Annotated in this window: 43 protein-coding genes and 1 pseudogene; 21 read left to right on the top strand and 23 right to left on the bottom strand. The window is 75.4% G+C overall.

Annotation, left to right across the window (positions count from 1 at the left end; translation table 11 throughout):
* Positions 1–83: 83 nt before the first annotated feature.
* The 5 genes from ACI2LW_RS31530 to ACI2LW_RS31550 form a co-directional block, all read right to left on the bottom strand.
* Positions 84–1,388 carry a DUF6986 family protein gene (locus ACI2LW_RS31530; protein ID WP_404734678.1) on the bottom strand — a complete coding sequence of 435 codons (1,305 nt, stop codon included), beginning with the start codon at positions 1,386–1,388 and terminating at the stop codon, positions 84–86.
* A gap of 241 nt (positions 1,389–1,629) precedes the next feature.
* Entirely contained in the window at positions 1,630–2,592 is a 963-nt protein-coding gene (locus tag ACI2LW_RS31535) for an electron transfer flavoprotein subunit alpha/FixB family protein (RefSeq protein ID WP_404734679.1), read from the bottom strand.
* Positions 2,593–2,645: 53 nt separating this feature from the next.
* Complete coding sequence (locus tag ACI2LW_RS31540) at positions 2,646–3,431, bottom strand: electron transfer flavoprotein subunit beta/FixA family protein (protein ID WP_404734680.1); 786 nt, start codon at positions 3,429–3,431, stop codon at positions 2,646–2,648.
* A gap of 220 nt (positions 3,432–3,651) precedes the next feature.
* The gene (locus ACI2LW_RS31545; protein WP_404734681.1) at positions 3,652–4,161 is read right to left on the bottom strand and encodes a flavin reductase family protein; all 510 of its coding nucleotides are present in this window, start codon (positions 4,159–4,161) and stop codon (positions 3,652–3,654) included.
* Positions 4,162–4,369: 208 nt separating this feature from the next.
* Positions 4,370–4,786, bottom strand: a complete 417-nt coding sequence (locus ACI2LW_RS31550) for a thioredoxin family protein (RefSeq protein WP_404734682.1) — start codon at positions 4,784–4,786, stop codon at positions 4,370–4,372.
* A gap of 73 nt (positions 4,787–4,859) precedes the next feature.
* Between ACI2LW_RS31550 and ACI2LW_RS31555 the strand changes: the two genes are divergently transcribed.
* The 3 genes from ACI2LW_RS31555 (at position 4,860) to ACI2LW_RS31565 (ending at position 6,490) form a co-directional block, all read left to right on the top strand.
* The gene (locus ACI2LW_RS31555) at positions 4,860–5,276 is read left to right on the top strand and encodes a DUF4395 domain-containing protein (protein WP_404734683.1); all 417 of its coding nucleotides are present in this window, start codon (positions 4,860–4,862) and stop codon (positions 5,274–5,276) included.
* Positions 5,277–5,448: 172 nt separating this feature from the next.
* Positions 5,449–6,177, top strand: coding sequence for a lysophospholipid acyltransferase family protein (locus tag ACI2LW_RS31560; protein ID WP_404734684.1), 729 nt, complete (start codon positions 5,449–5,451; stop codon positions 6,175–6,177).
* Positions 6,178–6,262: 85 nt separating this feature from the next.
* Positions 6,263–6,490: a hypothetical protein gene (locus tag ACI2LW_RS31565; RefSeq protein ID WP_404734685.1), complete on the top strand. Its 228-nt coding sequence runs from the start codon at positions 6,263–6,265 to the stop codon at positions 6,488–6,490.
* A 177-nt stretch (positions 6,491–6,667) separates the two neighbouring features.
* On the opposite strand, the gene ACI2LW_RS31570 is transcribed toward ACI2LW_RS31565, so the two are convergent.
* The 4 genes from ACI2LW_RS31570 to ACI2LW_RS31585 all read right to left on the bottom strand — a co-directional run bounded on the left by ACI2LW_RS31570 (position 6,668) and on the right by ACI2LW_RS31585 (position 10,647).
* Entirely contained in the window at positions 6,668–7,261 is a 594-nt protein-coding gene (locus ACI2LW_RS31570) for a transglutaminase domain-containing protein (RefSeq protein ID WP_404734686.1), read from the bottom strand.
* Positions 7,262–7,361: 100 nt separating this feature from the next.
* Positions 7,362–8,432 (bottom strand): threonine aldolase family protein, encoded by a 1,071-nt coding sequence (locus tag ACI2LW_RS31575; protein ID WP_404734719.1) that lies wholly within the window; start codon positions 8,430–8,432, stop codon positions 7,362–7,364.
* Positions 8,429–9,184 carry an SDR family NAD(P)-dependent oxidoreductase gene (locus ACI2LW_RS31580; protein WP_404734687.1) on the bottom strand — a complete coding sequence of 252 codons (756 nt, stop codon included), beginning with the start codon at positions 9,182–9,184 and terminating at the stop codon, positions 8,429–8,431. Before ACI2LW_RS31580 ends, ACI2LW_RS31575 begins: the two co-directional genes overlap by 4 nt.
* A 65-nt stretch (positions 9,185–9,249) precedes the next feature.
* Positions 9,250–10,647, bottom strand: a complete 1,398-nt coding sequence (locus ACI2LW_RS31585) for a DUF6421 family protein (protein WP_404734688.1) — start codon at positions 10,645–10,647, stop codon at positions 9,250–9,252.
* A gap of 448 nt (positions 10,648–11,095) precedes the next feature.
* On the opposite strand from ACI2LW_RS31585, the gene ACI2LW_RS31590 reads away from it, so the two are divergent.
* A complete protein-coding gene (locus tag ACI2LW_RS31590) occupies positions 11,096–11,779 on the top strand; it encodes a glycerophosphodiester phosphodiesterase (RefSeq protein ID WP_404734689.1) in 684 nt (227 codons plus the stop codon).
* Between the two features lie 128 nt (positions 11,780–11,907).
* Here the strand turns inward: ACI2LW_RS31590 and ACI2LW_RS31595 are convergent, their stop codons facing one another.
* Positions 11,908–12,447, bottom strand: a complete 540-nt coding sequence (locus tag ACI2LW_RS31595; protein WP_404734690.1) for a GNAT family N-acetyltransferase — start codon at positions 12,445–12,447, stop codon at positions 11,908–11,910.
* A gap of 70 nt (positions 12,448–12,517) precedes the next feature.
* Here ACI2LW_RS31595 and ACI2LW_RS31600 point away from each other — a divergent pair, with 70 nt between their 5' ends.
* Positions 12,518–12,922 (top strand): VOC family protein, encoded by a 405-nt coding sequence (locus tag ACI2LW_RS31600; RefSeq protein WP_404734691.1) that lies wholly within the window; start codon positions 12,518–12,520, stop codon positions 12,920–12,922.
* A 102-nt stretch (positions 12,923–13,024) separates the two neighbouring features.
* Positions 13,025–13,807, top strand: coding sequence for a VOC family protein (locus tag ACI2LW_RS31605; RefSeq protein WP_404734692.1), 783 nt, complete (start codon positions 13,025–13,027; stop codon positions 13,805–13,807).
* Positions 13,808–14,133: 326 nt separating this feature from the next.
* On the opposite strand, the gene ACI2LW_RS31610 is transcribed toward ACI2LW_RS31605, so the two are convergent.
* Together ACI2LW_RS31610 and ACI2LW_RS31615 are read right to left on the bottom strand one after the other, a co-directional pair.
* Positions 14,134–14,784 carry a MarR family winged helix-turn-helix transcriptional regulator gene (locus ACI2LW_RS31610; protein WP_404734693.1) on the bottom strand — a complete coding sequence of 217 codons (651 nt, stop codon included), beginning with the start codon at positions 14,782–14,784 and terminating at the stop codon, positions 14,134–14,136.
* The gene (locus tag ACI2LW_RS31615) at positions 14,781–16,478 is read right to left on the bottom strand and encodes an FUSC family protein (protein ID WP_404734694.1); all 1,698 of its coding nucleotides are present in this window, start codon (positions 16,476–16,478) and stop codon (positions 14,781–14,783) included. Before ACI2LW_RS31615 ends, ACI2LW_RS31610 begins: the two co-directional genes overlap by 4 nt.
* A gap of 190 nt (positions 16,479–16,668) precedes the next feature.
* Between ACI2LW_RS31615 and ACI2LW_RS31620 the strand changes: the two genes are divergently transcribed.
* The 4 genes from ACI2LW_RS31620 to ACI2LW_RS31635 all read left to right on the top strand — a co-directional run bounded on the left by ACI2LW_RS31620 (position 16,669) and on the right by ACI2LW_RS31635 (position 20,094).
* Positions 16,669–17,238 (top strand): DUF5134 domain-containing protein, encoded by a 570-nt coding sequence (locus ACI2LW_RS31620; RefSeq protein ID WP_404734695.1) that lies wholly within the window; start codon positions 16,669–16,671, stop codon positions 17,236–17,238.
* 175 nt (positions 17,239–17,413) lie between these two features.
* On the top strand, positions 17,414–18,349 hold the full coding sequence (locus tag ACI2LW_RS31625) for a M56 family metallopeptidase (RefSeq protein WP_404734696.1): 936 nt from the start codon (positions 17,414–17,416) through the stop codon (positions 18,347–18,349).
* Between the two features lie 312 nt (positions 18,350–18,661).
* Positions 18,662–19,360 (top strand): phosphatase PAP2 family protein, encoded by a 699-nt coding sequence (locus ACI2LW_RS31630; RefSeq protein ID WP_404734697.1) that lies wholly within the window; start codon positions 18,662–18,664, stop codon positions 19,358–19,360.
* Between the two features lie 26 nt (positions 19,361–19,386).
* Positions 19,387–20,094 carry an HAD family hydrolase gene (locus ACI2LW_RS31635; RefSeq protein WP_404734698.1) on the top strand — a complete coding sequence of 236 codons (708 nt, stop codon included), beginning with the start codon at positions 19,387–19,389 and terminating at the stop codon, positions 20,092–20,094.
* Positions 20,095–20,125: 31 nt separating this feature from the next.
* Here the strand turns inward: ACI2LW_RS31635 and ACI2LW_RS31640 are convergent, their stop codons facing one another.
* Positions 20,126–20,383, bottom strand: coding sequence for a DUF2630 family protein (locus ACI2LW_RS31640; protein WP_404734699.1), 258 nt, complete (start codon positions 20,381–20,383; stop codon positions 20,126–20,128).
* Positions 20,384–20,640: 257 nt separating this feature from the next.
* Here ACI2LW_RS31640 and ACI2LW_RS31645 point away from each other — a divergent pair, with 257 nt between their 5' ends.
* The 4 genes from ACI2LW_RS31645 to ACI2LW_RS31660 all read left to right on the top strand — a co-directional run bounded on the left by ACI2LW_RS31645 (position 20,641) and on the right by ACI2LW_RS31660 (position 24,463).
* A complete protein-coding gene (locus ACI2LW_RS31645) occupies positions 20,641–21,351 on the top strand; it encodes a TetR/AcrR family transcriptional regulator (protein WP_404734700.1) in 711 nt (236 codons plus the stop codon).
* A gap of 275 nt (positions 21,352–21,626) precedes the next feature.
* The gene (locus tag ACI2LW_RS31650) at positions 21,627–22,985 is read left to right on the top strand and encodes an FAD-dependent oxidoreductase (protein ID WP_404734701.1); all 1,359 of its coding nucleotides are present in this window, start codon (positions 21,627–21,629) and stop codon (positions 22,983–22,985) included.
* Between the two features lie 246 nt (positions 22,986–23,231).
* Positions 23,232–23,684 (top strand): DUF6153 family protein, encoded by a 453-nt coding sequence (locus ACI2LW_RS31655; RefSeq protein ID WP_404734702.1) that lies wholly within the window; start codon positions 23,232–23,234, stop codon positions 23,682–23,684.
* Between the two features lie 101 nt (positions 23,685–23,785).
* Positions 23,786–24,463: a DUF305 domain-containing protein gene (locus tag ACI2LW_RS31660; protein WP_404734703.1), complete on the top strand. Its 678-nt coding sequence runs from the start codon at positions 23,786–23,788 to the stop codon at positions 24,461–24,463.
* Between the two features lie 145 nt (positions 24,464–24,608).
* On the opposite strand, the gene ACI2LW_RS31665 is transcribed toward ACI2LW_RS31660, so the two are convergent.
* The 3 genes from ACI2LW_RS31665 to ACI2LW_RS31675 all read right to left on the bottom strand — a co-directional run bounded on the left by ACI2LW_RS31665 (position 24,609) and on the right by ACI2LW_RS31675 (position 30,682).
* Entirely contained in the window at positions 24,609–28,928 is a 4,320-nt protein-coding gene (locus ACI2LW_RS31665; protein ID WP_404734704.1) for a cation-translocating P-type ATPase, read from the bottom strand.
* 10 nt (positions 28,929–28,938) lie between these two features.
* Positions 28,939–29,631, bottom strand: a complete 693-nt coding sequence (locus tag ACI2LW_RS31670) for a hypothetical protein (RefSeq protein ID WP_404734705.1) — start codon at positions 29,629–29,631, stop codon at positions 28,939–28,941.
* A gap of 301 nt (positions 29,632–29,932) precedes the next feature.
* Positions 29,933–30,682, bottom strand: a complete 750-nt coding sequence (locus ACI2LW_RS31675; RefSeq protein WP_404734706.1) for a PaaX family transcriptional regulator C-terminal domain-containing protein — start codon at positions 30,680–30,682, stop codon at positions 29,933–29,935.
* A 73-nt stretch (positions 30,683–30,755) separates the two neighbouring features.
* Here ACI2LW_RS31675 and ACI2LW_RS31680 point away from each other — a divergent pair, with 73 nt between their 5' ends.
* Complete coding sequence (locus ACI2LW_RS31680; protein WP_404734707.1) at positions 30,756–32,459, top strand: acyl-CoA dehydrogenase family protein; 1,704 nt, start codon at positions 30,756–30,758, stop codon at positions 32,457–32,459.
* A gap of 978 nt (positions 32,460–33,437) precedes the next feature.
* On the opposite strand, the gene ACI2LW_RS31685 is transcribed toward ACI2LW_RS31680, so the two are convergent.
* Positions 33,438–34,073 carry a hypothetical protein gene (locus ACI2LW_RS31685; protein WP_404734708.1) on the bottom strand — a complete coding sequence of 212 codons (636 nt, stop codon included), beginning with the start codon at positions 34,071–34,073 and terminating at the stop codon, positions 33,438–33,440.
* A 191-nt stretch (positions 34,074–34,264) separates the two neighbouring features.
* Between ACI2LW_RS31685 and ACI2LW_RS31690 the strand changes: the two are divergent.
* From ACI2LW_RS31690 to ACI2LW_RS31705, 4 genes and pseudogenes are all read left to right on the top strand, one after another.
* Positions 34,265–35,421, top strand: a pseudogene (locus ACI2LW_RS31690) (WD40/YVTN/BNR-like repeat-containing protein).
* Positions 35,422–35,558: 137 nt separating this feature from the next.
* Positions 35,559–36,236 (top strand): uracil-DNA glycosylase, encoded by a 678-nt coding sequence (locus tag ACI2LW_RS31695; protein WP_404734709.1) that lies wholly within the window; start codon positions 35,559–35,561, stop codon positions 36,234–36,236.
* The gene (locus ACI2LW_RS31700) at positions 36,233–37,222 is read left to right on the top strand and encodes an N-acetylglucosamine kinase (protein WP_404734710.1); all 990 of its coding nucleotides are present in this window, start codon (positions 36,233–36,235) and stop codon (positions 37,220–37,222) included. The genes ACI2LW_RS31695 and ACI2LW_RS31700 overlap by 4 nt, the downstream gene beginning before the upstream one ends.
* A gap of 198 nt (positions 37,223–37,420) precedes the next feature.
* Positions 37,421–38,341, top strand: a complete 921-nt coding sequence (locus ACI2LW_RS31705) for a sirohydrochlorin chelatase (RefSeq protein WP_404734711.1) — start codon at positions 37,421–37,423, stop codon at positions 38,339–38,341.
* Positions 38,342–38,532: 191 nt separating this feature from the next.
* Here ACI2LW_RS31705 and ACI2LW_RS31710 read toward each other — a convergent pair whose 3' ends face one another.
* Both ACI2LW_RS31710 and ACI2LW_RS31715 read right to left on the bottom strand, forming a co-directional pair.
* Complete coding sequence (locus ACI2LW_RS31710; RefSeq protein WP_404734712.1) at positions 38,533–39,573, bottom strand: lactonase family protein; 1,041 nt, start codon at positions 39,571–39,573, stop codon at positions 38,533–38,535.
* A gap of 658 nt (positions 39,574–40,231) precedes the next feature.
* A complete protein-coding gene (locus ACI2LW_RS31715; protein WP_404734713.1) occupies positions 40,232–41,755 on the bottom strand; it encodes an FUSC family protein in 1,524 nt (507 codons plus the stop codon).
* 322 nt (positions 41,756–42,077) lie between these two features.
* On the opposite strand from ACI2LW_RS31715, the gene ACI2LW_RS31720 reads away from it, so the two are divergent.
* Complete coding sequence (locus ACI2LW_RS31720) at positions 42,078–42,554, top strand: Lrp/AsnC family transcriptional regulator (protein WP_404734720.1); 477 nt, start codon at positions 42,078–42,080, stop codon at positions 42,552–42,554.
* 135 nt (positions 42,555–42,689) lie between these two features.
* Here the strand turns inward: ACI2LW_RS31720 and ACI2LW_RS31725 are convergent, their stop codons facing one another.
* A complete protein-coding gene (locus ACI2LW_RS31725) occupies positions 42,690–43,514 on the bottom strand; it encodes a LysR family substrate-binding domain-containing protein (RefSeq protein ID WP_404734714.1) in 825 nt (274 codons plus the stop codon).
* A 58-nt stretch (positions 43,515–43,572) separates the two neighbouring features.
* Between ACI2LW_RS31725 and ACI2LW_RS31730 the strand changes: the two genes are divergently transcribed.
* Positions 43,573–43,977, top strand: coding sequence for a DUF5997 family protein (locus ACI2LW_RS31730; RefSeq protein ID WP_404734715.1), 405 nt, complete (start codon positions 43,573–43,575; stop codon positions 43,975–43,977).
* A 166-nt stretch (positions 43,978–44,143) separates the two neighbouring features.
* On the opposite strand, the gene ACI2LW_RS31735 is transcribed toward ACI2LW_RS31730, so the two are convergent.
* The 3 genes from ACI2LW_RS31735 to ACI2LW_RS31745 are packed head-to-tail and all read right to left on the bottom strand — an operon-like array spanning position 44,144 to position 48,550.
* A complete protein-coding gene (locus ACI2LW_RS31735; RefSeq protein ID WP_404734716.1) occupies positions 44,144–45,409 on the bottom strand; it encodes an XdhC family protein in 1,266 nt (421 codons plus the stop codon).
* Complete coding sequence (locus ACI2LW_RS31740) at positions 45,402–47,561, bottom strand: xanthine dehydrogenase family protein molybdopterin-binding subunit (RefSeq protein WP_404734717.1); 2,160 nt, start codon at positions 47,559–47,561, stop codon at positions 45,402–45,404. The genes ACI2LW_RS31735 and ACI2LW_RS31740 overlap by 8 nt, the downstream gene beginning before the upstream one ends.
* Complete coding sequence (locus ACI2LW_RS31745; protein WP_404734718.1) at positions 47,558–48,550, bottom strand: FAD binding domain-containing protein; 993 nt, start codon at positions 48,548–48,550, stop codon at positions 47,558–47,560. Before ACI2LW_RS31745 ends, ACI2LW_RS31740 begins: the two co-directional genes overlap by 4 nt.
* Positions 48,551–48,648: the final 98 nt, after the last annotated feature.

The following is a 48,648-nucleotide window of genomic DNA, read 5'->3' on the forward strand; positions in this document are numbered from 1 at the left end:
CGTCATGGTCCGTCCGTCCCGGCTGACCAGGGCCCGAGGTCGGGCCTCGGCCAGCCTGTCACATCACGGACTTACACGATCTTTCAGACACGCTCCGCGGCGTACCTCTGCAGGTCGTGGCGGGTCAGGCCGGTGGCGTGGGTGATTTCGGGTTCGGTCAGGGCGGCGCAGTCCAGGCCGTGGAGCAGGTAGGTGCTCAGGGCTCTGGCGGTGGCGGGCTCGTCCAGGACGGCGGTGTCGGCGGCGGTGGCGCGGGCGGTGTAGTGGGCGAGGCGGGCCGCCGCCTGCGGGAAGCCCTCGCGGTAGAAGGCGAAGACGGCCGCGTACCGGGTGGGGAGGTGTGCGGGGTGCATGTCCCAGCCCTGGTAGTACGCGCGGGCGAGAGCGCGCCGGACGAGGCGGTAGTGCAGGCGCCAGGCGTCGTGGACCTGCCGCGTGGGGCCCACGGGGAGGACATTGGTGGAGCCGTCGGAGACCCGTACACCGGTGCCCGCCGCCGCCACCTGCATGACCGCCTTGGCGTGGTCGGCGGCGGGGTGGTCGGGGGCCTGGTGGGCCGCGGCGACGCCGAGGGCGGCGCTGTAGTCGAAGGTGCCGTAGTGCAGGCCGGTGGCGCGGCCCTCGGAGGCGTGGATCAGGCGGGCGACGGTGGCCGTGCCGTCGGCGCCGAGGACGGCCTGGCTGGTCTCGATCTGGATCTCGAAGCCGAGGCGGCCGGGCTCGAGCCCGTGCACCCGCTCGAAGGCCTCCAGGAGGCGCACCATCGCGGTGACCTGCTCGGGACAGGTCACCTTGGGCAGCGTCAGCACCAGGCCGCCGGGCAGGCCGCCCGCGTCCATCAGGGCGGTGAGGAAGACGTCGAGGGTGCGGATGCCGCGCTCGCGGACCGGTGCCTCCAGGCACTTCATGCGGATGCCGGCCCAGGGCGGGGCGGTGCCGTCGGCGTGGGCCGCGGTGATCAGCCGGGCCGCGCGCGCCGCCGCCTCGTCCTCCTCGGCGTCGGGACGGTGGCCGTAGCCGTCCTCGAAGTCGACGCGCAGGTCCTCGACGGGTTCGCGCTCCAGCTTGGCGCGCACGCGCTCGTGGACGGGGGCGGCGAGTTCCTCGGGCAGGCCGAGCACCGCGGCGAACGACGCGGCGTCCGGGGCGTGCTCGTCCAGGGCGGCGAGCGCCCGGTCGCCCCAGGAGCGGACGGTGCCGGCGGTGAGGACGTCGCCGGGGACGTAGACGGTGTGGACGGGCCGGCGGGTGACGGGATCGCCGGGGTAGCGGCGCCGCAGTGCGGCGTCGACGGGCGCGAGGAGGGCGCCGATCTCCTCGGTGACGGCGGCGGGCAGGCTTCTCGCCGCCTTCTCCGGCCGGGCTCGGCCCCTGCGCGATCGGCCCATCCGCGTCCTCCCGGTCTGCCGTCCTGCGCCCGGTCCCGTGTCCCACGGCGCCGCGGAATCAACAAAACGTTGAGCGAGGCGGACGGTAGTCGTGCGTCCTGGCGTGGGTCAACACCCCTCGGGCGCGGCGGGACCGGGGCCGTGCCGGCCCGCGCGGCGAGGCCCTCGCGACCGGGTGGTCGCGAGGGCCTCGTAGGTACGGCCGCGGTGGACGGTGGCAGTGACCGTCCCGGCAGGACGTTCAGCCCTTGCGGGCCTTGATCTCCTCGGTGAGCTGCGGGACGACGTCGAAGAGGTCGCCGACCACGCCGTAGTCGACCAGGTCGAAGATCGGGGCCTCGGCGTCCTTGTTGACGGCCACGATCGTCTTGGAGGTCTGCATGCCGGCGCGGTGCTGGATGGCGCCGGAGATGCCGTTGGCGATGTACAGCTGCGGGGAGACGCTCTTGCCGGTCTGGCCGACCTGGTTGGTGTGCGGGTACCAGCCGGCGTCGACGGCGGCGCGGGAGGCGCCGACGGCCGCGCCGAGCGAGTCGGCGAGGGCCTCGATGATCGCGAAGTTCTCGGCGCCGTTGACGCCACGGCCACCGGAGACCACGATCGCGGCCTCGGTCAGCTCCGGGCGGCCCGTCGACTCGCGCGGCGTACGGCCGGTGATCTTCGTGCCGGTCGCCTTCTCGGAGAAGGTGACGTTCAGCGCCTCGACCGCGCCCGCGGCCGGGGCGGCCTCCACGGCGGCCGAGTTCGGCTTGACCGTGATGACCGGGGTGCCCTTGGAGACACGGGACTTGGTGGTGAAGGACGCGGCGAACACCGACTGGGTGGCCACCGGGCCCTCGTCGCCGGCCTCCAGGTCGACGGCGTCGGTGATGATGCCGGAGCCGATGCGCAGCGCCAGACGGGCGGCGATCTCCTTGCCCTCGGCGGAGGAGGGCACCAGCACGGCGGCCGGGGAGACCTGCTCGTAGGCGGCCTGCAGGGCGTCCACCTTCGGCACGACCAGGTACTCGGCGTACTCGGGGGCGTCGTGGGTGAGGACCTTCACCGCGCCGTGCTCGGCGAGGGCGGCGGCGGTGTCGGCGGCGCCGTTGCCGAGGGCGACGGCGACCGGCTCGCCGATGCGGCGGGCCAGGGTCAGCAGCTCCAGGGTGGGCTTGCGGACGGCGCCGTCCACGTGGTCGACGTAGACGAGGACTTCAGCCATGGGACTTCTTCTCTCCTGCTTGCGAAGGGTGCGGGCGGTCGGCGGATGCGGGCTCAGATGAACTTCTGGCTCGCGAGGAACTCAGCGAGCTGCTTGCCGCCCTCGCCCTCGTCCTTGACGATCGTGCCGGCGGTGCGGGCCGGGCGCTCGGCCGCCGCGTCGACCTTCGTCCAGGCGTTGTCCAGGCCGACCTCGTCCGCCTCGATGTCCAGGTCGGACAGGTCCCAGGACTCCACCGGCTTCTTCTTGGCCGCCATGATCCCCTTGAAGGAGGGGTAGCGGGCCTCGCCCGACTGGTCGGTCACCGACACGACGGCCGGCAGGGACGCCTCGAGCTGCTCGGAGGCGGCGTCGCCGTCGCGGCGGCCCTTGACCGTGCCGTCCTCGACCGAGACCTCGGACAGCAGGGTGACCTGCGGGACGCCCAGGCGCTCCGCGAGCAGGGCCGGCACGACGCCCATGGTGCCGTCGGTGGAGGCCATGCCCGAGATCACGAGGTCGTAGCCGGCCTTCTCGATGGCCTTGGCCAGGACCAGGGAGGTGCCGATGGCGTCGGTGCCGTGCAGGTCGTCGTCCTCGACGTGGATCGCCTTGTCGGCGCCCATGGACAGCGCCTTGCGCAGCGCGTCCTTGGCGTCCTCCGGGCCGACCGTCAGAACGGTGACCTCGGCGTCGTCCGCGTCCTCGGCGATCTGCAGCGCCTGCTCGACCGCGTACTCGTCCAGCTCGGAGAGCAGACCGTCCACGTCGTCACGGTCGACGGTCAGGTCATCGGCGAAGTGCCGGTCGCCAGTGGCGTCGGGCACGTACTTCACAGTGACAACGATCCTCAAGCTCACGCCGGCTCTCCTACTGCATCGTCATTTCAGTGCTGCCTTCTTGCAGGCAGCATAGGCGCCTGAAGCGGCTGATCCCGGTCGGGGCGACCCCGCGCCACCACCGGAATATTACTCGTCAGTACACCCAGTTCGTGCCCGCTAAGCAAGCGCTTTGAACTGTGACCTTCGCAACGCAGCGTAACCGGAATCCGACGGCCCCGCAGCGGGGAGGGCGGCGCGCTCAGTCCCGCAGGCCGCGGAAACGGCCCTGGTGGTAGACGAGGGGGCGGCCGGCGCCGGCGGGGTCGCCGGAGACGATCTCGGCGAGCACGATGCGGTGGTCGCCGGCCGGAACCCGCCCCACGACCCGGCAGACCAGCCAGGCCAGCACGCCGTCCAGGACGGGCACACCCTCGGGTCCGTACCGCCATGACGTCGGTGCGCCGAACCGGTCGGCGCCGCTGCGGGCGAAGGTGGCGGCCAGCTCCTCCTGGTGCTCGCCGAGTATGTGGACGCCGACGTGCCCGGCGCGGGAGACCGCCGGCCAGCTCGAGGCGCCGGTGCCGATGCCGAAGGAGACCAGCGGGGGCTCGGCGGACACGGAGGTGAGGGAGGTCGCGGTGAAGCCGACCGGCCCCGCCTCACCGCTCGCGGTGATCACCGCCACACCGGCCGCGTGCCGGCGGAAGACGGAGCGCAGCAGGTCGCCGGTGGCGGGCCGGACGGTGCGGAGGCCGGAGGTGGCCGTCATCGGGTTGTCCCTCTGCTGGTCGGACGAGCGGGATGCGTGGCTGCTCAACAGCCCGGACAGCGCGCGCTCGCGGTGCGGGCGAGATCCACGTGGCCCCGTCCGAAGAGAAGGAGTTCCCAAGGCATACGGTCAGGCTGACGATAGGTGGTGCGCACAGTCAAGTACGTCCCGGCATATGGGAGATGCCTCACCGTCACCGGGGCCGCCCTCAGACCGCCTCGCCCAGGGCGGCGATGACGTCCGCCTTGCGGGGCTGTCCGGTGGCGCGCCGCACGACGCGGCCGTCCGCGTCGAGGACCAGCACCGTGGGCGTCTTCAGGATGCCGAGTTCGCGCACCAGGTCCAGGTGGGCCTCGGCGTCGATCTCCAGATGGGCGACCCCGGGCACCAGGCCGGCCACCTCGCCGAGGACCCGGCGGGTGGCGCGGCACGGTGCGCAGAAGGCGCTGGAGAACTGCACCAGCGTGGCCCGCCGCCCGAGTTCCCCGCCCAGCTCGGCGGCGCCGAGCCGCCTGCCCTCGTCCCGCCCGCGCACCCGCACCCTCCCGCTCAGCCGCCGTCGCAGCACTCCGTACGCGCTCGCCGCCGCGAGCACCGACACGCACACCACCAGTCCGGTCGTCACGCCCCTGAAGCGTTCACGAGACTGCAAACATTCCCGGCTCCCGGAATGGTTCCCGCTGCGGAATGCTTCGTTCATGGACATCGACGCCAGAGGGCCGCGGTTCGGCGCGGCCGTGACGACGGTGGTGCTGGCCGCGGTGCTGGTCACCTCCAGCCCCTGGCTGCTGGCCTGGCAGGTGCTGGCCTTCGCCCTCGGGGCGGCCGGCGGGGCCGGCCGCTCGCCCTACGGATGGCTGTTCCGCAGGGCGGTGCGCCCCCGGATCGGTCCGCCCACCCGGTTCGAGGAGCCCGAACCGCCCCGGTTCGCGCAGGCGGTCGGGCTCCTCTTCGCCGGCCTGGGTCTGGCCGGATACGCGCTGGGGCCGCAGTGGCTGGGACTCGCGGCCACCGGCGCGGCGCTCGCCGCCGCCTTCCTCAACGCCGCGTTCGGCTACTGCCTGGGCTGCGAGATGTTCCTGCTGGTGCGGCGGCTGACGGTGCGTACGCAGTGACCCGAGGGGCGGCTCACAGGGGTGACGTGACGAGAATCTCGCCGCGCGGCGGCACGCGGGCTGGCTACCCGGCCGTTCTTGGGGCACGATCTCGACGTGCCGTAAACCTACGGCAGCGTAACTTCCGCAGGGAGTCCCCCTTCCCTGGCCGACAGAAGGGTTCACCCCGCCCATGGCCGAGTTCGTCTACCGTCCCGTCATCGGTCTCGCCCGCACGATGTTCAAGGTGTGGGACCTCCGGATCGACTGCCAGGGGGCGGAGAACGTCCCTCGGTCGGGCGGTGCCGTGCTGGTGAGCAATCACATCAGCTATCTGGACTTCATCTTCAGCGGACTGGCCGCACTCCCGCAGAAGCGGCTGGTGCGCTTCATGGCGAAGGAGTCGGTCTTCCGGCACCGTGTCTCCGGCCCGCTGATGCGCGGCATGAAGCACATCCCGGTGGACCGCGCGCGGGGCGAGGCGGCCTTCGAGCACGCGCTGGACTCGCTGCGCTCCGGCGAGGTGGTCGGGGTCTTCCCCGAGGCCACGATCTCGCAGTCGTTCACGCTGAAGAGCTTCAAGTCGGGTGCGGCCAGGCTGGCCCAGGAGGCCGGGGTGCCGCTGGTCCCGATGGCGGTGTGGGGCACGCAGCGGCTGTGGACCAAGGGCAGGCCGCGCAACTTCAAGCGCAGCCACACGCCCATCACCATCCGCGTCGGCGAGGCCCTGGAGGCTCCCCGCGAGCAGTACGCCGGCGCCCTCACCCGCCGGCTGCGCGAGCGGGTGCAGGAGCTCCTGGAGGCCGCCCAGCGCTCGTACCCGGTACGCCCCCGGGGCGCGGACGACACCTGGTGGATGCCCGCCCACCTCGGCGGCACGGCTCCGACCCCGGAGCAGCTGCGCCTGGCCGAGGCGCACTGACCCGTCCCTGGATCGACGCCGGCGGACCGCGCTAATCTGACGGCGGGTCGGCTCGGCTCGGTTCGGCACGCGAGGCGGACGGGGGATGTCCATGGTGGCGCTCGGTGTCCTGTTCGGCCTGCTCGGCGCGGTCGCCGCACTTCTGGTCCTCACGCTCCTGCGGCGCCGCAACGGCGCGACGGAGAACGCCGACGGGATCCTCACCGAACAGGCGGTCCGCGCCCAGGCCCGGCAGGACCGGATCTCGTACACCAGCCTGGCGATGCACAACACCACGCCGACGATGAGCGACCAGTACCGCCCCCGGTCGTAGGCACCCGCCCACGGGATGTACCCCCGACTCCCGGGCGCCGTACGGCGAGGCGCGCGCCGGGGCCGGTCTCCGCGGGCGGTTCAGCGAGTGCGGCGAGTTCGGCGAGTTCGTCACCCGCGGCCCCTCTGCCGCGACCGGCCCGTCCTCCGGCGGGGCCGTCGTCCGGCGGGCCCGGGATCAGAGCGCGCTCGGCAGGGTCCGCCAGAGCGCGGGCCGGTCGGGGGCCGAGCCGAGGGCGGCCAGCACGGCCGGGTGGGGTGCGGCGTACAGCAGCGGGTAGTCCGTCTCGTCCGCCGCCGGGTCGGGCGTGAACGCCAGGCGCTCACCGGCGAGGGAGAACCGCGCGTCGACGCCGGGCTTGTTGCCGCGCGGGTCCTGCCGGTGCCAGGCGCCGTTGAAGCGGACGGCGACCATGCCGTGCAGCACGTGTCCGCCGCCCGCGTCATGGGTCAGCCGCTGGTAGCACAGCGCCGTCGGGATGTCCTCGGCGCGCAGCAGGGCCGCCAGCGCGTGGGCCTTGGCATGGCAGATGCCGGTGCGCAGCCGCAGGACGTCGGAGGCGCGCCAGGTGACGCGCGGATCGCCGGAGTCCTGCGAGTGGGGGATGGTGTCCCGTACGAACTCGTAGGCGGATCGCGCATAGGCATACGAGTCGGCCACCCCCTCGGCGAGCCGGGCCGCGGTCTCGCGGACCACCGGATGCTCATGGTCGATCGCCTCGTCAGCGGCGAGATAGGCGGACAGGTCGGGGGTGTTCTGGATCAGCTCCATGCCCGCAGAGCATAGGAATGCGATCACTCGGCAGTCAATGACTTTTCAAGTGATCGCATAACTATGCAGATCTCACCGGTGGCCCCCTCCACCGGGGCGGCTACCGGGCCATCTCCTCCTTCAGCGCCGCCACGAACGCGTCCACGTCGTCCTCGGTCGTGTCGAAGGAGCACATCCAGCGCACCACGCCTTCGGCCTCGTCCCAGAAGTAGAACCGGAACCGCTTCTGCAGACGCTCGCTCACGTCGTGCGGCAGCCTGGCGAAGACGCCGTTGGCCTGCACCGGGTAAAGGATCTCCACCCCGTGCACGGCCCGCACGCCCTCCGCCAGCCGCTGCGCCATCTCGTTGGCGTGGCGGGCGTTGCGCAGCCACAGGTCCCGGGCGAGCAGCGCCTCCAGCTGCACCGAGACGAAGCGCATCTTGGAGGCGAGCTGCATGCTCATCTTGCGGATGTGCTTCATACGGCGGACGGCGTCCTGGTTGATCACCACGACCGCCTCGCCGAACAGCGCGCCGTTCTTGGTGCCGCCCAGGGACAGGATGTCGACGCCGACCGCGTTGGTGAAGGTCCGCATGGGGACGTCCAGGGAGGCGGCGGCGTTGGCGATGCGGGAGCCGTCCAGGTGCACCCTCATGCCGTGCGCGTGGGCGTGCTCGCAGATCGCCCGGATCTCCTCTGGCGTGTAGAGGGTGCCCAGCTCGGTGCTCTGGGTGATCGAGACGACCTGCGGCATCGCGCGGTGCTCGTCCTCCCAGCCGTACGCCTGCCGGTCGATCAGCTCCGGCGTGAGCTTGCCGTCGGGGGTGGGCACGGTGAGCAGCTTCAGGCCGCCCACGCGCTCGGGGGCGCCGCCCTCGTCGACGTTGATGTGCGCGCTCTCGGCGCAGATCACCGCGCCCCAGCGGTCGGTGACCGCCTGGAGCGCGACGACGTTGGCCCCGGTGCCGTTGAACACCGGGAACGCCTCGGCGGTGGCGCCGAAGTGGCTGCGGACGATCCGCTGGAGGTTGTCGGTGTAGGCGTCCTCGCCGTAGGCGACCTCGTGGCCGCCGTTGGCCACGGCCAGGGCGGCCAGCACCTCCGGGTGCGCCCCGGCGTAGTTGTCGCTGGCGAAACCGCGGACCCGCGGGTCGTGATGGCGACGCGCGTCGGTCCTCGGGGGGTTCACGGCTTCTCGGTCAGCCACAGACGGTTTCCGTTCACTTCCGCGGCGGGCTTGTCCCAGACGCCGGCGATGGCCTCGGCCAGGTCCTTGACGTCCGTGAAGCCCGCGAACTTCGCGTTGGGGCGGTCGGCGCGCATCGCGTCGTGCACCAACGCCTTCACCACCAGGATCGCAGCCGCGGACGTGGGCCCCTCGGCGCCCTCGGCCTTCCCGGCCTTGCGGAAGTAGTCGGCCATGGCGAGCGTCCACGCCTCGGCGGCGGCCTTGGCCGCGGCGTAGGCGGCGTTGCCCGCCGTGGGACGGCTGGCACCGGCGGCGCTGATCAGCACGTACCGGCCGCGGTCGCTGCGCTGCAGCGCCTCGTGGAAGGCCAGCGAGGTGTGCTGCACGGTGCGCACCAGCAGCAGTTCCAGGAAGTCCCAGTCGTCCAGGCTGGTCTTGGTGAAGGTCTCGCTGCCGCGCCAGCCGCCCACGAGGTGCACCAGGCCGTCGACGCGGCCGAAGTCCTTCTCGATGTGGGCGGCCCAGTCACGGGTGGACTTCAGGTCGAGCAGGTCGACCGTGTCCCCGGTGACGGTGGCTCCGCCGGAGGCGTAGCGGGCCGCGTCCACGGCCTCGGAGAGCCGCTCGGGATCGTTGTCCGCGCCGACCACGGTGGCGCCGGCCTCGGCGAGCCGCAGCAGCGTGGCCCGGCCGGCCGGGCCGCCCGCTCCGGCCACCGCGATCACCGCACCGCTGAGAGCCCCGTTCCCCATCTTCTTCGCCTCCGTCGCAGTGTTCGGCCCCGCCTGGCTCGTTCGCCCGGAGGGTGTGCGGTCGCTCACGCGGCGACCCGCTCGGCGCTGTCCGCCGTGATGCCCTTGGTGGACGCGATCACATTCTTCAGCTTCTTGGACAGTGCCTCGTAGAACATGCTGAGCGGAAACTCGTCCGGAAGCACGTCGTCCACGAGCTTGCGCGGCGGCAGGGTCAGGTCCAGGGCCTCGGGGCCCTTGGCCCACTTGGAGCCCGGGTGCGGGGCGAGGTAGGTGGAGACCAGCTCGTAGCCGGCGAACCAGTGCACCAGCTTGGGGCGGTCGATGCCGTCCCGGTACAGCTTCTCGATCTCGGCGCAGAGCTGGTTGGTGACCTGCGGGGCGCGCTCCCAGTCGATCGAGAGCCTGTTGTCGGTCCAGCGCACCACGTCGTGCTTGTGCAGGTACGCGAAGAGCAGCTGGCCGCCGAGGCCGTCGTAGTTGCGCACGCGCTCACCGGTGACCGGGAAGCGGAACATCCGGTCGAACAGCACCGCGTACTGGACGTCGCGGGCCTGGGCGACGCCGTCCGCCTGCAGCTTCACGGCCTCCTTGAAGGCGGTGAGGTCGCAGCGCAGCTCCTCCAGGCCGTACATCCAGAACGGCTGGCGCTGCTTGATCATGAACGGGTCGAAGGGCAGGTCGCCGTGGCTGTGGGTGCGGTCGTGCACCATGTCCCACAGGACGAACGCCTCCTCGCAGCGCTTCTGGTCGTGGACCATGGCGGCGATGTCCTCGGGCAGCTCCAGGCCCAGCAGGTCGACGGCGGCGGCGGTGACCCGGCGGAAGCGGGCGGCCTCCCGGTCGCAGAAGATGCCACCCCAGGAGAATCGTTCCGGCGCCTCGCGCACGGCGATGGTCTCGGGGAAGAGCACCGCGGAGTTGGTGTCGTAGCCCGCCGTGAAGTCCTCGAAGGTGATGCCGCAGAACAGCGGGTTGTCGTAGCGGGTGCGCTCCAGCTCGGCCAGCCAGTCGGGCCAGACCATGCGCAGCACGACCGCCTCGAGGTTGCGGTCCGGGTTGCCGTTCTGCGTGTACATGGGGAAGACGACCAGGTGCTGGAGGCCGTCCACGCGGTTGGCGGCGGGCTGGAAGGCGAGCAGCGAGTCGAGGAAGTCCGGCACCGCGAAGCCGCCCTCGGCCCAGCGGCGCAGGTCCTTCACGAGCGCCTCGTGGTAGTCGGCGTCGTGCGGCAGCAGCGGGGACAGCTCCTGCACGGCCCCGGCCACCCGGCGTACGGCGTCCTCGGCCTCGGCACGGGCGGGGGCGCCCTCCGCCCCGAAGTCGATGGACCCGTCCTTCGACTGCCATGGCCGGATCTGCTCCACGGCATCCTTGAGCACGGGCCAGGCCGGGTGCTCGACCACCCTGCTCACCGGAGGAACCTGCCCCTCCGAACCCACCTGCACAAGAATTTCCGTCATGTCCCATCCTCCACCGGAGAAGCTCGCGTAAGGAGACCGTATACATACGGGGTTTCCGCCAGCAAGGGCGCCTCCGGGAAATTATTCTGCGTGAGCCCGCCGTCGCCGCCCATTTTCCTGTGTGACACCCGGGTGGCGGCGACTTCCACTAGGCCGACCGGGTGAGGGAGGCACCGGGCACCCCTCCCTTCGCACAGGCGAGTTCCAGCCGCCGCGGCTCCGGGGAGGGGCCGGCGGGCGGCGGGGTCAATCTCCGCGCAACTCGCCCACGGCGGGGTGACCGTGACGGCGGCCGGACCCCTGGGGCGGGCGGCCGTCACCCCACTGCCCCGCGCAGCAACGGGTTCATCGCGGGCCCGGGCCATTAGGCTGCGGCACTGCCGCGCGGACGACGGCGTCCGTCCGTCCGCGCCGCGCCGAGCCGCCGTCGACGGAAGCGAGTTGAACCTTGAACTTCCTTACCATCGGTCACCGCGGAGTCATGGGTGTCGAGCCCGAGAACACCCTCCGTTCCTTCGTCGCCGCCGAGCAGGCCGGCCTCGACGTCATCGAACTCGATCTGCACCTGAGCAAGGACGGCGCCCTCGTCGTCATGCACGACGCGGACGTGGACCGCACGACCGACGGCAGCGGCCCGATCGCCGACAAGACCCTCGCCGAGCTGCGCGCGCTGGACGCCGGGCGCGGCGAGCGGATCCCCGTCTTCGAGGAGGTCCTCGACGCCGTCCGGGCGCCGCTGCAGGCCGAGATCAAGGACGCGGCGGCGGCGCGGGCGCTGGCCGAGGTCATGCTCCGCCGCGACCTCGTCTCCCGGGTGGAGGTGCTGTCGTTCCACGACGAGGCGCTCGCCGAGGTCGCCCGCCTGGTCCCCGGCGTGCGCACCGCGCTGGTCGCCGACCACTACGACACCGGGATCGCCGAGCGCGCCACGGCCGTGGGCGCCGGCACCCTGGTCCTCAACATCCGCCGGCTCACCCTGGAGATCGTCGAGCACGCCCGCAAGGCGGACCTGCGGATCATCGGCTGGGTGGTGAACACCCTCGACCACCTGCGGCTGGTGCGCGCCCTGGAGCTGGACGGGGCGACCACCGACTACCCGGAGATCAAACGCACCGGCCGCTTCACGGCCTGAGCCGGGCGCCGCGCGCCGGGGCCCGCGGGCCGGGCGCCGGGACCTGCGGGCCGGGCGCCGGGACCTGCGGGCAGGGCGCGGGGACCTGTGGCTCCGCGGGCCGGCGGGCTCCGCGGGCCGGTGAGCGGCTAACCGAGTTCCTTGACCAGCAGCTCGAACTGGAGGTCGTCGCGCTGCGGGATGCCGAACCGCTCGTCGCCGTACGGGAAGGGGGTCATCTCTCCCGTACGGCGGTAGCCGCGGCGCTCGTACCAGGCGATCAGGTCCTCCCGCACGGAGATCACCGTCATGTGCATCTCCCGCACCCCCCAGTCCTCGCGGGCCCGGCGCTCCGCCTCCGCGATGACCAGCTTGCCCAGGCCGGCGCCCTGCAGCGCGGGGCTCACCGCGAACATGCCGAAGTAGGCGTGCTCGCCGCGGTGCTCGAGCTGGCAGCAGGCGACGACGCGGCCGTCCCGCTCCACCGTCAGCAGCCGGCTGTCGGGCGACTTGATCACGGCCAGCACGCCCTCGGGGTCGGTGCGCTGCCCCTCCAGGATGTCCGCCTCGGTGGTCCACCCGGCCCGGCTGGCGTCGCCGCGGTACGCCGACTCGATCAGCGCGACGAGCGTGTCCACGTCCGCGTCGACGGCTTCGCGGAAGGTCAGTGCGGTGGCGGCGGTTTCCATGGGCGTGCCTTTCGGTCCTCGGGCGCGGCGGCGCGGAAGCGAGGGCAATCCTGCCACTAGGCTCCGGTGCATGGTGCACGTACTCGGCAGCCGGACACTGCTCCGGCCCTCCGACCCCGAGCGCTCCCGCGTCTTCTACGGCGAGCAGCTGGGCCTCGCCGTCTACCGCGAGTTCGGCACGGGCCCCGAACGCGGCACCGTCTACTTCCTCGGCGGCGGCTTCCTCGAGGTCTCCGGCCGCCTGGCCCCCGCGACCGGACCGCCTCCCTCCCCCGCCGTGCGGCTGTGGCTCCAGGTCGAGGACGTGGCCGCCGCCCACGCCGAGCTGAGCGCGAAGGGCGTGCCGATCGCGCGGGAGCCGGTGCGGGAGCCGTGGGGACTGATCGAGATGTGGATCGCGGACCCGGACGGCACACCGATCGTGCTCGTCGAGGTCCCGGCGGACCATCCGCTGCGCTTCCGGGCGGGCATCTGAGTCCTCCCCGGCCGCGGGGCCCGACTGTACGGCTCCGGCTGGCCACCGAGGGTGGCCGGAGCTAGCGTGCTGGATGGGGGTGAGCGATCCCGGAGGAGTGCCATGGAGTTCGACAAGCCGGTGGTCGGCGGCCCCTGCTGGGCGGAGCTGGGGACCAGTGATCTCGAGGCGGCCACGCGGTTCTACACGGAGGTGTTCGGCTGGCGGGCCGAGCCGGACCCCCGTGAGGAGATGCGCGGGTACACCATCGTCCGCAAGGGGGAGGCGGCCGTCGCCGGACTCGGGCCGCTGTTCCGGCCCTCGCAGCCGGTCGCGTGGAACGTGTCGTTCTGCGTCGCCGACGCCGACGAGGCCACGAACAAGGTGGCCGAGGCCGGCGGGACGGTGATCCGCGGTCCGCTGGAGGTGTTCGACGAGGGCCGGCTGACGGTGGCGCTGGACCCGTCGGGGGCCGCCTTCCAGATGTGGGAGGCCGGCCGGTTCTGCGGCGCCGACGCGTTCAACCGGCCCGGCTCGCTCGGCTGGGTGGAACTGGCCACCCGTGACATCAAGCGCGCCCGCGACTTCTACACCACCGTGTTCGGCTGGAGCGTCAACGCCTCCGAGTGGTACACGCAGTGGGGGCTGCGGGGCGAGGACTTCGGCGGCATGGCGTCGATGCACGACCGCTTCCCGCCCGACGTGCCGCCGCACTGGCTGCCGTACTTCGCGGTCGAGGACGTGGACGCGACCACCGACACCGCGCTCCGGGGCGGGGCCAAGACCCTCCAGGAGCCCACCTCCGTCCCGGACGGACCCCGCATCGCCGTGCTGCGCGACCCGCAGGGCGCGGCCTTCGGCATCTACCGGGCCGCGCAGGACGCGCGGGACGCGCGGAAGAGCTGAGGAGACGGCCCGGACGTCCGGCGGCGCACCACGGGCCCGGGCGGACGTCCGCGCGGGTCGCGGACTTGGGCAGACGTCCGCGCGGGTCGCGGACTTGGGCAGACGTCGGGGTCGCGTGCGCCGCGCCGGGAGCCGGGATCCGGCGTCAGGCGCGCGGTGAGCCCCGCCGGAGGCCGGGATCCGGGAGCCGGAGGCCGGGATCCGGGCGCCGGAATCCGGGATCCGGGAGCCGGAAGCCGGGCGCCGGAATCCGGGAGCCGGGAGCCGGAATCCGGGCGCCGGCCGGGGCACAAGCGGCACCCGGTGTCGGACCCGTGCCCCCGCCGTCAGATCCGGGGCATCCCGCCCCGTCCCTCCAGCCGCGCGAGCAGCTCACCGAGCAGGGCCGTCAGGTCGCCCCGGTCCTCGCCGTCCAGGACGGACAGGACCGTCCGTTCGTAGGCCAGCTGTTCCGGAAGGATGCCGTCCACCAGTTCGCGGCCCGCGTCGGTGAGGCGGACGTGGGCGACCCGGCGGTCCCGGGTGTCGCCGCGGCGCTCCACCAGTCCGCGTTCGCTCAGCTGCTTGAGGCGCTTGGTGACGGCGGCCCCGGAGGAGAACGTCTCCCGCGCCAGTTCGCTGGGCGTGAGCTCGTGTCCCGTACGGCGCAGCGCGCCCAGCAGGTCGAACTCGGGCCGGCTGAGTCCCGCCTGGCGCAGCGGCGCGTCCTCGGCCTGCTGCAGCAGCGCGGCGCAGCGGTTGATGCGGCCGATGATCTCCATCGGCGCGGTGTCCAGGCCGGGGTGGACCGCGCGCCACTGCCGTACGACCTGCGCGACGGTGTCGGTCCGGGCGCCGGAGGGAGCCTGCGGCTCGGCGCGGCCGGCCGCACGGGACGTCCGGGCCCCGCTCCGTGCCCGGCCGGCGTCGCGCCGCGCGTCCGCCGCGTTCCCGTTCGCCGCCGTCCCGCTGGCCGGCCGCCCGTTGCTCGCCGTCATGGCCGTACGTCCTCCGTCGTGCTGCCCGTGCCCGCCCGGGCGCCGAGGCCCTGGCGTCGTACCGTCGCGGCGAGCGTACGGTGTGCGGACTGCTCGGTGAGCACGACCCGCTCCTGGGGCAGCGCGCGCTGCCACCACTCGCCGGACGCGGCGTCCACGGTGGCGCGCAGCTCGGCCAGCGCGGCGACCAGGTCGCGGCGGGCCGACTGGAGCGCGGCGGGCGCGGGGGCCTGCTCGGCGAGCAGACGTGCGGCCCGCTCGCGGGCGCGGTCGACGGCGCCGAGGGCGTGCTCGACGCGGTCCCCGGCCCGGCGGTTGGTGACGACGGCGGCGGCCGCGAAGCCGACCAGTGCGCCGACCAGGGTGTCCATGGCGCGCTCGGTGATCAGTTCGCCCGGGGCCTGCCGGCCGGGGAACTCGGTGATGAGCAGCGCCAGCGGGGTCACGCAGACGGTGCCCAGCCAGTAGTTGCGGCCGATCAGCGCCTCGGCGCCGAAGTTGAAGGCCACGCAGCACAGGACGAGGGCCACCGCGCCGGCGTGCGCGAGCGGCGCGACGGCGGCGAAGACCAGGACGCCGAGGAGGTTGCCGACGACGCGCTGGACGCTCCGCCGCCAGGTGAGGGTGGTGTTGGCCTGGTAGAGGGAGGCGGCGGTGACCAGCGCCCAGTAGGGGCGTCCGACGCCGAGCGCGAGGGAGGCGTACCCGGCGAGCGCGCAGCCGAGTGCGGTGCGTACGGCGATGGGGGCGAGGGGGGCCAGGCGGCTGCGCCACGGGCGGCGCGGTGCGGCGGCCTCGGTCTCCACGCCGAGGATCTCGTCCGCGGCCGTCCCGCTCTCGCCGGTGTGCGGCACGGGGCCGGAGCCGCACAGCCGGCGGGCCCAGCGGCGCAACTGGCCGGGGTCGGTGTCGGCGGGAGCGGCGAGGGCGACCTCGGCGCGGACGAGGAGCCGCTCCAGGGCCCGCCGGGTCGCGGAGCCCCGGCGGGTGGACAGCAGGGTCTGCCAGGCGGACTGCACGGCGGCGGCAGCGGCGGCGCGGGTCCGTTCGTGGCCGTCGCCGGGGCCACCGGTGCCGCCGGTGGTGGCGTGGGCGGCGTGGGCGGCGCAGGCGTTGAGCGCCTGGGCGGTGGCGCGCCGCTCCGGGCCGTGCGGGCGCAGCAGGGAGGGCGCCATGCCGACCAGCCAGGCCCAGACGCCGGCAGCGGCGGCGAGCGCCGTGTGGCCGGGGACCTGTGCGAGGGTCTGCGGCACGAACAGGGCGGCGGAGCTGACGAAGGCCAGGATGACGTTGCCGGGCGGGCCGATGCGGGTGGCGTCGCACAGGGTCTTCTGCACGGCGGCCATCAGCGCGCCGACTGCGACCAGGACGACCGGGTCGGTGGTGAGGGAGGCCGCGACCAGGGAGAGGGCCAGCCCGGCGAGCATGCCGAGCACGACCCGGGCCAGGACGCGGGCCCGGGCTGCGTAGGGGCGGTTGTGGGCGTAGAGCGCGCACAGCGAACCGGCCATCGTGTACATGGCCAGGTCGAGGCGGCCGAGGGCGAGCAGCAGGAGATTGGGCGGGGCGGTCGAGGCCACGACGCTCAGGGCGGGCTTGAACCAGATGTCGGAGGGGCGGCCGAGACGCAGTACGCCGGTGAGGGGGAGCCGCCGGGCGGTGCGCGTCATGATGCCGGGGGTGGTGCTGCTCATGAGGCATAAGCTCAACAGGTGTTTTACTCGTAAAAAATTTGCCGCACGGCCACGGTGACACCCCGTGCTCCCCCGAGTGCTCCCGGTGCACCTCACTGCGCTCGCGTGTGCGCCGCACCCCGTGGGCATCCCTTGACCGACCGGACGGCCGCCGGGGGGTGGTCCGGGCCGTCGAGCGGGGAGGTGGGGGGTGCACGGACCGGCTTCACCCGGCTGGCTGCTGGTCGCGCTGTGCGCGGCGACCGGGGCCTACTGCCTGCTGCGGATGCGCAGCACCGTCGAGGAACAGCGCCGTGCCGCGGGCGGCGAGGCGCTGATGGGCTTCGGCATGGCCGCGATGGCCGTGCCCGCGGCTGTCTTCAGCCCGCCCGCGTGGGCCTGGCCGGCCTACGCGGTGGTCTTCGGCGCCGCCGCGCTGCGCGCGCTGTGGGCGGCGCGGACCGGCCCGCACCATCTGCACCACCTGGTCGGCGCGTCGGCGATGGTGTACATGGCCGTCGTGATGGCCGCCTCGCCCGGCGCCTCCCACCCGCACGCGCACGGCGGGGCGGGCATACCCCCGGTCACCGGGGCGCTGCTGCTGTACTTCGCGGGATACGTGCTGGTGGCCGGCGCCCGGCTGGTGCCGGCCGTGGGCGCGGCGACGGGTGCGCTGGCCGGTGGCGGCACCGCGCCCGCGTGGGGCGACCGGCCGGAGCTGGCCCGGGCGTGCCGGCTGTCGATGGGGATGGCCATGGTGGCGATGCTGCTGACGCTGTGACAGGCCGCGGCCGCGACGGCGCGACGGCGTCACCGCGCGGCGCGGGCCGGCCCGCGTGGTCCGCGCGTGGTCCGCGCGTGGCCCGTGCGTGGTCCGCGCGTGGCCCGTGCGTGGTCTGCGTCACTTCGCCGTCCTGGTCCGCGCCGGGCGGGCCGGGCGCTCATAGGCTGCTCGCATGATGGTCTCCGCGGTGCTGTTGCTGCTCGGCACGCTGACCGCCGTCGCCGGTCCGCGGCTGCTCGCCCGCGCCGACTGGCCGGACCGGGAACCGGTCCTCGCGCTGTGGGCGTGGCAGTGCGTGGTGGCCGCGGTGCTGCTGTGCTGCGCGCTGTCCATGACGCTCAGCGCGGCCGCCGCCTGGCAGGCGGTGCGCGGCCATGTGTTCGCCCCGGCGCCGCGTGCCGTGGTGGAGGCCTACGCGCTCGGCACGGCCGGTGCCTGGGCCCCGGCGATCGCGGTGGCGCTCGCCTGCGGTGGCGCCTGGACCGCGGCGATGCTGGTACGGGAGGTCGTACGGGCCCGGGCGCGCCGTCGGCTGCGGCGCGCCGAACTCCTCGTCCGCGCCCCGCTGCTGCCCGGCGAGGAGCCCGGTGCCGACCGGCTCGTGGTGCTGGAGGGCGAGCGCCCGGACGCCTGGTGGCTGCCCGGCACACCGCCCCGGCTGGTGGTCACCACCGCCGCGCTGCGCCGTCTGAAGGGGCGCCAACTGGACGCCGTGCTCGCGCACGAGCAGGGCCATGCGCGGGCGCGGCACGACTGGCTGCTGCACTGCTCGGCCGCGCTGGCGGGCGGTTTCCCGCAGGTGCCGGTGTTCGCCGCGTTCCGCGACGAGATGCACCGACTGGTCGAACTCGCCGCCGACGACGTGGCCTCCCGCCGCTTCGGCCGGCTGACGACCGCGCTGGCCCTGGTCGAACTCAACGAGGACCGCGGGCTCTTCGGCCCCTGCCCCACCGCGCAGGCCCAGGTGCCGCAGCGGGTCAACCGCCTGCTCACTCCCCCGGACCGCCTCACGGCGGGCCGCCGGCTGCGCCTGACGGCGATGGCATCGCTGGTCCCGGTCGTCCCGGTGCTCGTGACTCTCGTCCCGGGACTGCACGCGCTGGGCTGACCTCCGGGCAGGGCCTCTCGGCACGCCTTCCCGGCCCCAGCTAGGCGCCGGACCCCTGCGGTCCCCCGGGCAAGGCGGGACGGAGCCGGCGTCACGCACTCCCGGCCACAGCGAGGCGGGGGCCCGCGTGCGGGGGGCCGCTGCCGTTCGGCCGCGGGTGGGGCGGCGGCTCCACGCCCGGGCGGATCGCCCCGGCGGGACCGCCGTCGGGGAGGACGCGGCGCCGCCCGGACGGCGGCGCGACCGCCTCCGGCGGGACCGTCCTGCCCGCTTCGGGGGTTTTCCCGTCCCCCGTTCGGCGAGGATCGCCTCATGCACCCCGCACCTGTGGACTCCTCACCCCGTCCACCCGGCCGCCGCCCCCGCACCACCCGGTCCGCCCGTGCCGTGCCGGCACTGGCGCTGTGCTCGGTGCTGCTGTCGGCGCTCGTCGCCGTGCGCTGGCGGCCCCTGGTCGGCGTCGACGGTGCGGTGGCCCGCGCCACCCACCGCTGGGCGGTCGGCGACCCCGGCGTCACCCACGTGTTCCGCGTCCTGACGGACTGGGTGTGGGATCCGCTGACCATGCGCCTGCTGTGCGCGGCGGCCGCGGTGTGGCTCGTGTGGCGCCGCGCGGCCTGGTGGACGGCCGTGTGGCTGACGCTCACCTGTGCGCTGGCCACCGTGCTCCAGCAGACGCTGAAGGCGGCGATCGGCAGGCCCCGGCCGGTCTGGCCGGACCCGGTGGACTCCGCCCGCTACACGGCCTTCCCGTCGGGCCACGCGATGACGGCGACGGTGGTGTGCGGCCTGCTCCTGTGGCTGCTGCACCACCACGGCGCCGGCCGGACCCTGCGGCGCACCGCCGTGGCCCTGGCCGTCGTGTCGGTGGCCGGGGTCGGCCTGACCCGGGTGTGGCTGGGCGTGCACTGGCTGTCGGACGTCGTGGGCGGCTGGCTGCTGGGCGCGGCGGTCGTGGCGGCGGCGACCACCGCGTACACCCGGTGGTCCGCGCGGAACGCCTGCGTGTGATCGCCGTGACTCATTACGATCAGCGCATGGCCGCCGTCCTCTTCGACTTCTCCGGGACCCTCTTCCGCGTCGAATCCGCCGAATCCTGGCTGCGCGCGGCGCTGACCGGGACCGGGACGGTCCTCGGCGAGCGCGAGCTGGCCGAGAAGGCACGCGCGCTGGAGGAGGCGGGAGCGCTGCCGGGCGGGGCGCTTCCCGTGCGCGTGCCCGAGGACATGGCCGCGCTGTGGGAGATCCGCGACCGCAGCGCGGAGTTGCACCGCGCCGCCTACACCGGCCTGTCCCGCCGGGTGTCCCTGCCCGACCCGGCCCTGCACGACGCGCTGTACGACCGGCACATGACGCCGCAGGCCTGGGCGCCGTACCCGGACGCGGCCGAGGTGCTGCGCACCCTGCGCTCGCGCGGCATCGCGGTCGGCGTGGTGAGCAACATCGGCTGGGACCTGCGCCCGGTGTTCCGCGCGCACGGACTGGACGAGTACGTCGACAGCTACGTCCTGTCCTTCGAGCACGGCGTCCAGAAGCCGGACCCGCGCCTGTTCGCGACCGCCTGCGCGGCGCTGGGCGCGCAGCCGCGGGACGTGCTGATGGTCGGCGACAGCCGTCACGCCGACGGCGGCGCCGCGGCCCTGGGGTGCGGGGTGCACTTCGTGGACCACCTGCCGGTCGCCGAGCGGCCGGACGCGCTCCGCCCGGTGCCCGGCCTGGTGGAGCGGCGCTCCCGGGCGGCCTGACCGGCCCCGGCCTGAGCGATCCGCGCCACGCTCACTCCAGATAGCCCTCCACCTGGGAGGACGGGCGCACCCTGGCCTCGTTCGGATCCTCGCCGTACTCCGTCTTGGCGCGCCGCTGCCGCAGCAGGTCCCAGCACCGGTCGAGCTCACGCTCCAGCCGGCCGAGCCGCTCCTGTTCGGTGCCGCTGTCGATCTGTCCGGAGGCCAGGGCCGCGCGCAGCCGCCGCTCGTCCTCCACCATCTCCGTGATCCGGCCCAGGATCCGCAGCTCCTGGTCCCGCTCCGCCATGCCCACCGTGCCTCCTCGGCTCGTCACCGCGGCTCGCCACCGGTTGCCACTCTAGGGACCATGCGGGTGCGGTGCGACAGCTGCGCGGGGCACGGGAAGTCGCCCCAGGACACGAGTGGGGCGCGGCCTGTCCGCCTCGGACGATCCCCCGCGTCGCCCGAGGCGGACGGCAGCCCGGACCGCACCCTTCGCAAGGGGCCGGCCGACTCCCGGCTGAGTATAGTTGGCTGGCAGCCAGTCAACACAGGAGTTCCAGGATGTCCCCGCGCAGCGCCTCGGTCAACGAAGAGTTGCGGCGGCGTTCCCGCGAACGGCTGCTGCAGGCCGCGGTCGAACTGGTGGGCGAGCACGGGTACGAGGCGACGACGCTGGCCGCCATCGCCGACCGGGCGGGATCGGCCCGGGGCCTGTGCTCGTACTACTTCCCCGGCAAGCGCCAGCTGGTGCAGTCCGCCGTGCACCGGCTGATGCACCGCACCCTGGAGGAGGCGCTGGAGCGCGAGCCGCGCACCGAGGACGGCCGGGAGCGGATGGCGCGGACCATCGACGCGATCCTGGGACTGGCCGGCGACCGTCCGGTGCTGATGCGCCAGCACATGGCGGGAATCCTTCAGGCCGAGGGCTTCGTGCAGTGCCCCGAGCAGCAGCGCCTGTCCGAGTTGCTGCGCGACACGGTGGCCCGGTACGGCTCCCCCGACGTGGACGCCGACTACCCGATGCTGCGCGCCCTGCTCATGGGGGCGGTCTACGCCGCGCTGGTGCCCGGGGTGCCGATGCGGGTGCCGGTGCTGCGCGCGGAACTCTTCAAGCGCTACCGGCTCGACTGGGGCATGGGCTTCCCGCCGGACACCGGGTCGGACCGGCCGTGCGACACGGACATGTCCCGCTTCTTCGCCACGGGCCGTCCGGCGTCCGCCGTCCTGCCGCCGGACCCGGCGCCGCCGGAGCCCGCGCCGCCCGGGGCGTAGCGGACGGCCGGCCAACGGGAGCCGCGGCCACGACCGTCACGGGCGGGACGTCGTACGGCGGGGCGTCGTGCGCGGGACGTCGTACGCGGGACGTCGTACGCGGGACGTCGTACGCGGGACGTCGTACGCGGGACGTCGTACGCGGGACGTCGTACGCGGGACGTCATACGGCGACACGCCGCCCGTGCGGTGCTGTCGCTCCCCCACGGGTCCGGTCGGTGCGATGCTGGAGCCATCAGCGATCTGCTCCGACCACCGGGGTTAGGAGTTCCGCCGTGCTGCGTGTCGCCGTCGTCGGCTCGGGGCCGAGTGGGTGCTACACCGCCCAGGGCCTCGTCCAGCAGGACCCCTCGGTACGCGTCGACGTGCTCGACCGGCTGCCGTGCCCGTACGGGCTCGTGCGCTACGGAGTGGCGCCGGACCACGAGAAGATCAAGTCCCTGCAGAACAACCTGCGCGCGGTGCTGGAGCACGAGCGGGTCAGGTTCCTGGGCGGGGTGCAGATCGGCGGCCCCGGCGGACTGCCCGCCGCCCGGCTCCTGGAGCTGTACCACGCGGTGGTGTACTGCGTGGGCGCCGCCGCCGACCGCCGGCTCGGCATCCCGGGCGAGGAACTGCCCGGCAGCTGGTCGGCGACCGAGTTCGTGTCCTGGTACAGCGCCCACCCCGACGCCGTGGACGACGGATTCGTACGGGACGTGCGCAGCGCCGTCGTCATCGGCGTGGGCAACGTGGCCGTGGACGTCACGCGGATGCTGGCCCGGGGCGCGGCGGAGCTGAACCCGACGGACATGCCCGAGCCCGTGCTGACCGCGCTGGCCGGGAGCCGGGTCGGCGAGATCCACATGGTGGGGCGCCGCGGCCCCTCCCAGGCCCGCTTCACCACCAAGGAGCTGCGGGAGCTGGGCGCCCTGCCGGACACCGACGTCGTCGTGGACCCGCGGGAGCTGGCCCTGGACCCGGCCCACGCGGACCTCTCGGCGCTGTCCGCCGCGCAACGCCGCAACGTGGAGGTGCTGCGCGGCTGGGCGGCCGGGCCTCCCACGGGCGCCGCCCGCCGCATCCGGCTGCGCTTCTTCCTGCGGCCCGTCGAGCTGCTCGCCGTGCGGGGACGGGTGGGCGCGGTGCGGTTCGAGCGGACCGTACCGGACGGGGACGGCGGGGTCCGGGGGACGGGCCGGTACGAGGACGTCGAGGCGCAGTTGGTGCTGCGGTCGGTGGGCTACCGCGGAGTGCCGCTCGACGGGCTGCCGTTCGACGCGGCCACCGGCACCGTGCCGCACCGTGAGGGGCGCGTGCTGCGCGAGGGCGCCGTCGCGCCGGGCGAGTACGTGGCCGGCTGGATCAAGCGCGGACCCACCGGGGTGATCGGCACCAACCGGCCGTGCGCCAAGGAGACCGTGACGTCGCTGCTGGCGGACGCGCCCGCGCTCGCGCGCAGGCGGGTGTCCGGGGACGCGGTCGCCGTGCTGCGCGCGGAGGGCGTCGAACCGGTCGAGTGGCAGGGCTGGCTGGCCATCGAACGCGCGGAGGCGCGACTGGGCGCCTCGCTGGGCCGCAACGCGGTCAAGCTCCCGGACTGGGACTCCCTGCGGACGGCGGCCCGCACGGCGCTCCCCCGGACCGGCTCGTGAGCGCGGGCGGGCGCGTGCGCCGTGCACCAGTGCCCGAGGTGTGCGACGGGGGCCGTACGCCCTGAGCCCTGGCCCCCTGGACCCCTGGCCCCGGCGCCCCGGCCCCGGCCCCGGCCCCGGCCCCGGCCCCGGCATGAACCCTGTGCCGTGGGTGTGGGGCGTGCCGCGTGTCGCTGTCACGTGTGGCGTGCGGCACTCTGTGAGGCGGTGCCCGCGGGGCGTGGTGGGGTTACGTACGATGAGCCCATGCCGTCCAGCGCCCGGTCCGACTCCGCGACGAGTCCCGCGCGCCGGACGATGTGGCTGGTCCTGGCCGTACTGGCGGGGGTGCTGGGAATGCACGCCCTGTCACCCGCCGGGATGCCCGCGGCGGGCCGGCACACCGTGACGATCCCGGCGGAATCCTCCTCGCACCCCTTCGCGCGCCCCTCCCCGCGCCCCTTCGTGGCACCCGGCCACGGCACCGAGGCGGACTGCCGGCATGCGCCGGACCCGGGCGACGGCGGCCCGGTCATGGACCACGCCGGCGGGACATGCGCGGCAGGCGGTACGCCGGCTCCTTATGCCCCGCCCCCTTTGACGCCCACCCCGGCGCCCCGCGCGGAGCCCGGGACGACCGCCGGTGGTCGCCCGGCCGCGGGAGCGGTCGACGGCCGGGCACCGCCGGACCTCGCCGAACTGCAGCTTCTGCGGCTCTAGAGGCGCCCGCGCGGCATCCCTGACGGGATGGCGTGCCGCGGCCTGCCCGAAACCGCTTCTCCCGCGCGTGGGCGCGGGCGTTCCAAGGAGTTGTACTGCTCATGGCATTCCGTCGATCCCTCGTCCGCCGGGCCGTCGTACCGGCCGCCGCCGCCTTCACCGCCGTGGCGGTGCTGTCCGCCTGTGGCGGCGGCAGCGGCCACGCGGACTCGCCGTCGGACTCTTCCCCGTCCGCCGCCTCGTCGTCCACCGCTGCCGCCGGTTCCACCGGTGCGGGGACGCGGGGCGGCCGTAACGCGCAGGACGTGTCGTTCGCCCAGGGAATGATCCCTCACCACCGGCAGGCCGTGGCGATGGCCGCTCTGGCGCCCGCCCGGGCGAAGTCGGCGCGGGTGAAGGACCTGGCCGGTAAGATCGAGCGGGCACAGGACCCGGAGATCACCACCATGTCCGGCTGGCTGAAGGCCTGGGGCGAGACGGTTCCGGACGAGCACGGCGCGTCCGGAGCGGGGAGCATGCCGGGCATGCACCACTCCGGCTCCTCGATGCCCGGCATGATGTCGGACGACGACATGGCGGAGCTGAAGGACCTGGCCGGTGCCCGCTTCGACAAGGCGTTCCTGGACATGATGATCGCGCACCACCAGGGTGCCGTCGCGATGGCGCGGACCGAGCAGACCCGGGGGTCCTACGGCCCCGCCAGGAAGATGGCCGAGTCGATCGTCGAGTCGCAGTCGGCCGAGATCACTCGGATGAGGAAGCTGCTCGGCGAGCAGTAGCCCGTAGAGCCCGGTCCTCGACCGGTCCTGCCCGTGGGCCCGGGTGCCCCTCGCGGCCGCCCCGGCCCACCGGCCCGGGCCCCGGGCCACGGGCCCGGCCCCGGCCCACGGGCTCGCCCCCTTCGCGGGCGGCCCCGCGCCGGTCTCAGTCCCGTGTCTGCGGCAGCAGACGGGTGACCGTGTGTTCCAGGCGGGGCAGGGCCCGCTGGCCGGCGAGGGCCAGGGCGATGGCCGCCGCCACGCCCGCCCAGGCGACGGGACCGAGGGGGGTGCAGCCGAAGAGGCGGCTGACGCCCGGGGTCTGGACGAGGGCGACGAGGGCGAGGGCGGAGCCGAGGGACGTCAGCCGGACCAGCGGGCTGTCGCGGCGGTCCAGCAGGGTCTGGGCGAGCTGGGTGCCGACCACGCCGCACAGCGCCATCGTGCCGGAGCGGCGGGCGCCGCCGGGTGTGAAGCGGCCGATCAGCCACGCCGTGACCGCCCCCAGGCACGTGGTCAGCGCCCGGTGCCGGATCTGCCGGATCAGCGGCTCGCCGAGGACGGAGCCGGCCGCGTCCTCGGGCGCACCGGCCCTGGCCTGTTCGGCGTCCTCCTTCGGGGTCACCGCCACCGCCATCGCCGGGAACAGGTCCGTGAACAGGTTGACCATCAGCATCTGCCGGGTGGACAGCGGCGCCCTGCCGGACAGCAGCGTGCCGAGGATGCCGAAGGCGACCTCGCCCGCGTTGCCGCCGATGAGGATGGCGATGGCGTCGGCGACGCTGTGCCACAGCGCGCGGCCCTCGCCGACGGCGTCGATCAGGAGGGTGAGGTCGTCGTCGGTGAGCACGATGTCGGCGGCGTTGCGGGCCGCCGCCGAGCCACGGGCGTTGATGCCCACGCCGATGTCGGCGGCGCGGATGGCCGCGGCGTCGTTGGCGCCGTCGCCGACCATGCCGACCACCCGGCCCGCGTCCCGCAGCGCCTCGACGACCTGGAGCTTCTGCTCGGGCGCCACCCGGGCCACCACGCCCGCGTCGCGCAGCATCCCGGCCCGGGCCGAGCGGTCCGCGGCGGCCAGTTCGTCCCCGGTGACCACCGTGGTGTCCTCGGGCCAGCCCAGCTCGGTGGCGATCGAGCGGGCGGTCTGCGGATGGTCGCCGGTGAGCATGACCGGCCGTACGCCCTCGTCGTACAGACCCCGCACCAGGGCCGTGGACGTCTCGCGCGGCACGTCCGACAGGCCCAGCAGCCCGGTGAACTCCAGGCCGCCCAACGGCTCTTCGAGGACGTCGGCCTCCTGCTCGTGCGCGGCGAGCCGGCGCTCGGCCACCGCGAGGACGCGCAGCCCGCCGCCGGCCAGTTCGTGCGCGGTGTCACCGGCGTGGGCGGGGAGGCCGGAGCAGGCGGGCAGGACGGTCTCGGGGGCGCCCTTGACCACGAGCGTCCGCGGACCGTCCCCGGCGCGGCCGACCGCGGCCGCGTAGCCGCGCGCGGCTTCGAACCCGAGTATCTCGAGCTGGGTCCAGTCCGGGTCGGGGCCGGCCGCGTCGAGGACGGCCTCGTCGGTGGCGTGCACGGGCCGGTCCGAGCCCCCGTTGGTCCGCGGACAGGCCCGGGCGGCGGTGCGCAGGGTGGCCGCGGAGGCCGCCTCGCCCACGACGCGGACCGCCCCGTCCGCGTCCGAGACCCGGACCAGCCGCAGCCGGTTCTCGGTGAGGGTGCCGGTCTTGTCGAAGCAGATGGTGTCCATCCGCCCGAGGGCCTCCAGCGTGCGCGGGGTGCGCACCAGCACCCCGTAGCGGCTGAGCCGCCGGGCGGCCGCCAGCTGGGCCACCGTGGCCACGAGCGGCAGCCCCTCGGGGACGGCGGCCACGGCGACGGCGACGCCGCCGCTGACCGCCTCGCGGATCGGGGTGCCGCGCAGCAGGGCCAGACCGGTCACGGCCGCGCCGCCCGCGAGCGTCAACGGCAGTGCCTCGCGGGTGAGTTCCTGGAGCCTGGCCTGGACCCCGCCGGCCGGGGGCGTACGGGCGGCCAGGTGCACGGCACGGGCGGCCTCGGTGCGGTCGCCGGTGTCCACCACCACGGCGCGGGCCTCCCCCGCCACCACGGTGGTCCCCTCGAAGACCATGCACAGCCGGTCGGCGACGGCGGCGTGCGGGGTCGGGTCGGTCTGCTTCTGCACCGGCAGGGACTCGCCCGTGAGCGCGGACTCGTCGACCTCCAGGCCGTCCTCCCACAGCAGCCGGGCGTCGGCGGGCACCACGTCGTCGCCCTTCAGCTCGATCACGTCCCCGGGACGCAGCTTTCCGGCCTCGACCGTGCGGGTGCCGCCCGCCGGGGCCTCGGTCGGCGGCAGCGCCACGCGTGCCTTCCGCTTCTGGTCCGCGAGCAGCCCTGACAGCGCCCGCTCGGCGCGCAGCCGCTGAACGCCGCCGACCAGGGCGTTCAGGTCGAGGGCGCCGACCACCAGCAGGGCGTCCATCACGGAGCCGAGGATCGCCGAGGCCGCCGAGCCCACCGCCAGCACCGGGGTGAGGGGGTCGTGCAGCTCGCCGCGCACGGCCAGACCGAGCCGGTAGGTCCAGCGCGCCGGAGCGACGGCCGGATGCCGGGTGACGGCGCCGGCGGCCCTGCGGGCCTGGGCGGTGGCGCGCTGGAGCGGGGTCGGCGCGGCGTCCGGCTCCCGCCGGACCCGCTCCCGGGCCTCGTCGAGGCCGAGTTCGTGCCAGTGCACGCGCGGGCGGGGGTGCGGGGCGCGGGCCGCCGCGACCGCGAGGGCGGCGCGGGCCCCGGACAGCAGGGCGATCGCCGCGCCGGCGTCGACCGGTGCGTGCCGCAGCCCGGGCAGCACGGCCGGGCGCCGCTTCCCGCCCGTGGACCCGCCGATCGCGACCAGCAGCCCGGAGAGGGCGGCACCGGAGCGGGCCAGCGTCTGCGCCCGGTGACCGACGGCGCGGGCGGCGGGTACGGCGGTGAGCAGCCGCCACACGTCGGGCAGGCCGTGCAGGGCCAGGATGTCCGCGCCCCACACGACCGCGCCGTCCCGGTCGGTGAGGGCGACGGCGATGTCGCTCGCCCGCAGGCCGGCCAGCACGCCGTGCTCGTCGGCGGAGCGCATGCGGGCCACGGTGACGACCGCGCCCTCCGCGCCCTCCTCGCCGCGCAGCCCGTGGACCACGTCGTCCAGCGGGCGCCGGGCGTCGACGACCTCGTCGGCGAGGCCGGTGAAGTCCTCCAGGGCCGGGTGGTCCACGACCACGACCCTCAGCCCGGCCCGGCGGGCCGCGTCCAGGACCGGTTCGGCCCACGGGTCGGCCTCACCGTCCTCGGTGCGCATCGCGCTCGGGTGCAGCACGACGGTGCCGGCCATCTCGATCTGCCGCAGCCGGTCCGGGTCGCGGACCAGCGCGCCCGTGCGGGCGAGCGCCGCGCTGAGGACGGCGTGGAAGACGGCGGGCCCGTACCGGGCGGCCTTGGGCGAGCCGGCGAGCACCGCTTCGGCGGCCTCGGCGCCGTCGTGCTTGACCAGCAGCGTCGCCGCCGCGCCGGCCAGGCTGCCGGCGGACGCGTGGTTGGCGTACTCCTGGGCCGGCGAGATGCGCATCGGCGGGCGGGGGGAGCCGTCGGTGGCCACGCTGACCCGGTCCGGGGCGCACAGCTCGTCGTGGAACGCGTCGAACGCGGCCGTACGGGCCACCGTCTCGGCCAGCTGGCAGGCGCGCAGCGCGCCGTCCAGGACCAGCGAGGTGGGGGTCTGGCCGGCGCCGTGCACGGCGGCGTTCGCCCAGGCCAGCAGGATGTCCATGCGGGAGCCGCCGATCCGGCCGCTCACCAGGGCGCGGAAGCGGGGGTTCTCCCGCGCCAGCGTCACCGCCGCGGTGACCAGGCGGGGCGAGGGCGGCAGGCGCAGCAGGTAGGCGGTGAGCCCCGCGCCGATGCCCACCGCGTCGGCCGCCAGCGTGACGGCGGCGGCCCGCACCCCGGCGGGGTCGGCCGGGTGGGTGGTCTCCTCCGGGTCGCCGCCCGCCAGGGCCAGCCCGTGCCGGGCGGCGAGGTCGGCGGCGTGGTCCACGACCTCGTCGGCGACCGCGTCCTCGGCCACGGTGACGACCAGGCGCGCGAGTCCTTCGTCCCAGTACGCGACCAGCACGTCGGGCCGCTCGGCGAGCGTGGCGGCCACACGGCGCGCCAGGTGCCGCGTGCCGCCCGTGCGCCGCACCCGCTCCGCGTCCGCCGCGCACACCCGCAGATGCGCCCGGGCCCCGGACCGCCAGTGGTCCCCCCTGCCGGCCAGCGCGTGGCGGGCGACGCGCGCCACGCGAGTGGCGGCGTCCGCGCCGCGCACGCCGGCCCGTGCCGTTCCGGCCACCGCGCCGGCGACCGCCCCGGCGGCGGGCGCGGCCGCCCGTGCGAGCAGCCGGGGCGCGGCCGGCAGCAGGCGGGCGGCGGCCGAGGGCGCCACCGGCAGTCCGAGCACCATCGCACGGGCCTCAGAGGGTGGTGCGGTCGGGCCGTGCCGTGGGACCGAGCGGTCCGGCGGATGCCTGGCCCTTCTGCGCCTTGCCGCGGGTCGTACCGGAGCCGGCACCGGTGGTGCGGCGGGGGTCCGTGCCCGTGCTCGTATCCGTGCTTGCGCTCGTACTTGTACCTGTGGTCGTACTCGTGCCTGCGCTCGTACTCGTATCTGTGGTCGTACTCGTATCTGTGGTCGTGCTTTCGCCTGTGTCGGTGTCGGTGGGGACGCCCGTGTCGGTGTCGGTGGTGTCGGTGGTAGCGGCGGTGTCCGGCGACCGCAGGGCCGCGGTACCGAGGTCCTGCGCGGGGTCGCGGGCCGGGGCCGCTGGGCCGGCGTCGGCGGCGGGCGCGGCGGTCTGCCCGGCGGCCGGTTCGCCGACGTCCGGTCCGCTGGCGCCGTCCGCGGGCCGTTCGGGCCGCGGCTGGGTCAGCCAGGCCACGGCGGCTCCGGTGAGCGCGACGGGCCACTCCACCACTCCCGCGACGCCGAGCACCCCGGCCCCGGTGTACACCGCCAGCCGCCGCCCGCGCGGCGACACGGCGCCGACCTTGTCCAGCGTTCCCTGGGCGGCCCTGCCGACCATGCCGGCGCCCGGCACCCTCCGCAGCACCGAGGCAGCGCCGTGCAGGGGCGCCGCAAGGACCGACGACGACTTCTGCTCAGCCATGGCTCTCCGTAGGGTCGGTCGGATCGCTTCCCGTGCGCGACGGGTGCCCGCGTGCGTGCTGCTCATCCCGTCTTTCTCAGGGAACGTCACCCTTCACCGCCCCGCCACCGGACTCGGCCGGCCACCCGGTTCACCACGGCGTTTTCCGACCCGCTTGCGACCCACTTGCGACCCGCTTGCGGCCCAGCCCCGCCTTCGAACGCCAAGCCGCCGAATGTCGTCCGCGGGAGCCTGTTGACGTCGTCCTCCCGGCGCCGGCGTGGACGCCGCCAGCGGCTGTCCGCCGTGCGCGGCCGTCCGGTCACCGTCCCGCGCGGCCGAGCATCTCCTCGGTCAGCTCCCGCCGGTGACCGGTGTAGGCGGCGCGCAGCGCGGGACCGGGCCAGTCGTCGGGCAGCAGCGCGGCGGGCAGGACGGGGTCGGCGAGCAGATGCCGGACCACGGCCGCGAGGACGGTGAAGCGGTCGGCCGGCCGCCCGGCGCGGTCCACATGGCCGAGCAGCGCCCGGGCCGTCGCCGCCCACGCGTCGAGCGGCCACAGGCGCGCGGCGAGCTCCGCGGCGGATTCCCGGGGCCGGGCGGTGAGGCGCTGGACCACCGGGTCGAGGTCCGTGGGCCAGGGGCGGCGCAGGTTGGCGGGGCGCAGCCAGACGCCCTCGCGGAGTTCGGCGAGCCTGAGCGCGGTCAGCCGGGTGCGCAGTTCGGCGCGCTCGGCGGGTTCCCGGCCGGTCGCCGTCACCACGACCATCTCCCAGTCCCCGTTCCAGGCGAGCGTCGCCGGATGCACGGCGACGTCCTGGCGGCGCTGCCGTTCCAGCAGCCGCTCGCTGAGTCCGTAGACCCCCTCCGAACGCCGCAGGTCCCCGGCCGCCACCATGCGGCTGAGCGCGGCCCGCAGGGTGGAGCCGCCGACACCGAACGGCTCGACGGCCCGCACCAGGTCCCTCACCGGGAGCTCGGGCGGATGCGTGCCCAGCAACAGGCTGAGGACGACCGACCGCGCGGACAGCGGGCGCAGGCCGGCCGCGGCGGGCTCCTGGGAGACGTTCATGGTCACGTACTGTACGGACCTTCCTCTTGTTGCATCATTGCTACGGTCGCAGGGGAAGTGCAACACTGCCCGCATGGCCTCCACACTCGAGCACGCGCCGCAGTCCGCCGGCCACGCCGGTCCCGCCACCGCCACCGCCACCGCCACCGCCACCCACGACGTCAGTAACCAGGCCCCGCCCCTGTCCCCCTACGACGCCTCGGACGACCGGGCACTGCTGGAGGGGCTGCACCGGGAGGGCGCCGGCTGGGCCGAGCAGGACCTGCGGCGGCTCGGGACGCTCGCCGGCAGCGCGCAGGTGCAGGAATGGGCCGACCTGGCCAACCGGTACGAGCCGGAGCTGCGCACGCACGACCGGTACGGCCACCGGATCGACGAGGTCGAGTTCCACCCGAGCTGGCACCATCTGATGCGGGCCGCGGTCGCCGAGGGCCTGGCCGGCGCGCCGTGGGCGGACGAGCGTCCCGGCGCCCATGTGGCCCGGACGGCGGGCGGTCTGGTGTGGGGGCACACCGACGCCGGGCACGGCTGCCCCACCTCGATGACCTACGCCGCCGTACCCGCCCTGCGCGCCCAGCCCGAACTCGCCGCCGTCTACGAGCCGCTGCTGACCAGCCGGGTGTACGAGCCCGGCCTGCGCACGCCGGCCGAGAAGCGCGGGCTGCTCGCGGGCATGGGCATGACCGAGAAGCAGGGCGGCTCGGACGTGCGGACCAACACGACGGCCGCCACACCGACCGCCGAACCGGGCGTCTACACGCTGCGCGGGCACAAGTGGTTCACCTCGGCGCCCATGTGCGACGTCTTCCTGGTGCTCGCCCAGGCCCCGGGCGGCCTCTCCTGCTTCCTGGTGCCGCGCGTCCTGCCCGACGGCACCCGCAACACCTTCCGCATCCAGCGGCTCAAGGACAAGCTGGGCAACCGGTCCAACGCCTCCTCGGAGCCGGAGTTCGACGGGACGGTGGCCTGGCTGGTGGGGCCCGAGGGGCGGGGTGTGAAGACCATCATCGAGATGGTCAACTGCACGCGGCTGGACTGCGTGATGATGTCGGCGGCGCTCATGCGCAAGACGCTCGTGGAGGCCGGCCACCACGTGCGGCACCGCCGTGCCTTCGGCGCACTGCTCGCCGACCAGCCGCTCATGCGCAACGTGCTCGCCGATCTGGCGCTGGAGTCGGAGGCCGCGACCACACTGACGCTGCGGCTGGCGGGCGCGGCCGACCGGGCGGTGCGCGGCGGCCACGGGGAGGAGACCGCGTTCCGGCGGATCGCGACCGCCGTCGGCAAGTACTGGGTCACCAAGCGGGGCCCGGCCTTCACCGCGGAGGCCCTGGAGTGCCTGGGCGGCAACGGCTACGTGGAGGACTCGGGCATGCCCCGGCACTACCGGGAGGCGCCGCTGCTGTCGATCTGGGAGGGCTCGGGCAACGTCAACGCCCTGGACGTGCTGCGCGCCCTGGGCCGTGAACCCGGCACCGCCGACGCGCTCTTCGCCGAACTGGACCTGGCCCGGGGTGCCGACGCCCGGCTGGACGCGGCCGTGGCGCGCGTCAAGGACGGGCTCGCCGAGGCGTCCCCGGCGGGCGCCCGCCGTCTGGTGGAGCGGATGGCGCTGGTCCTCCAGGCCTCGCTTCTGGTACGGCACGCGCCGTCCGCCGTCGCCGACGCCTTCTGCGCCACCCGCCTCGGCGGCGACTGGGGCCACTCCTTCGGCACCCTGCCGGACACCGCGGACCTCGACACCATCCTCGAACGGGCCCTCCCCGGGCTGGGGTGACCGGGGAGGCGGGGCCGGCGAGGCAGGCGGGGGCCGGGTACGGCACCGGCCTTGGGCCCGGTGCCGGGCCGGGGCTGAGGCGTGGGCGGGGCGGGGCTCGGTCCGTGGGCGGGGGCTTGCTCCGTGGGCGGGGGCTTGCTCCGTGGGCGGGGGCTCGGTCCGTGGGCGGGGGCTCGGTCCGCGGGCAAGGGCTCGGTCCGCGGGCAAGGGCTCGGTCCGCGGGCCGCAGTCCGACCCTTGGCCGGGTGCTCGGCCGGTAGCCGACGGCTTGGCCTGGAGCCGACAGTTCGGCCCGTGGCCGGGGCACGGCCTGTGGCCGGCAGCCCGGCCGTTGGCCGGGTCCTCGGCCGGTAGGCGACGGCTCGGCCTGCAGCCGACAGTTCGGCCCGTGGCCAGCAGCCCGGCGCGTAGCCGGGGGCTGGGCCCATGGCCAGGCGCTCGGGCCGTAACCGACGCCTCGGCCCGTAGCCGGTAGCCGCCTTCGGGCCGGTCGCCGGGTTCCGGTGCGCATCGGGTTCCGGTGCACGTCGGGTTCCGGTGGCCGCCGGGATTCAGTGGCCGAGTCCGTCGCCGGGCCGGGCCGGTCGCCCGGCCTGCCACCGGTGACCGGGCCGCGGGGATCGTCCCGCGGTGCCCGTACCGCGGTGCCCGTACCGCGGTGCCCGTACCGCGGTGCCCGTACCGCGGTGCCCGTACCGCGGTGCCCGTACCGCGGTGCCCGTACCGCGGTGTCCGTGCCGGGCGGGTGACCCGCCCGGTGACGGCGGCGGCGTTCCGGCCGGCGGCGGTTGCGGACCTCCGCGTAGGACCGTGGCCCGCCCGGAGGTCCGATGTCCGGATGCCGACCTCCGGTGTCCGGTGGCGGTCCATCGGCCGGCGGCCCGACACCGGTCGGGCCGCGGCCAATGGCCTGCCCTCCCCCCGGCCGGTGGCCGCGGTGCCGCGCGTGCGGCGAGCGGCTCCCGGCCCCGCGCGGTGTCACCAGGTCTTGCGGCCCCACAGCGGGCCGAAGCGTGCCCATTCGGCGTCCCACTGTTCCATGCGGCGGCGCTCCAGGCGGCCACGCAGGACCCTGCCGGTGACGAACGGGGCGGCGGCGGCGCCGACGCCCACCAGCCCGCCGATCACGACGGCGTGGGTGCGGGCCTGGGCGGCCGTCGCGGGACGGCTGACCAGCCGCCCCGCGGGGTCGGTCCACACGGTGACCGCGGTGCCGGGGCGGCTGCCCGACCGCACCCGGGCCTGGCCGGTGTGCGGGACGCCGTCCCTGTCCGTCCAGCGCACCTTCGCCCACACCCGCAGGGCGGTGTCCGCACCCCGGGCGCTCCCGTCGCCGGCGGAGGCGGCGCCACCGGCGTCGTCCCGGGAGTCGGCCGGCGGGCGCGCGCCGGGCGCCTGTTCGGTCACCAGCGCGACCGTCGGCCGCCAGTCGAGCCGCTCGCGGGCCAGCCCGTGCTCCACTCCCCGGGTCGCCGTCCATCCGGCGAGCACTCCGGCGAGGACGGCGACCACCCAGGTGCCGAGCACCACCCAGGCCTCCACCGTGTCGGCGCGGCGCTTGAGCGCATTGCGACGCCACCGCCACAGCCACGCCTTCGGACCACGGAACGCCATCGACGGCCCCTCCTCACACGCTCGCCCGCACGACCGGACGTGCCGGACCGCCCTCCCATACGGGGGACGGCCGCCGGATGCTCACGCCGCCTCGGCGGCCCGGCGCCGTCGCGGGGGCCGTCGGCGGAGTCGGCGACACCCCGGCTTCGCCGCGCTGACCTGCGTGAACGCGTCGGCGGACGTGACTGTCAGTGGTGGGGTGCAGACTGGCCGGTGTCCGTGACAAAGGTGTCCGGAAGACGACCTCGCGGAGGTGATCGGCATGACCGCGGTACTGCTCGCCGTGGGCACGCGCAAGGGCCTGTTCATCGGGCGTCGCAGGGGCGGCGCCTGGGAGTTCGACGACCATCCCTGTTTCAACGCCCAGGCCGTGTATTCGGTCGCCGTCGACACCCGCGGCCCGGTCCCGCGGCTGCTGGCCGGCGGCGACAGCTCGCACTGGGGACCTTCCGTTTTCCACTCCGACGACCTCGGCCGGACGTGGACCGAGCCGGCCCGGCCGGCCGTCAAGTTCCCCAAGGACACCGGCGCCTCGCTGGAGCGGGTGTGGCAGCTGCACCCGGCCGCGGCGGAGCCGGACGTGGTGTACGCGGGCACGGAACCGGCCGCGCTGTACCGCTCGGAGGACCGCGGCGAGAGCTTCGAACTGGTCCGCCCGCTGTGGGAGCACCCGACCCGGTCCAAGTGGGTCCCGGGCGGCGGCGGCGAGGGTCTGCACACGGTGGTGACGGACCGGCGCGACCCGAAGGCCGTGACGGTCGCCGTCTCCACCGCCGGGGTGTTCCGCACCATGGACGGCGGCGCGAGCTGGACGCCCTCCAACTCCGGGGTGTCCGCGGTGTTCCTGCCCGACCCGGACCCGGAATTCGGCCAGTGCGTCCACAAGGTCGCGCAGGACGCGGCCGACCCGGACCGCTTGTACCTGCAGAACCACTGGGGGGTGTACCGCAGCGACGACGCGGGCGCGCACTGGACGGACATCGGCGAGGGGCTGCCGTCGACCTTCGGCTTCGCCGCGGCCGCCCATCCGCACCGCGGCGGCACGGCCTATGTGTTCCCCATCAACGCCGACGCCGACCGGGTGCCCGCCGGCCGCCGCTGCCGGGTGTTCCGCACGGCGGACGCCGGCCGCAGCTGGGAGCCGCTCACGGCGGGACTGCCGCAGGAGGACCACTACGGCACGGTGCTGCGCGACGCGCTGTGCACGGACGGCGCCGACCCCGCGGGCGTGTACTTCGGCAACCGCAACGGCGAGGTGTACGCGTCCGCGGACGACGGAGACAGCTGGCAGTTGCTGGCCTCGCACCTGCCGGACGTCCTGTGCGTACGGGCGGCGGTGATCGATTGAGCGCGAGCACGGCAGCGGACGTCGTCAACCCGGGCGCGGGCAGCGGGCGTTCGGCGAACGGCACGGTCCGGTCGTCTCCGGTCCGTCTTCCGCCACCGCGTGATCGCGGCGGCGCGGACGGCAGTAGGGTGACGCCCGTGGCACCACGACCCCTGCATGAAATCGTCGAACCGGGCTGGGCGAAGGCCCTGGAGCCCGTGGCCGGACGGATCGCCGCGATGGGCGACTTCCTGCGCGCGGAGATCGCCGCGGGACGCACCTACCTGCCGGCCGGACCGAACGTCCTGCGCGCCTTCCAGCAACCCTTCGACGAGGTGCGCGTCCTGATCGTCGGCCAGGACCCGTACCCCACGCCCGGGCACGCGGTGGGCCTGTCGTTCTCCGTGGCGCCCGAGGTGCGCCCGCTGCCCGGCAGCCTGATCAACATCTTCCGGGAGCTGCACAGCGACCTGGGGCTGCCGCAGCCGTCCAACGGCGACCTGACGCCCTGGTCGCGGCAGGGCGTGCTGCTGCTCAACAGGGCGCTCACCACGGCCCCGCGCAGACCGGGCGCGCACCGCGGCAAGGGCTGGGAGGAGGTCACCGAACAGGCCATCCGGGCGCTGGCCGCGCGCGGCAAGCCGCTGGTGTCGATCCTGTGGGGCCGCGACGCCCGCAACCTCCGTCCGCTGCTGGGGGCCCTGCCGTCGGTGGAGTCCGCGCACCCCTCCCCGATGTCCGCCGACCGCGGCTTCTTCGGCTCCCGGCCGTTCAGCCGCGCCAACGACCTGCTGATCAGGCAAGGAGGGCAGCCGGTGGACTGGCGTCTGCCGTGACGGGACGGCCGCAGGCCGCGCCGGGATTCCTCGCCGCGGACTCGGGAGGTTCGGGGCTCCGGGTCGTCGTCGGGGTGCCCGGGCGCGGGCCGCTGGCGCAGCGCGCCTCGGGGCAGCCGGTGCGCACGGGCGCCCGGGGCATCGATCCCGGCCATCTGATGGAGCAACTGGTGCCCCTGGTGCGGGCGTTGTCGGCCGAGACCGGGGTACGGCGGCTGGAGACGGCCGTCGTGGGTGCCGCGGGGTTCGCCACCCTGGGCGACGCCCTGCGCGCCGAACTGCCCGGAGCGCTGGCCCGTGAGCTCGGGGTGCGCTCGGTCGCGCTGGTCGCCGACGCCGTGTCCGCCTACACCGGCGCCCTGGGACCGCGCCCCGGCGCCGTGATCGCCGCCGGCACCGGCCTGATCGCGATCGGCACCGATCTGGTCGCGTGGCGACGCGCGGACGGCTGGGGCCATCTGCTGGGCGACTGCGGCAGCGGGGCGTGGATCGGCCGGGCGGGGCTGGAGGCGGCGCTGCGCGCCCATGACGGCCGGGACGGCGGTTCGGTGGCGCTGCTGGCCCGCGCCGAGGACATGTTCGGGCCGATGCCGCGCCTGCCCGGACAGCTGTATCCGCGTGGCGACCGTGCCGCCGTGCTCGCCTCCTTCGCGCCCCAGGTGGCGGCCTGCGCCCCGGGCGACGATGTGGCGGCCGGCGTGCTGCGGGCGGCGGCCCGGCACATGGCCGACTCGGCCGCCGCCGTCTGCCCGCCCGGGGGCGAGCCCCGCCTCGCCCTCACCGGCGGCCTGTTCAAGCTGGGCGATCCGCTCCTCGTCCCGCTGGAGCGGGAGCTGGCCGACCGGCTGCCGCACGCGCGGCGGGTCCCCGCGGAGGGCGATCCGCTGCACGGCTCCGTGCGGATCGCGACCGATCTGGCGCGCGGAGTGCTCGCCCTGCCGGCCGACGACACGATGCTGTACGTTCCGGCACCGCAAGGGGGTTGAACCGGCCCACGTCCGGACGTGTCCGCTGTCGGCCGGACAAGTGGGCACGTGCGCCGGGCGAGTTGTCCGGTCCGCTCCGATTGCGTCCGTCGATCGGGGCGGATCGGTACGCAACCGATCAGACAAAACCGGACGGATACCGCTCACCTGCACCCTCCCCGAACAGGGGAGCCAGGAAAACCAGTAACATGCGGCGCCATGAGCTCCCCCACTGGGCCCGCCGGCCTGCCTGTACGAATGCCGCGCCCCCGCCAGCCCGGGCGGCACCGCCGACCCGAACCGCTGGCGGCTCCCGAGGGCGCGCCCGCGCTCGTCCTCGCGGTGCCGGGCACGCCCGGGACCGCCACGCGCGGTCTCGCCGAGGAGGTCGTGAGCATCGCCCGCTCCGAGCTGCCCGGCCTCGACGCCCGGATCGGGTACCTCGACGGGGACGACGAGGAGTTCCCGACCCTCCAGACCGTGCTCGCGCGCGCGGCCGACGAGCGCACCGCCCGCTATGAGCAGGCGCTCGCCGCGGGCGTGGAGGCCAAGGAGCCGGAGGGCCCGGTCGCGGTCGTCGTGCCGCTGCTGGCCGGTCCGGACAACGCGCTGCTGCGCCGGCTGCGCCAGGCCGTCATGGACAGCCGGGTCGCCGCGGAGCTGACCGACGTGCTCGGCCCGCACCCGCTGCTCGCCGAGGCGCTGCACGTGCGTCTGTCGGAGGCGGGTCTGGCCCGCGCCGACCGCGCCCGCCTGTTCACCGTGGCGACCGCCGCGGACGGCATCGTGCTGGCCTCGGTCGGCGGTGAGGAGGCCGTGCAGGCCGCCGGCATCACCGGCATGCTGCTCGCCGCCCGCCTGGCCGTGCCCGTGATGGCCGCGGCGCTCGACGAGGAGGGCTCGATCGCCTCCGTCGCCGAGCAGCTGCGCTCGTCCGGTTCCCAGCAGCTGGCCCTGGCGCCGTACCTGATCGGGCCGGAGATCGAGCCGGAGCTGCTGCAGGCCGCCGCCGAGGAGGCGGGCTGCTCCGCCGCCGAGGCGCTCGGCGCCTACCCGGCGATCGGCAAGCTGGCCCTGGCCAAGTACACGACGTCTCTCGGCATCGCCCCGCCGCAGCCGCAGGGCGCGCCGGTCCGCTGAGCCCCGCGTCACCGCCCGGGCCGCACACCGTGCGCCGTGGGCCCGCCCCCCCGCTGCCGGAGGGCGGGCCCTCGGCGTACCGGCCGCCGCCACGCCGCCGGTGATCCGCGGACCCGCCGGGGATCCGCGAACCTGCCGGGGATCCGCGGACCCGTGCGGCACCGAGCCGGGCCGCGCGCCGGCGTGCGCGCTCAGCCGATGACCACACAGGACGCCGCGGGCACCTGGACGGCGCCGGCCCACTCGGGAACTCCGGTCCCCGGGTGCACGGCGAACCAGGTGACGTCCCCGGAGCGCTCGTTCGCGACGTACAGAAAGCCGCCGGACAGGGTGAGGGCGCGCGGCCAGTGACCGCCGCAGGGCACGGTGGCGACCGGCCGCAGCCGTTCCCCGCCCTCCTCGACGGCGAACACCGACAGCATGTCCGCGCCGCGCGTGGCGGTCCACAGGAACCGTCCGTCGGGCGCGACCACCACCCCGGAGGGGTAGGCGTCGCCGGCCGGGGCGTCCGGCAGGAGCGGCGTCTCGGTCAGCGGTCCGAGGGTGCCGGCCCGCGCGTCCCAGCGACAGACGGTGACGGTGGGGGTGAGCTCGTTGACGACGTAGGCGTGGTCGCCGTCCGGGTGGAAGGCCAGGTGGCGGGGTCCCGAGCCGGGACGCAGCGCGACCTCCCGGTGCACCGCGAGCCGCCCGTCCGTCAGTGTGCACACGCGCACCGAGTCGGTGCCGAGGTCGACGCTCACGATCCACCGGCCGCTGGGGTCCGGCTGGACCTGGTGGGCGTGCGGACCCCGCTGCCGGCGTTCGTGGGGGCCGGAGCCGGTGTGCCGCAGCACGTCCGAGGGGGCGCCGGCGAGACGCCCGTCGGCACGGACGGGAACCGCGCTGACGCTGCCGGAGCCGTAGTTCGCGGTCAGGACGTGGCCCGCGGCCAGGCTCAGATGGGTCGGGCCGCTGCCGTCGATCCGCACCGGTGGCCCGCTGGGCTCGATCGTCTCCCCCTTCACCCGGTACGCGGCGACGGCGCCGTCCTCCGTCTCGCTGACCGCGTAGAGCATGCGGCCGTCCGCCGACAGGGCCAGGTAGGAGGGGTCCGGCACGCCGTCGGCGCTGCCGAGCGGGGTCAGCGCGCCGCCGTGCCCGGCGACCGCGGCGGTGACGATGCCGGAACCTCCCGCCGCCGTGAACGATCCGATGAACGCCCGCCGTCGCCGCCTGTCGCCGTCCGCCACCGCTGCTTCCCCTCTCCGCCGGCCCGTCGGCCCGCCGTGGGCGACGCTAGCAGTTGATCAAGCCAGGTCTAGACCAACGCGCCGAGGCCGAGGGGGCGCCGACGCCTGGCCGGCGCACCGACCCGTTCCTGCCGGCCTCCCACGGCACGGCCGGCATGCACGCGGGCGCATCCCACGGCCCGGCAGGCACGCACGCGGGCGTCCCGCGGCCCCGGCGGGGATGTACGCAGGTGTCCGGCACCGCGGCCGGATGCACGAGCCGTCACGCGCCGGCCGGGTTCAGCAGCCGTCACGCCCCGGCCGGGTTCACCCGGCCGTCAGGCGCCGCGGCCGGAGTCGCGCAGGCGTCCGCCGCCCACCCCACCGGGAGCGCGCGCACGTCCGCCACCCGCGCCGGGGCCACGCCCGTGCCCACCATCCCCCCCCGCCGGCGTCACGCAGGCATCCGGCAGAACCCGCTGAGGCCTCGCAGGCATCCGCCGCCCCACCGGCGTCGCGCAGGCATTCACCACCCCCCACGGGCCGCGCCCGTGCCCGGCACCCCGCCGGGCCGGGGATCAGGCAGGCATCCGCCACCTCTGTGCCCGGCGCCCCCACCGGGGTCGGGCACGGGTCCGGCGACCGGCGGGGTCGTACCCGCGGCCGCGCCCCCGCCGGGTCACGCGCCGGCGAGTGGGGATCCGGAGGGGGCGCGCAGTGGTGCGGCGAGTTCCGCCAGCGCGTGCTCCAGGCCGTGGACGTGGGTGAGCGCCACAGGGGCCGGCGCCGGCCGGACGGTGCCGGAGGTGCCCTGCCCGGGGGCCGCCGCTGTGGGGGCCTGCTCGGGGCCGCCGGTGGTGAGCGCCTCCACCGCGGCCTCGACCCGCAGGCACGCGGCGGCCAGGCGGGCGTCGTGGGAGGCTTCCGGGTCGGCGGCGACGGCGACGAGGCCGCGGATCTCGCGGGCGCAGTCGTCGAGCAGGGCCAGCACCCGACGGGCCCGGCGCCTGCGGCCGCGCATCGGGTTCAGCGGGTGGGTGAGCGGGGCCACGGAGATCCGTACCCGGCCGAGCAGCTGTTCGAGCTCGGCGACCAGGGGCGCCGGGTCGGCGTCCGCGACGCCGGCGAGCCGCGCGGCTGCCTCGGTGGTGCACGCGTGGACGCAGCGCAGGGCGCGCTGGATCCACGCCCCGGTGACGGCGTGGGTGCTGACGGGCAGGACGAACAGCACGGCCAGCCAGGCCCCGAGCGCGCCCACGGCGGTCTCGCCGAGCCGCACGGCGAGCAGTCCAGGACTCAGGACGCCCAGCAGGCCGTAGAGCGACTCCGCCAGGACCGTGACCCACAGCATCATCCAGGTGTAGGACACGGCGGCCGTGTAGAAGATGCCGAAGACGCCGACGGCGGCGAGGGCGGCCGTCGGCAGCGCGGCGCCGTGCAACGGGAGGACGGCCGCGGCGCCGAGTCCGGCGCCGAGGGCGGTTCCGAGCACCCGGCGGAAGCCGCGGACCAGGGTCTCGCCGCGCGAGGCGGTGTTCACGAAGACCCACCAGGTGGCGCCGACGGCCCAGTACCAGCGCTGCCCGGACAGCAGCTGGCCGGCCACGAGCGCGAATCCGGCGCCGGCGGTCGCCTGGACGGCCTGCCGGGTGGTCACCCGCGCCAGTCCGGTGCCGGCCGGCGACGGCGGTACGGCGGCCGGGGGCCGGCCTCGCTCGTAGCACCACACCCCGAACCGGACCGCGGCCGCCGTCGCCACGGAGAGCAGGACGGCGACGGCCAGCTCGGGCAGCTGCCCGGGCGTGGCGTGCAGGAACTGGGCCACGAAGAAGGTCATGAACGCGAACACGCCGAGGCTGTGCCCGCGCGGTCCCCAGCGGCGCGCGTACACGCCCGCGCCCACCACGGCGAGGAAGGCGAGGTCCCGCGGCACGGGGTGGTCCTGCAGCCCGGCCGCGACCGCCAGTACGGGCAGCCCCACGGCCGGCAGCAGCGCCGTCGTGACGGCCTGGCCGCGGACCGTGGGGTCGGCGACGGTGAACAGGGTGAGCAGCGCGGCGAGCCCACCGGTCACGACGCCCGGCAGGGAGTGCCCGGCCACACCGCAGACGGCGGCCGCGAGACCGATGCCGAGGACCGCGCGGGTGGCGAAGCGCAGCCTCGCCCGCCCCGGGTCCGGCGCCATGAACACCCTCTTCAGCACCGCGTACCGCCCCCCTCGGAAGACCTGGAACGCCCGGTCGGAACGCCGGGCCGCCGGGAACCCCGGCATGAAAAAGGCGCCGCGGGAATCCGCAGCGCCATCGACCGGTCCATGAGAACATCACCACCGCCCATGGCTCAAGCGAGCCCGCCACGACTGGGCCAATGGCTCACTTCAGGGCCCCGGAAGGGCGTCGCCACCGGGCCATTGGGCGGCCGCCCGTGGTCCACTCCTGCCGGGCCTTGCTGAGCCATTGGTACCGTCGGAAGTGATGGGCCGAGCCAGTCGGTCACTACTACGACGCCAGGAGACCCGCACCGCGATGGCCGTGGACGAACTCGACACCCGCATCCTGCGGCTGCTGCTGGAGCAGCCGCGCACCAGCGTCCGCGAGTACGCCCGGATCCTCGGCGTCGCCCGCGGCACGCTCCAGGCACGCCTCGACCGCCTCGAGCGGGACGGCGTGATCACCGGCACCGCTCCCGCCCTCTCCCCGGCCGCGCTCGGCCACCCGGTGCTGGCGTTCGTGCACATCGAGGTCACCCAGGGGCACCTCGACGACGTCGGGGAGGCGCTCTCCGGCGTGCCGGAGATCGTCGAGGCGTTCTCGATCACCGGCGGCGGGGATCTCCTCACCCGGGTCGTCGCACGCGACAACGCCCATCTGGAGGACGTGATCCAGAAGCTGATCAGCCTGCCCGGTGTGGTGCGCACCCGCACCGAGGTGGCGCTGCGCGAGCGGGTCGCGCACCGGCTGCTGCCGCTGGTGGAGTCGATCGGCCGGACGGCCGGGAAGTGACGCGGCGGACCGCCCGACGGTGACGCCCGTCCGACGGTGACGCCCGTCCGACGGTCACGGCCGCCCGACGGTGACGGCCGCCCGACGGTGACGGCCGGCCGGCGCTGAGGGCCGGCCGGGGGGACGGCTGCGCCCCTACGCGCCCCGGCGCGGCCTCCCGCGTCCGGAGCCCTGGCCGGCGCCCTTGCCGGAACGGCCGCCCTGCTGCCCCCGCCCCGTACGTCCGCTGCCGCCCTGGCCGGTGCGGTTCTTCTGGCCGGCCCGGCTCCGGGCGGGCTTGCGCGCGCCGGTTCCGTCGCGGCTCTCGCCCCGTGGCTGTCCCTTCGGCTGTCCCTGCGCCGGGGCCTGGGTGCGTCCGCGGGTGCTGTTCAGGGTCCGGCCCCGCACGATCCCGATGAACTCCTCGACCAGATCGGTGTGCGCCTCCTCCGGCCAGCTCAGCGCGACACCGGACTGCGGGGCGTCGGTCACGGGCCGGTAGGTCAGGTCGCGCCGGTGGTACAGACGGGCCAGCGACTGCGGCACGATCAGCACGCCCACGCCCGCCGCGACCAGTTCCACGGCGTCCTCCGTGGTGGCGGGCCGCTCGAAGGCGGGTTCCCCGGGCGGGCTGTCCCAGCCGAGCACGTCGTCGAGGGGGTGGAGGACGACCTCCTCGGCCAGATCCCCGAGCGACACCTCGTCGGCCGCCGTGACCAGGTGGTCCTTGGGCACGACCACCACCGTGGTCTCGGTGTAGAGGGGGATGGCGCTGAAGAAGGCGCGGTCCACCGGCAGCCGGACCAGTCCCGCGTCCGCCGAACCGTCGCGCAGTGCCCCGGGCGCCGCGGCGGCCGGCAGCTGCACGAGGGCGAGCGGGACGTCCGGCAGACGCTCGCCCCAGATCCGCGCCCACTTGCCGGGCGTCACCCCGGGAACGTACGCGAGCCGGAAGGAGGGGGAACTGTCCGAGCCTGTCACGCCGCCAGGTTACCCGGCGTGGCCGGAGCGCCCCCGCGCGGTCGATAGTCTGGACACCATGAAGTCGCACCAGACCACCCAGACGATGAAGCCCGCCACCGCGGCGAAGAAGCTGGGTGTGTACCTGCCCGCCACGCCCTCCGAGTTCCGGGAAGGCGTCGTCTCGCGCGCCGAGCTCAGCCGGCTCCAGGCCGACCCGCCCGCGTGGCTGCGGGACCTGCGGCGCGACGGCCCCCACCCCCGCCCGGTGGTCGCGGCCAAGCTGGGCGTGTCCATCGCGGGTCTCGCGCGCGGTGGGGTGACCGAGGCGCTGACCACCGAGCAGATCGAGGCCCTCAAGCAGGAGCGGCCCGAGTGGCTGGAGAAGGAGCGCGCCACCCAGGCCGAGGTCCGCAAGGAGGCGGCCCGTCTGAAGCGGCGGGACGCCGAACGCGCCGAACAGGCCGAGGGTCCGCGCCCCTGACCCGCGCTCCGACGCGCACCCCTGACCCGCCGGTCCGACGCGCACTTCGGACCCGCACCCCGGACCCGGACCTCTGACCCGCACCCCGGCCCGGACCTCTGACCCGCACTCCTGACCTGTGCCCCTGCCCCGCGCCCCTGAGGCCCGCCCCCGCGCGGCCCGTGCCTCAGGCGGCGCGGGCGCCCCGCCGGTCCGTCGTGTCGCGGTGGATCGGCGTACCGGAACCGGTCAGCGGCGCGCCGGTGCCGCCGCGCCGGACCGCGACGATCTCCGCGGCGATGGACAGGGCGGTCTCCTCGGGGGTCCGGGCGCCGAGGTCCAGCCCGATCGGCGACCTCAGCCGGGCCAGCTCCCGCTCCCCCAGCCCGGCCTCGCGCAGCCGGCGCTCGCGGTCCGCGTGGGTGCGCCGCGAGCCCATCGCCCCGACGAACGCGGCCGGCATCCGCAGCGCGGCGCGCAGCAGCGGTACGTCGAACTTGGCGTCGTGGGTGAGCACGCACAGCACCGTGCGCGCGTCGGTGCCGGTGCGCCGCAGGTAGCGGTGCGGCCAGTCGACCACGACGTCGTCCGCCTCCGGGAAGCGCGCCCGGGTGGCGAAGACGGGCCGGGCGTCGCAGACCGTCACGTGGTAGCCGAGGAACTTGCCCGCCCGCACCAGCGCGGCGGCGAAGTCGACGGCGCCGAAGACGATCATCCGGGGCGGCGGCACGTTCGCCTCCACCAGCAGCGTCAGACCGCCGGGGCAGTGCGATCCGTCCTCCGACAGCTCCACGGTGCCCGTGCGGCCGGCGTCCAGCATCGCCCGGGCCTCGGCCGCCGCGGTGCGGTCGAGCTCCGGATGCGCCCCCAGTCCGCCTTCGAACACGTCAAGGTCCTCTCCGGACCCGTCGCGGTCCTCCCCGGACCCCTCGCGGTCCGCTCCGGACCCGTCGTGGTCCTCTCCGCCGGCCGGCGCGTCGGGGCCGCCCCGGCGCGGGCCGTCGCCGGCGTCGTCCGGGCGCACCAGCAGCGCCGCGCCCAGCAGGGCCTCCGGGCCCCTCACCACCCGGGCCAGGGCCACCGGTTCACCGCGGACGGCCGCGGTCAGCGCCTGCCCGAGCACGGCCCTGACCGGCGTCCCGGCGGTGACCGGGGTGACCATGACCTCGATGATCCCGCCGCAGGTCAGGCCGACGGCGAAGGCGTCCTCGTCGCTGTAGCCGAAGCGTTCGAGGACGGTCGTGCCGTCCCGCAGCGCCTGGGCGCACAGGTCGTAGACCGCCGCTTCCACGCAGCCGCCAGAGACCGAGCCGATGGCCGTGCCGGCGCCGTCGACGGCGAGCGCGGCGCCGGGCCCGCGCGGCGCGCTGCCGCCGACGGCGACCACGGTGGCGACGGCGAAGTCCCGGCCGTCCTCGATCCAGCCGTGCAGTTCCTCCGCGATGTCAAGCATGCGGGGCCTCGCCCGCCGCCCGCAGGACCCGGTCGGGGCGGATGGGCAGATCGCGGTGGCGTACCCCGGTCGCGTGCCAGACCGCGTTGGCGACGGCCGCCGCGGCGCCCACGATGCCGATCTCGCCGATGCCCTTGATGCCGACGGGGTCGTCCGGGTCGTGGTCCTCCACCCAGTCCACCTCGATGTGCGGGACGTCGGCGTGGGTGGCGACGTGGTAGCCCGCGAGGTCGGCGCCGTAGTGGCCGCCGGACGCCCGGTCGCGGACCGCCTCCTCGTGCAGGGCCATGGAGATGCCCCAGGTCATGCCGCCGGCCAACTGGTTGCGCGCGGTCAGCGGGTTGACGATCCGCCCGGCCGCGAAGATGCCGAGCATGCGCCGCACGCGCACCTCGCCGGTGGCGACGTCCACGGCCACCTCGGCGAACTGCGCGCCGAAGGAGTGCCGTTCCTTGCGCGAGAGGGCGCCGACGGCCGCGGTGGTGTCGGACCGTACGGTGATGCCCTGCGGCGGGATGCCGGTGTCCAGGGCGAGCCGTTCGCGCAGTTCGCCGGCCGCGGCCTGGACCGCCCAGGCCCAGGAGCGGGTGCCCATGGAACCGCCGGCGATCATCGCCGGCCCGAAGTCGCTGTCCCCGATCCGCACCCGGACCCGGTCCGGCGTCACCCTCAGTGCGTCGGCGGCGATCAGGGTGAGCGCCGTACGGGCGCCGGTGCCGATGTCCGCGGCGGCGATCCGCACGGTGAACGTGCCGTCCGCCTCGGCGGTCAGCACCGCCGTGGACGGCGCCGCCCCGGCGCCGAACGAGGCCGCCGCCGTGCCGGTGCCTAGCAGCCAGCGGCCGTCCCGGCGCACCCCGGGACGCGGGTCGCGCCGCGCCCAGCCGAACCTGCGGGCGCCCTCGTGGAAGCAGGCCGCGAGATTGCGGCTGCTGAAGGGCAGCCCGGAGACCGGTCCGTGGGCGGGCTCGTTGCGCAGCCGCAGTTCGATCGGGTCGATCCCGCAGGCGACGGCGAGTTCGTCCAGCGCGGACTCCAGCGCGAACGAGCCGGGTGCCTCGCCCGGGGCCCGCATCCACGTCGGGGTCGGCACGTCCAGCCGTACGACGCGGTTGGCGGTGTGGTGGGCGTCGGCGTCGTACATCACGCGCGCGTGGCCTGCGCTCGGTTCGACGAACTCGTGCACGGTCGAGGTGAGGCTGAGGGAGCGGTGCTCCAGGGCCCTGAGCCGTCCGTCGGCGTCCGCGCCGAGCCGGACGCGCTGTGCGGTGGGGCTGCGGTAGCCGGCCAGCGAGAACATCTGACGCCGGGTCATGACGACCCGGACCGGGCGTCGCAGCAGGGACGCGGCCATGACCGCGGCGACCTGGTGGGCGCGCACGCCCTTGCTGCCGAAGCCGCCGCCGACGTGCTCGGAGCGCACCCGGACGGCGGACGGGTCGAGCGAGAACAGCTTCGCCAGTTCGCCGACGACCCAGCCGGCGCCCTGGTTGGAGTCGACGAGCTCGAGCCGGCCGCCGTCCCAGCGGGCCGTCGCGGCGTGCGGCTCCATCGGGTTGTGGTGCTCCTCGGGCGTGGTGTACTCGGCGTCCAGTACCACGGCGGACGCGGCGAGTTCGGCCTCCAGGTCGCCCTTGGCGGTCACCGCGGGCATGTGGCCGTCCGCGTCGTAGGCGTCCGGGCGTGCGGGGTGGAAGTCGATGTCGTGCGGCTCCGGCTCGTACTCCACGACGAGCGCCTCGGCGGCCTCCCTGGCCTGCTCCGGCGTCTCGGCGACCACCAGGGCGACCGGCCAGCCCAGGCTCGGCACCCGGTCGTGCTGGAAGACGGCGCAGGTGGGGTCGGGGCGGACGCCCAGCATCCCGATGTAGTCGGTCTCCAGGCGGGGGGCGTTGCCGTGGTGCAGCACGGCGAGTACGCCCGGCATGGCGAGCACCGGGCCGGTGCCCAGGGAACGGATGCGGCCGCGGGCGACGGTGGACACGGCCAGCCAGCCGTGGGCGAGGCCGGCGAAGGGGATCTCACCGGCGTAGCGGGCGGCTCCGGTGACCTTCTCCAGGCCCTCCACGCGGGTGTGCGCGGTGCCCACGGCGCCGGTGGCCGCGGCGCCGGCGTCCGCGGGGGCGGTGGTGCGGGGTGCGGCCGTGGTCATCGGGCTGCCTCCTCGGCGAGTTCGGTGAGCACGGCCACGACGAGGTTGCGCATCAGGGTCACCTTGTAGGCGTTGTGGGGCAGGGGGCGGGCGGCCGCGAGCTCGGCGTCCGCTGCGGCGGCGAAGGCGGCGGCGTCGGCGGGCGCGCCGGCCAGGGCCCGTTCGGCGGTCCGGGCCCGCCACGGCCGGGAGGCGACGGCTCCGAGGGCGAGGCGTACGTCGTGCACGGCGCCGTCCCGGACGTCGAGCGCGGCGGCGACCGAGCCGATCGCGAAGGCGTAGGAGGCGCGTTCGCGCACCTTCCGGTAGCGGGAGCGGGCGGCGACCGGGGCGGGTGGCAGGGTGACGTGGGTGATCAGCGCTCCGGCGGGCAACTCCGTCTCCCGGTGCGGGGTGTCGCCCACGGGACGGTAGAGGCCGGCCAGGGGCAGCTCGCCCGGGCCGTCGGCGGTCTCATAGGAGACGACCGCGTCGAGGGCGGTCAGCGCCACGCCCATGTCCGAGGGGTGCACGGCCACGCAGTGCGGTGAGGCGCCGAGGACGGCGTGGTTGTGGTGCTCGCCCTCGATCGCGGGGCAGCCGCTGCCGGGGACGCGCTTGTTGCACGGCTTGGTCACGTCGGTGAAGTAGCCGCAGCGGGTGCGCTGGAGCAGGTTGCCGCCGACGGTGGCCATGTTGCGCAGCTGCCCGGAGGCGCCGGCCAGCACGGCCTGGGCCAACGCCGGGTAGCGGCGGCGTACTTCGGGATGGGCGGCGAGGTCGCTGTTGGTGACGGTGGCGCCGACGCGCAGTCCGCCGTCCGCGGTCGGCTCGATGCCGTCCAGGGGCAGCCGGCGCACGTCGACGAGACGGGCGGGCCGCTCGACGCCGGTCTTCATCAGGTCGACCAGATTGGTTCCGCCGCCGAGGAAGCGGGCGTCCGGGTCGGCGCCGAGCAGCGCGAGCGCGCCGGCGACGTCGTGGGCCCTGTCATAGCCGAACTCCCTCATGCCGCCCTACCTTCTTGAGTGCGTCCCGCGAGTTCGCGACTCTGGGACTGCGCGGGTGGGGCAGGGATGGTTTTCATGCTGGCTGCCCTTGATGGCTC

The organism is Streptomyces sp. NPDC004065, from assembly GCF_044903565.1.
Classification (GTDB): domain Bacteria; phylum Actinomycetota; class Actinomycetes; order Streptomycetales; family Streptomycetaceae; genus Streptomyces.

What these genes read in the sequence shown, in the direction of transcription:
- ACI2LW_RS31530 (WP_404734678.1), bottom strand. Translation starts at nt 1,388, where the DNA reads ATGGGCCGATCGCGCAGGGGCCGAGCCCGGCCGGAGAAGGCGGCGAGA.
- ACI2LW_RS31535 (WP_404734679.1), bottom strand. Translation starts at nt 2,592, where the DNA reads ATGGCTGAAGTCCTCGTCTACGTCGACCACGTGGACGGCGCCGTCCGC.
- ACI2LW_RS31545 (WP_404734681.1), bottom strand. Translation starts at nt 4,161, where the DNA reads ATGACGGCCACCTCCGGCCTCCGCACCGTCCGGCCCGCCACCGGCGAC.
- ACI2LW_RS31555 (WP_404734683.1), top strand. Translation starts at nt 4,860, where the DNA reads ATGGACATCGACGCCAGAGGGCCGCGGTTCGGCGCGGCCGTGACGACG.
- ACI2LW_RS31560 (WP_404734684.1), top strand. Translation starts at nt 5,449, where the DNA reads ATGGCCGAGTTCGTCTACCGTCCCGTCATCGGTCTCGCCCGCACGATG.
- ACI2LW_RS31565 (WP_404734685.1), top strand. Translation starts at nt 6,263, where the DNA reads ATGTCCATGGTGGCGCTCGGTGTCCTGTTCGGCCTGCTCGGCGCGGTC.
- ACI2LW_RS31570 (WP_404734686.1), bottom strand. Translation starts at nt 7,261, where the DNA reads ATGGAGCTGATCCAGAACACCCCCGACCTGTCCGCCTATCTCGCCGCT.
- ACI2LW_RS31580 (WP_404734687.1), bottom strand. Translation starts at nt 9,184, where the DNA reads ATGGGGAACGGGGCTCTCAGCGGTGCGGTGATCGCGGTGGCCGGAGCG.
- ACI2LW_RS31585 (WP_404734688.1), bottom strand. Translation starts at nt 10,647, where the DNA reads ATGACGGAAATTCTTGTGCAGGTGGGTTCGGAGGGGCAGGTTCCTCCG.
- ACI2LW_RS31595 (WP_404734690.1), bottom strand. Translation starts at nt 12,447, where the DNA reads ATGGAAACCGCCGCCACCGCACTGACCTTCCGCGAAGCCGTCGACGCG.
- ACI2LW_RS31600 (WP_404734691.1), top strand. Translation starts at nt 12,518, where the DNA reads ATGGTGCACGTACTCGGCAGCCGGACACTGCTCCGGCCCTCCGACCCC.
- ACI2LW_RS31605 (WP_404734692.1), top strand. Translation starts at nt 13,025, where the DNA reads ATGGAGTTCGACAAGCCGGTGGTCGGCGGCCCCTGCTGGGCGGAGCTG.
- ACI2LW_RS31610 (WP_404734693.1), bottom strand. Translation starts at nt 14,784, where the DNA reads ATGACGGCGAGCAACGGGCGGCCGGCCAGCGGGACGGCGGCGAACGGG.
- ACI2LW_RS31615 (WP_404734694.1), bottom strand. Translation starts at nt 16,478, where the DNA reads ATGAGCAGCACCACCCCCGGCATCATGACGCGCACCGCCCGGCGGCTC.
- ACI2LW_RS31625 (WP_404734696.1), top strand. Translation starts at nt 17,414, where the DNA reads ATGATGGTCTCCGCGGTGCTGTTGCTGCTCGGCACGCTGACCGCCGTC.
- ACI2LW_RS31630 (WP_404734697.1), top strand. Translation starts at nt 18,662, where the DNA reads ATGCACCCCGCACCTGTGGACTCCTCACCCCGTCCACCCGGCCGCCGC.
- ACI2LW_RS31635 (WP_404734698.1), top strand. Translation starts at nt 19,387, where the DNA reads ATGGCCGCCGTCCTCTTCGACTTCTCCGGGACCCTCTTCCGCGTCGAA.
- ACI2LW_RS31640 (WP_404734699.1), bottom strand. Translation starts at nt 20,383, where the DNA reads ATGGCGGAGCGGGACCAGGAGCTGCGGATCCTGGGCCGGATCACGGAG.
- ACI2LW_RS31645 (WP_404734700.1), top strand. Translation starts at nt 20,641, where the DNA reads ATGTCCCCGCGCAGCGCCTCGGTCAACGAAGAGTTGCGGCGGCGTTCC.
- ACI2LW_RS31655 (WP_404734702.1), top strand. Translation starts at nt 23,232, where the DNA reads ATGCCGTCCAGCGCCCGGTCCGACTCCGCGACGAGTCCCGCGCGCCGG.
- ACI2LW_RS31660 (WP_404734703.1), top strand. Translation starts at nt 23,786, where the DNA reads ATGGCATTCCGTCGATCCCTCGTCCGCCGGGCCGTCGTACCGGCCGCC.
- ACI2LW_RS31665 (WP_404734704.1), bottom strand. Translation starts at nt 28,928, where the DNA reads ATGGTGCTCGGACTGCCGGTGGCGCCCTCGGCCGCCGCCCGCCTGCTG.
- ACI2LW_RS31670 (WP_404734705.1), bottom strand. Translation starts at nt 29,631, where the DNA reads ATGGCTGAGCAGAAGTCGTCGTCGGTCCTTGCGGCGCCCCTGCACGGC.
- ACI2LW_RS31675 (WP_404734706.1), bottom strand. Translation starts at nt 30,682, where the DNA reads ATGAACGTCTCCCAGGAGCCCGCCGCGGCCGGCCTGCGCCCGCTGTCC.
- ACI2LW_RS31680 (WP_404734707.1), top strand. Translation starts at nt 30,756, where the DNA reads ATGGCCTCCACACTCGAGCACGCGCCGCAGTCCGCCGGCCACGCCGGT.
- ACI2LW_RS31685 (WP_404734708.1), bottom strand. Translation starts at nt 34,073, where the DNA reads ATGGCGTTCCGTGGTCCGAAGGCGTGGCTGTGGCGGTGGCGTCGCAAT.
- ACI2LW_RS31705 (WP_404734711.1), top strand. Translation starts at nt 37,421, where the DNA reads ATGAGCTCCCCCACTGGGCCCGCCGGCCTGCCTGTACGAATGCCGCGC.
- ACI2LW_RS31720 (WP_404734720.1), top strand. Translation starts at nt 42,078, where the DNA reads ATGGCCGTGGACGAACTCGACACCCGCATCCTGCGGCTGCTGCTGGAG.
- ACI2LW_RS31730 (WP_404734715.1), top strand. Translation starts at nt 43,573, where the DNA reads ATGAAGTCGCACCAGACCACCCAGACGATGAAGCCCGCCACCGCGGCG.
- ACI2LW_RS31735 (WP_404734716.1), bottom strand. Translation starts at nt 45,409, where the DNA reads ATGCTTGACATCGCGGAGGAACTGCACGGCTGGATCGAGGACGGCCGG.
- ACI2LW_RS31740 (WP_404734717.1), bottom strand. Translation starts at nt 47,561, where the DNA reads ATGACCACGGCCGCACCCCGCACCACCGCCCCCGCGGACGCCGGCGCC.
- ACI2LW_RS31745 (WP_404734718.1), bottom strand. Translation starts at nt 48,550, where the DNA reads ATGAGGGAGTTCGGCTATGACAGGGCCCACGACGTCGCCGGCGCGCTC.